The sequence below is a fragment of the Paenibacillus motobuensis genome (genome assembly GCF_039521865.1).
Classification (GTDB): domain Bacteria; phylum Bacillota; class Bacilli; order Paenibacillales; family Paenibacillaceae; genus Fontibacillus; species Fontibacillus motobuensis.
The window spans coordinates 1-57,671 of the sequence record NZ_BAAACX010000025.1 but is presented as its reverse complement, the minus strand read 5'-3'; the positions used below and the strand labels follow the sequence as shown (position 1 = coordinate 57,671).

Sequence of the window (57,671 nt, the reverse complement as noted above, 5' to 3'; positions counted from 1 at the left end):
GAAGGAGCGGAGAGATGCATGGTGGCAAGCGCTCTCGGTGGAGGATCATGTCGCACATTATGAAGAACAGGAAAAGCTGCCGAGAAAAGAAGCGATGAAGAAGGCTGCTGCCGATCGGGGAGTCTCAAAACGGGATATTTATAATATGCTGCTGTAAAAGAGGACTTTTTTGAACAGGTATTAAAAGCGTGAAGGCCCCTTTTTATAATTTACTGTAAATAGCTAAAAACCCATAAATTGTATTTACGGGTCAAAAAAGGGGCCTTCGTAGGCCGGGTTCAAGCCTGGAAGGCGCCAAGGAGATATGAAAAAGGTTAGAATTAACATATTCAGTAAATCTATTATATACTATTTTTATTAATTTGTCACAGGGGTAGGCAATTCGCTCAAACATTCATGGCAAACAATTTTTCCCTTGAAGTAAGTTACGTTCTCGGCATTGCCACAGAAGATACAAGCAGGCTCGTATTTCTTAAGCATGATCCGTTCTCCGTCAACGTAAATTTCAAGAGCGTCTTTCTCACCGATTCCAAGTGTACGGCGCAATTCGATCGGGATCACGACACGTCCCAATTCATCTACTTTTCTAACAATACCTGTTGATTTCATCATAACTGATAGTAGCCCCTCTCGCTATAGTTTAAAAGTGTCATTATTCGACAAACTTCTATCTTTTATGATAATTATGATACCAACCATTGCCAGAATAGTCAACCTATTTATGGTAGAGTTCATTTTTATTTCTATTTTTTTGGTTGAAAAAGCATAATTCATCCTTAAATTACTGTTAGATAGGCGCTTTTCCGCTTAAAACAGGTTATTCTATGATTCGACAATTTGGAAAGTGTATATTCAACAACTTTAGACAAAATTCGACAAAACCTGTCGACATTAGCTAAACTTTCGTCAAATCGCCTTACAAAGTTTTTTTTCAAATTACGGTTAAGGAGGGATTTACATGTATCGTCAGCTTCGGGAAGAGAAAGTGTTCAAGGATCCAGTTCACAATTATGTTCATGTGCAGGATGAAATTATTTGGTCGCTCATTAATACTTCGGAATTTCAGCGTTTGCGCCGGATCCGTCAGCTTGGAACTTCTTATTTAACATTCCATGGTGCTGAGCACAGTCGATTCTCCCATTCTTTAGGAGTCTATGAAATTACCCGGCGAATTATTTCTCAATTTGAGCGTGCCAATTATGCGGACTGGCCTCGGGAAGAGGGAATGGTAGCTTTATGTGCTGCATTATTGCATGATTTGGGCCATGGTCCATTCTCTCATTCTGTAGAGCAGGCCTTCCAGATGCATCATGAGGATTGGACATGCCGTATTCTGCTCGGTGATACAGAGGTCAGATCGGTGCTGCGCCGGATGGGGGATGATTTCCCTGATAAAGTAGCGGCGGTGATCCGCAAGGATTATGAACAACCTATAGTTGTTAATCTTGTCTCCAGCCCACTGGATGCCGATCGTATGGACTATTTGCTGCGAGATGCTTATTTTACCGGCGTTAATTATGGAACGATAGATATGGACCGGATTCTACGGATGCTTAGACCCTATAAAGGAAGAATTGTCGTCAAGGATTCGGGTATGCATGCGGTGGAAGATTATTTAATGTCCAGGTATCAGATGTACTGGCAGATTTATTTCCATCCGGTTACACGGAGCTCAGAGATCATTTTAAGGCAGATTTTCAAAAGAGCGAAGGAGCTATATGAGCAAGGCCATCGCTTCAAGTTCCTGCCGGAACCATTGCCTTCATTATTTAATCGCACCATGACGGTACAGGACTATCTTCAATTAGATGAAGCGTTGATTCAGACGGCCTTCATGCAGTGGAGGAAGGAGACAGATGAGCTGCTTGGAGAACTATGCTCCCGGTTCATCGATCGTAAGCTGTATAAATATGTAGAGATGGACTCTTTGGATATGGAGACGATTGAAGAGATTAGAGCTGCTTTTGATAAGGCAGGGCTTAATCCGGAATACGATTTGGAAATTGATTTTCCAACGGATCTGCCGTATGATGTGTTTCGTCCGGATGGGGAGGGGCGAGAGAAGCAGATCTTGCTTCTGGACCGTCAAGAACGCTTGCGTGAAATTTCTGAAGTATCAGATATTGTCAGATCGATCAGTGGTCTGCAACGCGGGAAATTCCATTTGTATTTTCCAGATGATAAAGTTCGTACAATTATTGACGAATTGCCGCATGAGATTGCTGAGATATTCGTAGACCAGCATTAAAATTCTCGAATTATGCCAGAATGGAGTCAACAATAACTAACAAATTTACTAACTGGGAGGCGCAATTTACATTGATGCTTATTGATACACATACCCATTTGGATGCTCCGCAGTTCGACGAGGATCGTGAGGAGGTCATTCAGCGGGCTCTGGAACAGGGAGTTACGCGGATGATCAACATTGGCTTTAATCGGGAGACGATTCCGACGACGATGAAATTGGCGGAGCAATATGACTTTATCTATGCGGCCGTAGGCTGGCATCCACAAGATGCGATTACGATGCAGGATGGGGACCTCGATTGGATTGCCGAATTGTGCAAGCATGAGAAGGTCGTTGCGATTGGTGAGATCGGGCTGGATTATTATTGGGATACGTCACCCAAAGATGTGCAGCATAAGGTTCTGCGCGATCAGATCGGACTTGCTAGGAGTCTAGGGATGCCGATTTCGATTCATAATCGCGATGCACATGAGGATATTGTGCGAATTTTGCAGGAAGAGAAGGCAAATGAAGTTGGCGGTGTTATGCATTCCTTCTCAGGTAGCTGGGAAATTGCCAAAATGTGTCTAAATATGGGATTTCATTTGTCATTTGGCGGGCCGATTACGTTCAAAAATGCCAAGCAGCCGAAGGAGGTCATCGCGAAGGTTCCAATGGACCGATTATTGATCGAGACGGACTCCCCATATTTAACTCCACACCCATATCGTGGGAAGAGAAATGAGTCGGGTTACGTTCGTCTAGTCGCCGAGGCGGCAGCGGAATTAAAAGGGATTTCTTTGGAAGAATTATCCAGCCTAACGACCAAGAATGCAATGGAACGATTTGGTATTCGCTGAATTATTGAGAAAAAGTGATGAAAAAATGAGTAAACGAGAAAGATTAATGCATTTTAACAATTAAAACTCTGTTTATTACATTTTTTTAACCAATTATTAAAATAAACGTTGTTGATTCGTCCTTTACAACATGTATCGAAACAAGATAGAATTTCTTCAGTAATCGATTTGGCGATTCTCACAAACTTTATTTTGCCAAAGATTACCGAAGTTCCATAACCAGTCTCGCTGAATCTCCGAGTATGGAGAACGGGGGAACCGATCACGGCAATTCATGAGATTATGAATGATCATGTCGTGAAGGATTTCTTTGTAAGGGTCTATGGGGTGAATTCGAGGTCATTGCGCCATGAGCGAATGAACTGAGAAAGGGCGACTCTCTACGTCCTAACCCGACAGCTAACCTCGTAGGCGTATCCAGAGAGGCAACAACTCGTGCATCTACACATCATTGATTATTCAGGAAGCCACGAACAGAGTTCCTCTAACTCTTTCTTTAGGCTTCTTTTGTTTTGAATAAACTTAGTAGGGTCATCATACTGTTGTTTACAGGGGGTGGCTAATGCCGAGAGGACTGGGACAGGAATGCGAAGTGCGCTTTATGGCATTTCGTAAAATCGATCTGTAGTCACGTCAATTGCATGATATGTCGATCTAGACGGCGGGACTATGTAAGGAGGACGGAAGATATGGGATTTTTCCGTAACCAGGATACCCATGAATCACGCTCATCCAGCATGTCTTACGCAATGCGATGGAAGCAAGAACATCTGCGTCAGGTTTTGCTTGTTGGAGTTCTGGCCATTGCAGTAATCACCATCATCCTGATTTGGTTCTACACACAGAACAGTAAAAAAATATATTTAGTTGTCGATGGAAAGACAGAGTCAATCACAACCAGACATTCCTTGGTCAACAAAGTGCTCGATGAACAATCCATCATATTGCAGCCGGGCGATGAAGTTTCCAAATCGTTGTCGAGCGCAATAGAAGATGGGGACCGGATTGAGATTGTTCGGGCCGTTCCCGTCAGCATCAGCGTGGATGGCACTCATAAGCTGACCTTCACCACGAAGTCCAAAGTAGAGGATGCTATTCAGGAACTAGGCGTAGATGTGAATCAGGAGGACAAAGTTTCTCCAGACTTGAATCAGACCATTTCAGCGAACATGGTTATTAATATCGTTCGTGTTAAGAAACATAATATTCAACAACAAGAGACCGTACCATTCAATGTCGTCAAGACAAGTGATGATCAACTGCTGAAGGGTGAAACCAAGGTCGTACAGGAAGGCAGCCAGGGCCTAGTCGTGCACAATGTTGAGAAGGTGTATGAGGATGGCAAATTCGTGTCGAAGCGTTGGCTTGGCAAAGAGGTCGTTAAGAAGGCCACTCCTAAGGTCATTGCCGTAGGCACGAAGCCGAAGACTGCTGTGATGTCCGCTAGCATTTCCCGCTCCTCGGATCAGGTGAGCATCAGCGGATTGACTAAGAAGGGCGGAGTCTCGTTCAAATATAAAAAAGTACTCAAGAACGTAACCTTGACTGCCTACTCTGCAGAAGAGGATGGAATTGGCACGAAGACAGCTACAGGAACCCGGGTTAAAGAGGGAAGAACGATCGCTGTCGATAAGAATGTCGTTCCGTTAGGCTGGTGGGTGTACATTGAGGGCCTCGGATTCCGCAAAGCGGAAGATACCGGCGGCGCTATTAAAGGCAACAAAATGGACGTATATTTCGATTCGCTCAAAACAGCAAATCAATTCGGCCGCAAGAAGGGACGGACAGTTTATGTCATCGGCCCGACCAAGCCGGAGCTCAACTAGTTCGCTGCAGAGTTGAATGGATATACCGAAATAGGATAATTACTAGTGGGGGTTCAAAAAGTGGACTTTTTGAGCAACCTCTATTAGGATGATGAATAAGACAGTGGATAAGAAGAGGAGTATATCCTCTTCTTTTTGTTTTGCTTATTAAAGCGTATAATTTTCAGGGATATGTTTATAAGAGGAACAACCGCTATATGGAAGGGAAGACCGTATATGATCAAAGAGATCATTGTGGTGGAAGGCCGGGACGATACTGTGGCGATTAAGCGTGCCGTAGAGGCCGATACGATTGAGACGGGCGGTTCAGCCATCAATGAGAGAACACTGCGCAAAATAGCGCTTGCCCAAGAGCGACGCGGGGTTATTATATTTACAGATCCGGATCATGCCGGAGAGAGGATTCGCAAGATCGTTGCTCAGCGTGTGCCAGGCTGCAAGCACGCCTTCCTGCGGGAGGCCGATGCGACCAAGCGGGGAGATATCGGTGTCGAGAATGCGTCGCCAGAGGCGATCCGAGAGGCTCTGAGCCGAGTACGCAGCGAGACCGAGGGAATGGACCCTCTAATCGATTGGGAAGACTTAATCGATGCAGGGCTCATTATTCACCCACAGGCGGCTGCAAGAAGACGTAAGCTTGGCGAGTTGCTCGGGATCGGTTATTGCAATGGCAAACAGCTGTATAAGCGGCTAGTGGTCTTTAAGATCAGCCGGGAGGAGTTCGCGGCTGCACTGGCACAATTGGAGGATGAAGGGGTAATTCATTAATGACGATAAGAGAAGATATAGCAACTCCACGCCGAACGAAGGAGATTATCCAACGTCATGGCTTCTCGTTTAAAAAGAGCCTGGGTCAGAACTTTCTGATTGACCAAAATATTCTTAACAAAATTGTAGCAGCGGCTGGACTGGACAAGACGAAGGGAGCGCTAGAGGTCGGCCCTGGTATCGGGGCGCTTACTGAGAAGCTCGCTGAGGAAGCCAGCAAAGTGACCGCAGTTGAGATCGACCAACGGCTGTTGCCGATCCTTGGAGAGGTGCTGGAGCCGTTCCCTCATGTGCAGGTGGTCCATGGCGACGTGTTGAAGCTAGATCTGAAGGAGTTGTTCGCTCAGCAATTCAGCGATGTGAGTGGCGTCAGCGTAGTGGCCAATCTGCCTTACTATGTTACCACACCTATCCTGATGAAGTTGCTGGAAGAGAAGCTGCCTTTGGAGAACATCGTAGTCATGATTCAGAAGGAGGTGGCTGAGCGAATGGCCGCTTCTCCAGGAGGGAAGGAATACGGCAGCTTGAGTATTGCAGTGCAATATTACAGCGAGCCTGAGCTGGTCTGTACAGTGCCTCACAGCGTGTTTATCCCACAGCCGAATGTAGAGTCCGCAGTGATCCGTCTTAAGGTGCGCAAGCAGCCTCCGGTTCAAGTTGAGGACGAAGCGTTCTTCTTTGAGGTGGTACAAGCTTCTTTTGCACAGAGACGCAAGACGATCTCGAACAATCTAAAGAGCCGTTTCTTCCCGAAGGAGGGCAGGGAGCGTCTGGAGGCTCTGCTGGAAGAGGCCAGCATCGCCCCGTCAAGACGGGCGGAGACGCTGGATCTTCTTGAATTTGCCAAGCTGAGCAATGTGCTAGCGCAATTCGGATTGAACGAAGCTTAGCTGTAACCAATCCCTTTATCCGCCCATACGATGGGGTAGAGGTGATGGATTGTGACGAAATTGGGAGACTTGGTCGTCCGCAAATCCTATGGAGGGGATGTTACCTTCCGAGTGGAGAGAATTGAGCGGAGCGTGGCCATCATAAAGGGAACAGAATTTCGTCTTCTGGCCGATGCGCCACTGACGGATTTGTTAGAGGTGGACCCAGGTTCACCTGGAGAGAAGACAGAACGTGCGCGGATCAAGGCGACCGAATCGCTGCAGCGGCTGCGTCAGGACCGCCAGCAGCTGGCGGAGCGCAATCAGGTTGCGGTCCAGCAGTGGTCACCTGCGGCTCAGGAGCAGGCTTATTTTGAGGTGCCTGGAAAGGTGCTGCATTTGGATGGGGATGAGAGATACTTACAGAAGAGTCTTGATCTCTACGAGAAGCTTAGAGTGCCTGTGAACGGCTATTATGTAAATGAGTCTGCTATGCCTAACGTGCTGTACCGACTGCTGCCAACCGTGAACCCGGACATTGTCGTGCTGACAGGACATGATGGGGTACTGAAAAACCCTCCATCAAGAGACCTGTACAACTTGACCAGTTACAAAAATTCCAAGCATTTTGTAGAGGCTGTGCGTATAGCGCGCGAATATGAGCGTAACTTCGATACACTGACGATCGTGGCGGGAGCTTGTCAGTCGCATTTTGAGGCCTTGCTGCAGGCAGGAGCCAATTTTGCCAGTTCCCCTGCCCGCGTGTTGATTCATGCTCTGGACCCGGTCTATATTGCGGCTAAGGCGTCATTGACATCGATTCGGGATACGATTCATATTACCGATGTGCTCAATCAGACGATCAGCGGCACACAGGGAGTTGGGGGAATCGAGACGCGGGGCAGCTACCGGATCGGACTGCCTACACTTAAGGATTTATCGAAATTGAACATTGTTCCGACGATGTAATTCGAGCTTTTCAGAAAGTGTCGAAAAAAAATCGTTGACAAGTTTTTTTTCATGCTGATATAATTATTTATTTAATTTGACAATTGTGACCCCCTTCATGTATAATGGACAAAGAAGGAAGGTGGTCACAGGCCATGGCTAAAAATGCACTATCAGAAATTAAAAATAGTCTGGAAGCTCACGTTGGTCAGAAAATCATGCTGCGGGCAAACGGTGGTCGCCGAAAGACTGTCGAACGTACTGGAGTGTTAGAGGAGACTTATCCTTCAGTCTTTATCGTTAAGCTGGATCAAGATCAACAAAGCTTCAAACGTGTGTCCTATAGTTATGCCGATATACTGACCGAATCCGTTGAAGTTATGGTGTATAACGATGACAACGGAATGGGGCTTTCGTATATTAAACCGTGAACATCATGATATGTCAGTAGGCGATCTTTGCATTTTGCGAAGGTCGCTTTTTTCATGACAACTTTATGACCAAAATGTACATATATCCTAGACGTTAGTTGGATCTAATGATCGTATGAAGTGTTGCCGAATGTAGCATACTACGGATGTTCCTTATTGAACTCGCACTTTATCTTAGGATTAAAGGGGGAAGTGGCTATGGCACGCAGACGGCGCAGTGTGATGTCGGAGGAGCTTAAGGTAGAGCTTGCCAAGGAGCTTGGATTCTACAATACGGTACAGCAGCAAGGCTGGGGAGGCATTAGGGCCAAGGATGCGGGAAATATGGTCAAAAGAGCGATAGAAATGGCAGAACAGGCCGCCGCAAAGAATTCACAATAATGATTGCACATAATTAGGCTTCTCCCGAGGGGGAAGCCTTGTTTTTGTATCAGGATAAAGTAATATAGAGAAGGCAGGTTTGTCTTTTCATTACATAGACGGAATGCACGGATTTTTTATAAAATAGGTATAGTGAGCTCATTACATTGTGGATTAATACGAATTCAGAATAACAGCATTATGGAAATCTTAGTGAATGGATATTTGAGGACAGGTGAACGCCTTGAAAATTTATGAGAAAGCACCGGCAAAAATAAATTTAATGCTTGATGTGCTATATAAACGGCCTGATGGGTACCATGAGGTTGAAATGATCATGACGATGGTCGATTTGGCGGATCGTCTGGAAATGAGCGAGCTTCCCCGCGACACGATTATTATATCGAGTCAAGCGGGTTATATTCCGTTGGATGAGAAGAATCTGGCCTTTAAGGCGGCTAAGCTGATTAAGGAGCGTTACAAGGTTCCAAGCGGTGTCTACATCCATTTGGACAAGAATATTCCTGTAGCAGCGGGATTAGCTGGTGGCAGCAGCGATGCGGCGGCAACACTGCGCGGCTTGAACCGCCTCTGGAAGCTCGGCATTTCGGATGCAGAGCTAATGGAGCTTGGTGCAGAGCTCGGCTCGGATGTCCCGTTCTGTGTTACAGGAGGGACAGCACTGGCTACAGGCCGGGGGGAGAAGCTAATCCCAGTGGCTCATCCGCCGCAATGCTGGGTCATTCTAGCCAAGCTGCCGATCAATGTATCGACTGAGGAAGTCTATGGCCGATTCCGCAGCGATCGGATTACGAAGCATCCTTCGGCCAGCCGAATGATGCAGGCGCTTGATAGCGGGTCTTTTCACGGAATGTGTCAAGAGCTTGGCAATGTGCTTGAGGAAGTGACGCTGCAAATGCATCCAGAGGTGGCTCATCTCAAGGAGACGATGCTGCGTCTTGGAGCGGATGGCGTGTTGATGTCGGGAAGCGGCCCGACGGTCTTCGGACTTGTGTCCAAGGAGTCGAAGGTACCGCGGATTTACAACGGACTGAGGGGCTTCTGCAAAGAGGTGTATGCCGTCCGTCTATTGACTAAATAAGTAAAGATTGTACAAAACCGTACGAAAATGTTATATTTTCATTAAAATATTCGGATTTAGCGAGGGGTCTTCGTGAAAAAATTGAAAAGAAGCGCTCGATTAGTTGAAATGACCCAATATCTGTTATCCCGTCCGCATCATCTGATACCTCTGACAACGTTTGCGCAGCGGTATGGCGCGGCTAAGTCTTCAATTAGTGAAGATTTGGCAATTATCAAAGAGGTGTTCGAGGATGAGGGAATCGGTGAACTGCAGACGCTGGCAGGCGCTGCCGGCGGGGTCAAGTATATTCCCAAGGTAGGCAAAGAGCAGGCTCTTGTATTTATCAATGAGCTTTGCGAGAAATTGTCTCAGCCTGACCGCATTCTACCTGGGGGCTATCTGTATATGTCGGACTTGCTGGGACAGCCGGCATTGATGAACGAGGCCGGGAAGCTGTTCGCGACCGCTTTTGCCCATGTAGACATTGATTGCATTATGACCGTTGAGACGAAGGGGATTCCGTTGGCTTATGCTACCGGTGCCGAATTGAACCTGCCTGTTGTGCTCGTGCGTAGGGATCATCAGGTGACGGAAGGGTCGGCGGTAAGTATTAACTATGTATCGGGTTCACATAAAAGCCTGCATACGATGACGTTGTCCCGTCGTGCGCTCAAGGAGAAATCCAGAGTGTTGATCGTCGATGACTTCATGAAGGCTGGCGGCACGATTCAAGGGATGGTCGATTTGCTTGCCGAGTTTGATGCGACTGTCGCAGGAGTTGGGGTCCTGGTAGAATCTGGGGAGGTTGAATCGGAACAACGTCTTCTTCAGGATTATGTGTCCTTGGCTACACTACGTGCTGTAGACGCGAAGGAAAAGGAAATATCAGTTACCCCTGGTAATTATTTTAATAAATGATTTAAACCAAAAATTAGTCGATTTCCCGTAAAAACTACCGGAATTATGGCGAATTGTGTCGAATAGCACATTATTCCAAAAAAATTCTTGAATTTAGCCTATTTTATTCACGAAAAAAAAAGGATTTCCGTTCGCTATGTGGAATATTACACCAAGTCTCTGATGGAAAAAGGTGGTGAACACATATGCAAATTACGGATGTAAGACTCCGCCGAGTCAGCTCTGAGGGCAGAATGAAGGCGATTGCATCCATTACCATCGATAACGAATTTGTTGTTCATGACATTCGTGTAATTGACGGTAACAACGGGATGTTCGTAGCTATGCCTAGCAAGCGCACACCGGACGGGGAATTCCGGGACATCGCGCATCCGATCTCTTCGGGTACTCGCGAGAAGATTCAGAGCGCAGTTCTCGCAGAATACGAGCGCGCAGCTGACCAAGAGGAAGTTATTGAAGAAGGGGCTTAAGTTTTTTGTATTATCGTAACTAATTGGGGTTCGAGGAAAAGAGAGCCATGCCCATGGCTCTCTTTTCTTTTTGCCTTAAATGAGATATAGTCAGTAATGAGTTCAATTGAAGGAGGCCGGGGCCTTGAAAAGATTTGCGATTATTCTTGCTGCAGGACAGGGGAAACGCATGAAGTCGAAGCTCTATAAAGTGCTCCACCCCGTTTGCGGTAAGCCGATGGTCGGACATGTCTTGGATACGGTGAAGAAGGTCCAATGTGAACGCAGTATTGTCGTTGTTGGCCATGGTGCGGAGGCTGTAAAGTCTTATCTTGGCACCTCAGCGGAATATGTACTGCAAGAGAAGCAACTAGGGACCGGTCACGCCGTCAAGCAAGTCAAACAGCTACTTGGCCAAGAGAATGGAACGACGATCGTTATCTGTGGAGACACTCCGTTAGTTACCGAGGAATCGCTTGAAGCGATGCTCCAGCTTCATGAGAAGAATGGAGCGGCGGCTACAATTCTTACTGCCGAGGTGGATCGTCCGCAAGGTTATGGACGGGTTATCCGGGGCGAGAATGGCTCCGTGAAGCGTATTGTCGAGCAGAAGGATTGTTCTCCTGAAGAAAATGCGGTAAAGGAAATCAATACCGGCACTTATTGTTTTGATAATGCGAAGTTATTTTCCGCTCTGGAGAAAGTGACAAATAACAATGCTCAACAGGAGTATTATTTAACGGATGTCATAGGAATTCTGGTTCAAGAAGGCGATGTTGTTGAAGGTTACAGAACGGACGATTATACCGAATCTATCGGTGTTAATGATCGTATCGCTCTCTCTGAAGCGGAGACGCTTATGCGAGCTCGCATTGCCCGTAAGCATATGTTGAACGGTGTTACGATTATAGATCCGGGCTCTACGTATATTGGGGCCGATGTTACGATCGGAGCGGATACCGTTATTTTGCCGGGATGTTCTATATATGGACAGACGGTTATCGGAGAGGATTGTGTGATCGGTCCTTCTTCTGATATCGAGGACTGTCACATTCTTGACGGTGCAAAGGTCAAACATTCGGTGCTGAGCCAGGCAGAAGTTGGCAAGGATACGACCGTAGGACCGTTTGCTTATTTGCGTCCAGGAACTAAGTTAGGTAATCATGTGAAGGTTGGCGATTTTGTAGAGATTAAGAATGCCTCTATGGATGACGGCTCGAAAGTCTCTCATCTTAGCTATATCGGCGATGCCAAGGTAGGCAAGAACGTCAACTTTGGCTGTGGCGCGATTACTGTCAACTATGATGGATATAATAAGTCTATTACTGAGATCGAAGACGATGCCTTTATCGGTAGCAATGTCAATCTGATAGCGCCGGTGAAAATCGGCAAGGGTGCATATGTTGTAGCTGGCTCAACGATCACGAATACTGTACCGGATAATGATCTGGCTATAGCGCGGAATCGTCAGGAGAATAAGCCGGGTTATGCGGAGAAGATTCGCGCCCGAGCCAAAGCGAAGAAGCAAAGAGAACAAGAAGAATCAAGAGAATAGCAGCAAGATGCCTAGGCAATGGAAGAAGTAGTATGAATCGAAGGTTCAGGTTTTTCAGGATGCAGTGATCATATTAATGACGGGGATAGTTTGAGACATCTCTAATCTATCTACACAGCACGGAGGGTATTAAATTTTATGACTTATTGTGATTCTAAACTGAAGATATTCACTTGTAACTCCAATCCGAAATTAGCGCATCAAATCGCCGATTATATTGGAATCCCGATGGGGGACTCGGAGACGACTAGCTTCAGTGACGGTGAAATTCAAGTCAAATTGTCGGAAAGCGTACGCGGCTGCCATGTATATATTGTGCAGTCTACTTGCGCTCCTGTTAATGACAATCTGATGGAGCTGCTCGTTATGGTGGATGCTTTGAAACGTGCTTCAGCTAAGAGCATTAATGTAGTTATTCCGTATTACGGATATGCGCGCCAGGACCGCAAGGCGCGTTCGCGCGATCCAATTACGGCCAAGCTGGTAGCTAATCTGATTGAGAAAGCAGGTGCCCACCGCGTCATTACGATGGACCTGCATGCCATGCAGATTCAGGGCTTCTTCGATATACCAGTGGATCATATGTTGGGTGTACCAATCCTGGCTCAATATTTCCGTTCGAAGAATATTCAGAACCCGGTTGTCGTATCTCCTGACCACGGTGGTGTAGTTCGTGCCCGTAAGCTGGCCGACTTCTTGAACGCCCCACTGGCGATTATCGATAAGCGTCGTCCGGAACCTAACGTAAGTGAAGTTATGAACATCATCGGGAATATTGAAGGAAAGACCGCTATTCTCGTCGACGATATCATTGATACCGCAGGCACAATCGTGCTCGGGGCCAACGCGCTGAAGGAAGGCGGCGTTGAGGAAGTCTATGCTTGCTGTACACACCCTGTGCTGTCCGGTCCAGCGATGGAGCGGCTTGAGAATTCTCCGCTCAAAGAAGTTATCGTAACGGATACGATTCCAATTACGCATCCTAATCCGACTAGCAAGTTGAGGGTTCTGTCTGTTGCCCCACTTATGGGCGAAGCTATTATTCGTGTTCATGAGGAATTATCGATTAGTAAGTTGTTTGAAATAGAGTAAAAGTCTCAACCCTCCCTTACCATAAGGGAGGGCTCCAAAGGGCATGCCGCCCTCTGGACTCCTGCATATGGATAAACGTTGGAGGTAGAGAGGTGCTCCTGCGACTGTCCCCCTTCTAGGGGGAGGCGCTAGGGGCTTTTGTTGCATGGAACGCTTTTCCCCCTTCGGGTACGTCTTACTTTGGGAGCACCTGGGTTACCTGAAAACACGCTGGGGAGGTCTGTTACTTTCGGCTCGCCCAGGTGACGGTGAGGTTGGGGCCGCTTTTCACCCCTACGGGGTACGCTCTACTATTGGCGGTTGTGAGGGAGCGAAGAGTGACTTTGGTGCTTTTTGACTGCTACTTGGTACGAAGGAGGGCGCTGTTCCTCCGGAATGCGCTGGGTAGGGGGCGAAGAAGTCCGCTGTTCCTTCGGAATGCGCTGGGTAGGGGCGAAGAAGTCCGCTGTTCCTTCGGAATGAGCTGGGTAGGGGCGTAGAAGTCCCCTGTTCCTTCGGAATGCGCTGGGTAGGAGCAAGGAGTCCGCTGTCCCTTCGGGATGCGCTAGGTAGGAGCGAGTGGCCGCTGTCCCTTCGGGATGCGCTAGGTAGGAGCGAGTGGCCGCTGTCCCTTCGGGATGTGCTGGGTATGCCAGAGAAGAGGAAAAATGGAGGATTAACAAAGATGAAATGGATTGTCGGTCTCGGGAATCCGGGGAGTCAATATGAGAAGACTCGTCATAATATCGGGTTTATGGCGCTGGATGAGTTGGCGCGAAGGCACAATATTGAGATCAAGCAGAGCAAGTGCAAGGCTTTGGTGGGTGAAGGATTCTTGCCAGGCGGCAAGGTCGCGCTGATCAAGCCGATGACATATATGAATTTATCCGGTGAGGCGGTTCGGGCCTTCATGGATTATTACAAGGTGAATCTGGAGGACATGATCGTCGTGTATGACGATCTGGATACGGAGTTGGGGCGTAATCGGCTGCGCTATCAAGGGAGTGCCGGTGGGCATAACGGGATTAAGTCGATTATCCAGCATACGGGGACGCAGACGTTCAACCGGATTCGCATGGGGATTTCCCGGCCGGAGCCGGGGTATGCGGTAGTAGATTATGTCTTGTCCAAGTTTGCCAAGAAGGATCAGCCGCTGCTTCAGCAATCGATTGATGCGGCTTGTGATGCGCTGGAGTATAGTATGGATCACACTTTTGAGCAGACGATGGCCAAGTTTAATCAATAGTTTCAGACAGACTTCTATAGTTGGTCCAAAGAGCTAATGCATAGGGCTAAGCTACGGCGTTTCAGGGCATACTGAAGACATAATGATTCTTCAGGAGGCATATAGATGGCAATAAACTATATATGTCGGCATTGCCGAACGTTTATTGGTAGAATAGAGGCACCCTATATATCCGAATCGCAGCTAGGTTTCCATTCCTTGACCCCCGATGAGCGGAGAGATATAATAGCGTATGATTCGAACGGTGATACTACGGTTCGGGTGACTTGCGATTATTGCAGGGAGGCACTGGAGAACAATCCGGAGCTGACCTTGCTCTCGAATCCACTGCAATGATCGGCAGGGAGGATGAAGGATTCACTTTGAAATGACGGATATTTGAGCCTTGGCAAGCGTGCTGAGGCTCCTTTTTGGTTCGAATATGGACCCGGATTGGCAGGTAGCTCTACGTTTACGAAATCGCGACTTTTCGTCATGCGATTTTTATCAAGAATAGTATCAATTAAGCAATAAGAGAGGTGCCTCATTTGTTAAAAGCACTCATACAGGCTTTTTCGCAAGATTCTGACTTTGCTTCAATGGTAGCCGGGATAGAATCGGGAATGAGAGAGCAGCTTATCTCAGGCTTGTCCGGCTCGGCCAGACAGGTCATGCTGGCATCGCTGCACAAGAAGGTTAACCGTCCAATGCTGGTGGTTACCCATAACATGTTCTCTGCCCAGAAGATATATGAAGATTTACAGGAAGCGCTGTCATCCGAAGAGGTCATGCTGTATCCGGCTAATGAATTGGTAGCCGCAGAGTCGGCCATTTCCAGTCCAGAGACGCTGGCCCAGCGGATTGAGGTGCTGCTGCAATGCGCGCAACAGTTTCGCGGCATTGTGGTGGTGCCTTATTCTGGCGTGCGCCGCTACATCCCCACTTCAGAGGTGATGTCCAGCGCCAGCCTATCGATTGAGGTAGGAGGAACCATTGAGCTGGATTCGTTCTTGACTCAGATGGTTGAGCTCGGGTATGAGCGGGTCGAACGCGTTGAATCCCGCGGAGAGATGAGCGTACGGGGCGGAATCTTGGACTTTTATCCATTGACCTCGGAGCTAGCTTATCGTGTGGAATTGTTCGATGATGAAGTTGATTCGATACGTACCTTTGATCCTGCTGACCAACGCTCTGTTGACAAGATTAAGCAGGTGACGATTACACCCTGCAAGGAGTTGATCGCTTCCGGGGATCGAATGACACAGGCGGCTCAGGCAGCAACAGAGCAGTTGGAGCGCCAGCTTGAGAAGATGACCGACCGTCAGGCGAAGATCAAGCTGAAAGAAGAAGTTTCCCGGGAAATTGAAATGCTGCGTGAGCACGTATATTTTCCGGAAATCTATAAGTATGTTTCTTTGCTCTATCCGGAGCATCATACATTGTACAATTATTTGCCTAAGGATACCCTGCTTGTGTTGGAAGAGCCTGCACGTCTGTTAGAGACAGCCAAGCAACTGGAGCGCGATGAGGCGGAGTGGAACTTGCATCTGCTGCAAAATGGGAAGAGTCTGCCCGAGCTTCCATTAGCGGTGGAGGCGGAGCATGTGCTCTATCATCGTCCATTCCAGACGCTGCTGTTGTCGTTATTCTTAAGACAGGTTCCGCACACGCAGCCGCAGAATATCATCAATTTCGTAGCTCGCTCGATGCAGGACTTCCACGGACAAATGAATGTGCTTAAGTCAGAGATGGAGCGTTGGAAGAAGAGCGGAGCCAACATCATGATGCTGGCTAGCAACGAAGAACGCATGGACAGAATGCGTAGGGTGCTGCTTGACTATGGAATCGATGAGCCGATGCTGCTGAAGGGTAATCTACAATCCGGCTTCGAATTCCCGTCCGTTCACCTGGTTGTGATTACAGAAGGGGAGATGTTCTCCAAGAAGCAGCGTAAAGCTCGTAAATTTGGCAAGAGTATGGATAATGCTCAGCGAATCAAGAGCTATACCGAGCTGAAAGTCGGCGATTATGTCGTTCACCAGAATCATGGGATCGGGAAGTATGTAGGCATTGGTACACTGGAGGTTGGCGGTATCCATAAGGACTACATCCATATCTTGTATGCCGGTGGTGACAAGCTGTCCGTGCCGATCGAACAGATCGATCTGATTCAGAAATACGTCGGTTCGGAGGACAAAGAGCCGAAGATCTATAAGCTCGGGGGCAATGAATGGAATCGGGTTAAAAGTAAAGTCCGCTCTTCTGTACAGGATATAGCTGATGACCTGATTAAGCTGTATGCGGACCGTCAGGCCTCGCCAGGATATGCCTTTGAGAAGGATTCGCCGGAGCAGCAGGAATTTGAAGCGATGTTCCCTTACGATGAGACACCGGATCAGCTTCGCGCGATTACGGAAATTAAGAAAGACATGGAAATCTCGCGTCCGATGGACCGTCTGCTCTGCGGAGACGTAGGTTATGGCAAGACCGAGGTGGCTATTCGCGCTGCCTTCAAATCAGCGATCGAGGGTAAGCAGGTCGCTGTCTTGGTGCCAACGACAATCCTTGCGCAGCAGCACTATGAGACGTTCCGCGAGCGATTTGCAGGTTATCCGATCAATATCCAGTCCCTGAGCCGCTTCCGTAGTCGGAAGGAACAGAATGAGACGATCAAGGGAGTCCGGCAAGGGACTGTCGATATCGTGATTGGTACGCACCGTTTGCTGTCCCAAGACCTGATTTTCAAGGATTTGGGCCTGCTCATCGTGGATGAGGAGCAGCGCTTTGGTGTGACTCATAAAGAGAAGCTGAAGAAGCTGAAGACCAATGTGGACGTGCTGACGCTGACAGCGACGCCAATCCCGCGCACATTGCATATGTCGATGCTGGGTGTTCGCGATTTGTCCGTCATTGAGACGCCGCCAGAGAATCGATTCCCGGTGCAGACATATGTTGTAGAATATAGCCCTTCACTCGTCCGCGAAGCGGTGGAACGGGAGATCGCACGCGGTGGACAGATTTATTACTTGTATAACCGGGTTCAAGGGATTCAAGAGATGGCTGCGCAGATCTCCATGCTTGTTCCAGAGGCGAGAGTGGCTGTAGGTCATGGGCAAATGTCCGAGCAGGAGCTGGAGAAGACGATCCTCGACTTCCTGGACGGGGAATTTGATGTGTTGGTGAGTACGAGCATTATTGAGACTGGGGTCGATATTCCGAACGTGAATACGCTGATCGTACACGACGCTGATAAGATGGGCCTGTCCCAGCTGTATCAGCTGCGGGGTCGAGTTGGACGTTCCAACCGGATCGCCTACGCTTATTTCACATATCAGCGGGACAAATCCTTGACGGAGGTTGCGGAGAAACGTCTGCAATCCATTAAGGAGTTTACTGAACTCGGTTCAGGGTTTAAAATTGCTATGCGGGACTTGGCGATCCGTGGCGCTGGCAACCTGCTCGGGGCGGAGCAGCACGGCTTCATCGCTTCGGTTGGCTTTGACTTATATTCGCAAATGTTGGCGGAGGAAATCCAGAAACGGAAGGTGTCCATGCTTGGCGAGCCTGATCCGATGGAATCATCCTGGAGTACGACGATCGATCTTGGCATCGACGCCTATTTACCGCCGGATTACATTTATGATAGTATGCAGAAGATCGAGATTTACAAAAAAACCGCATCCGCGGCTTCATTCGAAGATGTTGCCGATTTAGAGGACGAGCTGCTTGATCGCTTCGGCGACTTGCCAGAGGCAGTTACGAATCTGTTGTCCGTTGCCAGGGTTAAGCTCTATGGCAAGAAGTATGGCATTGAATCGATCGCACTTCGCGGTGACGAGGTGACTCTGAAGTTCTATGCAGGCAGAGAGAAGGACCTGATTCCGGCGAAACTCGCGGAGGTTGGAAATCTGTTCGGAAGACGTGTACAATTTAACCAAGGGTCTGGTATGGTAATCCGGATCAAAACCAAAGGAATGGACGACCAAGAATTGATGGGCCTATTGGAGCAATTCCTGGGAGCCTTAAAGGACTCGTTCAAGACGAAAGGGGAACTACAAAATGTTTCGAAGTAAAGGGCGTTCTTGGAAGACGCTGCTGACTACCCTCGTGGTTGTGCTGGCTGTATCCGTTATGGCTGGATGCGGTAAAAAAACGGATAACAATGTCGTAGCTACGTACGACGGTGGAGAGATTACGCAAAAGGAATTCGATCTTGAACAGCGCATGGTTCTTGCCTTGCAGCCGCAAATGGCACAGTTTACGGAAATGGATGACTTCCGGGAATACTTGGTCAAACAGGCGATTGCTTATAAATATTGGGAGAGCAAAGCCGACGACAAGATGAAGGAAGAAGGCAAGAAGAAGGCTGAGACTCAATACAAGGCAATGAAGGACGCTAATGGCGCTGATAATGTTAAGCAAATGCTGGACGCACAGAAGATTACAGAAAAAGAATTCCAGAACTACATGACTCGTATTTATACGGTTATGGAGACGCAGTTAACAGGAATTACCGAAGATGATATGAAGAAGGAATTCGAAGCGACTAAGGAAGATTACATTACAGCTTCCGTACGTCATATTCTGATTGGATTCAAGGATTCGGAAGGCAAGGAACGCAGCAAGGAAGACGCTCTGAAATTAGCCAAAGAGGTGAAGGCTAAGTTGGACAAGGGTGAGGATTTTGCTGCGTTAGTCAAGCAATATTCGAATGATGGACAGCAGAACATTGATAATGGCGGCTTGTATGCAGACGCAGCTGTCAATCAATGGGTGCCAGAGTTTAAAGAGGCGGCAATGACGCTTCCTCTGAATAAAATCAGCGATCCGGTGGAGACTGATTACGGATACCATATTATCCGTGTAGAGTCCAGAACTGAGAAGACATTCGCAGATTTGACGGATACCGAGAAGGATACGCTAAAGATGTCTATTGGATCCCAGAAATTGGACGAGTTCATGTCCGGTGATCTGGAGAATAAGATTATCAAGAAAATTACTTTACCTAAGGTAGAGAAGAAGGCAGAGAACACAGATAAAGGGGCTAATTCGGGCTCAGGCAATACCGGGACAAACGGGAATGCTGATAAATCTGGAAACTCTGGTAATTCCAGCAACTCGGACAAATCGGATGGTAGCAATACCTCCGGTGCTGATAACGGGAATAGTAGCAAATAATCTCGGTCCATCTTGGATCAGGGATGGTCTGTTATTCTAGAGAGACTTTACTTAGCGGCGTGAATTCATTTTTACGCTGCTTTCTTGTCTCTTGTTACGATTAGCAAGTACTTGCCGATAAGGTAAAATACGATGCATAAGGATTTGGGAAGGGATGAATACTATGGTCAGAATCACAAGGAGCCGACAATCCCTCTAATCCCGTACAAATACATCCGAAGATTAAACAGATATCCAGACAGTAGTAATTCAAAACTTCTTAAGAAAGCGGGGCAACATGTGATATGAAAGCTACTGGAATTGTACGTCGCATTGATGATTTAGGACGGGTGGTTATCCCTAAGGAGATCCGCCGCACTTTACGGATTCGCGAAGGCGATCCACTTGAAATTTTTGTAGACCGCGATGGTGAAGTGATCTTGAAGAAATATTCGCCAATCGGTGAATTAGGGGATTTTGCCAAGGAGTATGCGGAGTCGCTCTATGAGAGCACTGGACATATTACACTTATCTCGGATCGGGATACGGTGATTGCTGTAGCAGGGGCTTCCAAGAAGGAATACTTGGACAAGCAGATCAGTTCCTTGCTGGAGAGCAGTATGGAAGGCCGCAAGACGATTCTTGAGACGACGACAGGAACTTATGAGATCAATAAGGATCATCCGGAGTCGATTTCTTCCTACGTGATTGCGCCAATTATCTCGAGCGGCGATCCCATCGGTACTGTGATTTTAATGAACAAGGACGAGTCGGTGAACATGTCCGAATTAGAGAAGAAGATGGCAGAGACGGCAGCTGGATTCCTCGGCAAACAGATGGAGCAATAAAGCATATTACACGTACACTCCAATGCATAAGACGGTTCTTTGCAGCCGCCATATCTCGGAGTGTATTTTTTATGCCTGAGAGATTTGAACACGCATTATTAGTGCCCCTAGGGGCTGGAATGGCAAAAGTGGTCGCGATGGTCGGTTTCGTTTTATAATGGACATATTCTTGGAGCGAAAGTTCATTATTTTACGTAAAGTAGGTTCATTATGAAATCAGGGAATAATAACGTATCGTCGCAACTGTTAAAGGGAGCGGCAGTACTTAGCCTGGCAGCAATTATTACGAAGCTGCTGGGGACACTGCAGAAAATTCCACTGCAAAATATCGGAGGAGACGGGGTATTCGGCATTTACAATACCGTCTATCCGTTCTATACGATTCTGTTAACGCTGGCGACAGCTGGATTTCCGACGGCGGTATCGAAATTCGTGGCTGAGCGCCATGCGGAAGAAGACGAGCGAGGCAAACAGGCGGTGCTGCGGCTCGCTACCATCATGATGATCGTCCTGGGATTGGCCGGCAGCGCGTTGATGTACTTTGGCGCCCCGCTTTTGGCACACCTAATTGGCAGCAGCCAGTTGGTTCCAGCGCTGCGCAGCGCTGCTCCGGCGCTGCTCTTCATACCGCTGAGCGCCTCACTCCGCGGTTATTTCCAAGGCTTGCAGAATATGATTCCGACCGCGGTATCACAAGTCACGGAACAAGCTGTGAGAGTCGCGGCTATGATTGTATTTCTGCTGTATTTAAGCAGTGTTGGAGCGGCAGAGTCGGTTATTGCTGGCGGGGCACTATCCGGCTCGGCATTTGGAGGCGCGGCTGGCCTGATAGTAATGCTGATGTATTGGATTAGCTACCGTAGAAAGCTTGGGACAGAATTCGGGCAGGATAGCAGGGCCAGAGCAGGAGCTAATCGTATCAAGGGGGATGCTGGTAAAGGAATTGCACTGGTTGTCTCAAGGGATTCAGGGGAACGGGGCAGAGCCTTACTCTCGTCTCTGCTCCGCTATGCGATTCCAATCTGTCTTGCATCCCTGGCCGTTCCATTGATCAGTCTGGTGGACACCTTCACATTGCCGCGGCTGCTGTCCGCTCATGGAGATGAGCTAGCCATTATGTCGGCCGTCGGTGTTTACAATCGCGGGATTCCCCTTGTGCAATTGGTGACCATGCTGGCTTCTTCATTATCGGTGTTATTCATCCCTGTATTGGCGGAGATGAATGTTCGGGGGGATTCTGCGGGCATTAGGCGGCAGCTGACACTGGCGCTACGCTGGTTCTGGCTGATCGGGCTCGCTTCCTCGGCAGGACTCGCTATTCTGGCTGAGCCGATCAATGTGATGCTGTATCAAGATGGGACAGGCAGCGGCACAATGGCCTGGATCGCCTGGACGGCAGCGCCGAGCGCGCTCGTTACAGTAACAGCAGCATTGCTGCAGGGGCTCGGCTTCGTCCGTGCCCCGGCGCTTCATCTGCTGCTGGCCGCAGCGCTCAAGACAGCGCTGAACGCGGCCCTGGTGCCGCAGCTGGGCATTACCGGCGCTGCCATCGCCGGTATCGTCGCCTACGCTGTCGCTGCGGCATTCAACCTCGCGCTGCTGCTCCGGCGCACGGGGCTGCGCCCCCATGCAAAAGCAGCGCTGCTGCGGCCGAGCGGCGCCGTCCTGGCGCTTGCTGCGGCCGTGCTCTTGCTGCGCCTTGCTGCCGCCCCGCTACCGCAGAGCCGCCTGATAGCGGCTCTGGTCAGCCTGCTGGGCGTGCTGCTCGGCGCAGCCGTGTTCGCCGTCGCGGTCCTGCGAACACGTCTCTTGACCGCGGCGGAGGTAGCCGCCCTGCCGCGGATCGGTCCGAAGCTGCTGAGGCTGTTCATCCGATTGCGGCTGATACGCCCAGAGTAACGGCAAACATCACCCGTCCGTTATATCTGCGGTGTTTGCAATTTCGTAATTGGACAGAACTAGTGGTATAGTATTATCATGCCATTTGGGCATATTTTATGGACAGCATTGCAGGATACAGGCTGAAGCAGTTTGCCGGCAAGCCGTCCTAACACGATTGGAACAGGAGTGTGACTCATACATGAGCGGAAGCATAACAGTGATGGGGCTTGGATCCGGTAATCCGGAGCATTTAACTCTCGGCAGCCTTAGGAAGCTCAGAGAAGCACAGGAGCGATATGTGCGCACGAAGGAGCATCCCGTAGTTAGCTGGCTGGAGGAGACGGGGGTCAGGTTCACTTCATTTGATGCTGTGTATGAGGCGAAGGAGGATTTCCCTTCTGTATACGCAGAAATTGTAGAACGACTGATCGAGCGAGCTAACCGACTGCCGGAGGAGCAAGAGGTCATCTATGCTGTTCCGGGTCATCCGATGGTCGCAGAAGCGACGGTCAAGCTGCTGCGGGAGCGTTGTCCTGCCGAGCAGATTGCCTTGAATATCATCGGAGGCGAGAGCTTCCTGGATGTGGCGTTCGCAAGGCTTGGCTTCGACCCGATCGAAGGCTTCCAGCTGCTGGACGCTTCTGATGTATCCGCCGGGACGTTCAATCCGCGCCTGCATACATTGATCGGTCAAGTATACGATGAATTCACAGCTTCCGATGTCAAGCTGAGTCTGATGGATATCTACCCGGACGATTATGAGATAACCGTAGGACATGCCCTCGGCGTGGAGGGAAGCGAGCAGATCGTGACTGTTCCCCTATATGAACTCGACCGTGTTTCCGGATTTGGTAATTTGTCGCTAGTATACGTACCGGCGGATATGGACGATGCCCTGCGCATCCGCTCCCTAGATCGTCTGCATGAGATCGTATCGATTCTGCGCAGTCCTGGTGGCTGCCCTTGGGACCGTGAGCAGACGCACCAGTCGATCCGCAAAAATCTGATCGAAGAAACCTATGAAGTGCTAGAGACGATCGATGAAGACGATCCGGACCATATGCGCGAGGAACTGGGTGATTTGCTGCTGCAAATTATGCTGCACTCGCAGATGGAGGAAGAGGTAGGAACCTTCTCCGTATTCGATGTAATCCAGGAGCTGAATGAGAAGTTGGTCTACCGTCATCCGCATGTGTTCGGAGAACTGAGCGCCGAGGATGCCGAGGCTGCGCTTCGGAACTGGGATGCGATGAAGGCGGAGGAGAAGCGCCGCAAAGGAATCGAGCCTGAGCGATTATCAGCATTAAGCGGTGTACCGCGCGATTTGCCAGCGTTGATGAAGGCATATAAGCTCCAGAAGAAGGCGGCGAAGGTCGGCTTCGACTGGGAACATATCGATGCGGTATGGGCTAAGCTGGAGGAAGAGATATTTGAGCTTCGCGAGGCTGTGAAGATGAAGGACCTTTCAGAGCAGACGCTTGAACTGGGAGATGTTCTATTCTCTGTCGTTAATGCAGCAAGATTCATCGGTGTCGATCCGGAAGAAGCCTTATCGCAGACGATCTCCAAATTTGTCCGTCGCTTCAGCTATGTGGAGCAGCGGCTGCACGAAGCCGGGAAGACTCCAGGCACTAGCTCCCTTGTCGAAATGGACAATTTATGGGAGGAAGCGAAGGAGAATGAACGGAGATAATTGGGGAAATTGCCTAAAATGCGGGTAATTTTGCGAATTAAACAAAAAAATTCTAAGCTCCGGGCAGGATTTTTCATTTCAAGCAAGAATACTCATACAAAGATATCCTTGCGGTAGGAGGAGCTCTTGCTCCAATTACAGCAATATCATTTATTTCTTTATCTATTGGGAGGCATTATTAATGAACAAAACAGATCTGATCAACAACATTTCCAGCAAGAGTGGCTTGACTAAAAAAGACGTTGAATCCGTATTGAACGGATTTCTTGGTGAAATCACTGAGGCTCTTGCTGGCGGAGACAAAGTACAATTGATTGGTTTCGGTACTTTCGAAACTCGCAAACGTTCCGGTCGTACTGGCCGCAACCCGCAAACTGGCAAGACGATCGAAATTCCTGCATCCAACGTACCAGCATTCAAAGCCGGCAACAAACTTAAAGAAGCTGTAAAATAATGCGTCTCGACAAATTCCTTAAGGTGTCGCGCTTGATTAAGCGGCGCACGGTTGCCAAGGACGTCTCCGACCAAGGAAGAGTTCTGATTAACGGCCGTGAATCGAAGCCGAGCAGTCCGGTGAAGGTGGGTGACGAGATTACGGTGCAATTCGGCCAGAAGCTGGTCACCGTAAGAGTTGAACGCTTAGCTGAGACAACTCGCAAAGAAGAAGCCGCTACGCTGTATACCTTGGTGAAGGAAGAACCGATCGCAAAGCATGATTTGTTCGAATAACAAATTGTGATTACTGCTTATTCAGCGGTGCCCTATGGCACCGCTTTTTATTTTCCTTCTGGTTCTAAATCATGTATCTGCCCCATAAGCTATCTGTAAGAAGGAGGGGTACATGCCATGGTCGAACAAGGAAAAGGGAAGCGTCAGGAGTTGCATTTATTTCAAAGAAAACTGCTCGAAATATCAGGGGTGCAGAATGTGGAGAGCTTCGATAGCGAGGAGTTTCTGCTGCAGACCGAGCTAGGGCATTTGACGATCCGCGGACAGAATTTACATATCAAGAATTTGAATCTAGAACAGGGGCTTGTCAGTATCGAGGGCCTGGTAAATTCCCTGTCTTATTTGGAGCCAGGCTCCCATTCATCAAACAAGGGCTTCCTTGGTAAATTGTTCCGATGAACCTGCATACACAGTGGATAACCCTTCTCTGGATGCTGGCATGCGGAGGAATTATGGGAATGGTCTTCGACGGTTACCGGGTCGTATCCATTCAATTCCGCTTCCCACGCTGGAGTATCCATGCCCTTGATCTGTTATATTGGTTCGCTTCAGCTTTATTTGTATTTCGGACGATGTATCATACAAATCAGGGAGAAGTAAGATTCTACGTATTTTTAGGGCTTTTTATAGGCGTTTGGATTCATTTTTTGTTTCTTAGTGTTATAACTGAACGTTTTGTGGTAATGTTAATTATAGTAATAAAACGGTTTTATAGGATATTAGTCGGAATTGTCCGGGTCGTGCTCATTGCACCGATCAGGCTGCTCCTCAAAGGAACTAGGTTGTTGCTTGGTTTTATATGGGTAATGTTATTATTTCTGGGGCGGATCACATTGCTGCCGTTCTGGAAGCTTCTTTTGTGGGCTACTAGGCCGATTCGTAGACGACTCCGCATTTCGGACAGGCTGGCTGCAGTACGGGACTGGATGAAGTCGTTATGGAGACGTTGGTTTCATAGAGAGTAGATTTCGCATAATATACGAGATTAAGAGAATGGAGGGCGCTCAGTTGCATAAAGTATCCAGAGATAGACAATCGCAGAATAAGGCATCCGGAACAGCCGGAGCGCGCCGCCGGTTACGGTTATGGATGATATTCATGGCTATATTTATGATATGGTCGGGCCATACCTTTATATCTCAATCCAGCGAGATCGGACAGAAATCTGTGCAGCTATCGGAGCGTCAAGCTTCTAAGGTAGCGGCGGAACAGAGCTTGAATCAATTAAATTATGAATTGAATCGTCTGAAGGATCCTGAGTATATTGGCCAGATCGCAATGAAGAAGTATGGACTGTATAAACCTGGTGAAATTCCGGTTCGGGTATCCGATTCCGGCTCGGATAATGATTGAAATCTAAGGGCATCCGTCTGTTGACCTTGTTTCACTCATTCGGTATAATCAAATCACCGCAGTCATGATTTCGAGGCCTGGCTGTATATTTTTAAGGGAGGATCATTTTATTTTATGGCAATAGAAGTGGGCACCAAGTTAGAAGGTAAAGTGACAGGCATCACGCATTTCGGAGCATTTGTGGATCTGTCAGGAGGTGTCACGGGTCTCGTTCACATCTCGGAGATCGCCGACAATTACGTGAAGGACGTCAACGATCACTTGAAGATTGGCGATATGGTTACCGTGAAGGTAATTAATGTCGATAAGGACGGTAAGATCGGACTTTCCATTAAGCAAGCCGTTGATAAGCCGGTTGAGTCAAGCAGACCGCCTCGTGCACCAAGAAGCGATCGCCCAAGCGGTGGCAGAACCGATCGCCCAAGTGGCGGCAGAGACGGGGACCGACCAGGTGGCGGATTTAATCGCGATCGAGGGGGACGTTCTTTCTCTAACAAATCTACTTTTGAAGACAAGATGTCGCGTTTTCTCAAGGATAGTGAAGAGCGAATTTCTTCGTTGAAGAAGAATACTGAAGGCAAACGCGGAGGACGCGGAGCTAAGCGAATGTAATTTCTTAAATATGAAATCCACCGTAGGCATACATATGCCTACGGTTTTTTGTTGTTCATAGATAAGGATTTAGAATTCTTCTCAAATCCATGTCTAGATTTTTTTCCAGCTTCTATTTTTGTCGTCTGTCCCGCTTAGGCGACAGGTTATTACGCAATAACACGATATGTATCAGATCAATCCGCACTGAAGTAGGTTGAAATTATGATGCTTGGTACGAACATAAGCACGCATAAGGGTGATGTATCCATTGACAGGCCTAGGTTCGTGGTGTTTCGTAAATCCCTCTCAATTTGTCGGAAATTTCTTGGCTCCTTACTCCGGTATCTGACAAACTTTCCATTCCACCCTACCTATAATGGGACATACCTAACAAATTGGATAAGGTGGTGCCAGTTGATGGAGAAGTGGAATGTCATTACGTTTCCCGGTTTAAAGAGACTAAAAGGGCAAGCCAAGGCAAATGGCAGGAGAGCATGGATGGATGTACCGCTTCTAGAGCGAGCCGCTCAGCGTTTTACGGTGAATAAATGGAATTTGCTCTTTCTGGTGATGGCATTCTTACTGGGAAGAGCTACTATACTGGACGAGTTGTCGCCGTTCGCTGCTGCTTTCTTTGCAGTGATGATGTTTATGCGCCGTGATATTGCCATAACGGCAGGGAGCCTGATGGTGATTGGAGCGCTTCTGTCCCCGGTTCAACATGGACTATGGATTGCTGTGGAGCTACTAATCTTCTACTTGATTCATAGAGGACTTGAGAGTTTTGAGCGGGCGGATATTTCTTATGCTCCCTTAGCGGTATTCACTAGTACCTTCCTCGTAGGATTATTCCAGGCGGTCGTTGGTCCTTCGTTAAGTTGGTATTCGATGATGATGATGATTGCTGATTCTGTACTCAGCTTCGTATTGACCCTGGTATTTATTCAATCCGTTCCGGTCTTCTCCCTTCGCAGGAAGGGACGCCATCTCAGGAGCGAGGAGATCCTCTGTCTGGTTATTCTGTTGGCATCGGTGATGACCGGGGCTGTCGGATGGGAAATATATGGTCTATCGATCGAACATATTATGTCGAGATATTTGATTCTGTTGTTTGCCCTGGTTGGGGGTGCTTCGCTAGGAGCTTCAGTAGGCGTAATCACCGGGCTAATCCTCAGTCTGGCCAATATGACAGCGCTCTACCAGATGAGTCTGCTAGCTTTTGCCGGCATGCTGGCAGGCATGCTGCGGGAAGGGCGCAAATGGGCTGTTGCTTTGGGTATGCTGCTAGGATCTTCTATTCTAGCTATCTATTTAACAGGACCAGCTGAGGTCATGTCTTCAACCTGGGAGAGCTGCATAGCAATTCTCCTCTTCTTAGTAACTCCAAAGGGCGCCATAAGCGTTATCGCCAAGTATGTTCCTGGTACGCAGGATCACATCAAGTCGCAGCATGAATATGCCAAGCGGGTTAGGGAGATTACAGCCGGACGGGTGGCTCAGTTCTCCCAAGTGTTCAAGCAACTGTCGCGCAGCTTCGGTCAAATGGCCAGTAGCGGTGAAATGTCCAAGCAGAGTGAAGAGGTTGGCCATTTCATGGATGCGATTACTGAAGGGGCTTGTGGGAATTGCCTACGCCGCAAGGTTTGCTGGGACGGTAATTTCTATCAGACCTATAAATTAATGACGGAGATGATGACGGCTGTTGAAGATAATCCGGAGCTATCGAAGCGTGATCTGCCTCCCAAATGGAATAAGCTGTGTGTCAAGACGGATCAAGTACTCGATCTGATGAAGCAAGAATATAGCCTATATCAGAATGATATGCATTGGAAGCGGCAAATATACGATAGCAGACAGCTTGTAGCTGAACAGCTCTCAGGAGTCTCTCAAGTTATGGAGGATTTGGCGCGAGAGATTCAGCGCGAAGGCCAGGCGATGTATAAGCAGGAGGAGCAGATCCGGGACGCGCTCGACAAAATGGGGTTGTCTATTCATAGCATAGACATCATTAATCTGGACCATGGCAATGTGGAGATTGAAATTGTCCATGCGTATACTCGCGGGTTCGATGAGTGTCGGAAGATTATAGCGCCGCTATTATCCGACATTGTGGACGAGCATATTACGGTAGTCCGGGAGAATATGCCTACAGGCAGAGACGGACTAGCGACCGTAACTTTCGGTTCGGCCAAGACCTTCGAAGTGACGACAGGAGTCGCCGGAGCTGCTAAGGGCGGAGACTTGTTATCCGGGGACAGCTTTAGTGCAATGGAGCTTGGAAATGGAACCTATGCTGTTGCCATCAGCGACGGGATGGGCAATGGTGAGCGGGCCCGGCTGGAGAGCAGCACAGCGCTTGGCATTCTTGAACAGCTGCTTCAATCTGGTATGGATGAGAAATTAGCGGTGAAATCGGTCAATTCGATTCTCATGCTTCGTTCGCCGGATGAAGTATATGCTACGGTTGATATGGCTCTGATCGATGAGTTCTCCGCGCAGACGACGTTCCTCAAGATTGGTTCATCGCCGAGCTTTATCAAACGAGGGAATGAGGTTATACCGATTACGGCTAGCAATCTGCCGATTGGGATCATTCAGGATATTGAGATTGATCTGGTTACGGTGCAGCTGCTTCCCGGCGACATTTTGATTATGATGACGGACGGAGTGTATGATGCTCCCGGTTATGCTGTGAATAAGGAACTGTGGATCAAACGGATGATCTCGGAGATTCATGCGGATGACCCGCAGGAAATCGCCGACTGTCTGTTGGAGACAGTGATCCGCTATCAGAAAAATACGATCCATGATGATATGACAGTTGTAGTAGCTAAAATTGACCATTTGTTGCCCGAGTGGGCGACCCTGCATATTCCAGGAATATCAAGGCTGGAGCGACCGCGGACTGTAAGCTGACACGTGATAAGCAGTCATTTATTAGCAGGATAGGACTTAAGTAGCGAATCAAAAGATGGTAAAATTCATATAACGTACACAATTATGGTATTATTTATCATGGGAATGTTTTGAAAATCATAGTAAGATTATCATGTCGTGTTGTCGAAATTTGTTAGATAGATCCATCCATCGAACTAATTTTATACATGTTTGGGCAAAGCTATCGAAAGGTAGTGACGCAAAGCTATAGGGACTAATTCTCCTTATGGGGGTATGTCAGCCAGTTGCTAAAAGAGGTAACCTATAGTGTTTGCTATGCGGTTATCTTTTTTTTTGCCTAAATTTTGGGTGGATCTGCTTATTGAAGGGAGAATGTAAAAAAAAGCAATTTATTGAAAGGAATTATACTTAATTCCAAGTCACTATCTGGAACGAAAAGGAGACTGAATATGAAGATTTTTGGTTTTTTTAACCGTTTGAGCATTGTCACGAAAAATATGTTGTTAACGAGTGTCTCTATTCTGATGACCGGTGTTATCTTGATTGCTGCCAGCTACTATATTCAAGGTGCCGTATTAACTAATCAGTTGGAGGACAACTCACAGAAGGTCATGGAGGCCTGGAAGGACAGGATCACTCCGGAAGAAGCCAAAGCGGCGGTGACAGACACGGATCGCAATTCGGAGCTTCAGAAGAAGCTGACGAAGGTATTTGATGACTTGTCAGCGACTCACCCCGATGTTGCACAAGGTTATATTTTTGGAGCGAAGGTAGAGAACGATAGTACCCAGATGATCGCTTTTCCGACGGCAATCCTTGATATGTTCGAGGGTGAGGGCTTGTTCCTGGGCGATATGCTTGGACAGCCTGCTTACCATGTGAAGGGCGTCGAGGAAATGCTGAAGACAAAGAAAATTACGTTCACAAAGCCTTATAAGGACGATTACGGTGTTTGGTTGACGGTACTCTATCCGGTTCAGGACAAGAATGGTGAAATATTCTCATACATAGGCATGGATTTCGATGCCAGTCTAATTATGACCGGTCAAACCGATTTGCTGAAATATACGGTTCTCGCGCTTATTGCCATTCTGATCGTTATTTTATCGTCTCAATATTTCACGACCCGGAGGACTTTTGCACCCGTGAAGGATCTTATGTCCGCATTGGATAAGCTTAGCAAAGGCGATTTCAGCGTACAGTTGAAGACGGATGAGAGCGAACTGGGTCAGGTGAATGAGAAGTTTAATGCAACGGTTCGCAATATGAATGAACTGGTAGCGACGATCAAGACGGTCTCTATTCAATCGGCCGATCAGTCGAAGATTCTGTTCGAGACACTGGAGACGAATCATGAGAGCTCTATGGCGATCAGCGATAATATTGAAGAAATCTCAGAGAAGGCCTCGCAGCAGAGCAAGTCGATCTCCGAGAGTGTTACTTCACTGGAAGAGATCAATTCAGGCGTAGGAACGATTGCTAGCAGCACTTCAGCGTTGTCTGATGCATCGATGCAGATGAAGGACAAGTCTGAGATTGGACGGGATAATATCAGTGGGGTTATTAAGCAGATGGATTCCATCCAGCAATCCGTGCAGCAATCGGTCGTATCGATTGAACAACTGCAAAGACGTTCCGGGCAAATTGAGGAGATCGTACAGGTGATTACACAAATCGCCGAACAGACTCATCTATTGTCGTTAAATGCCAGCATTGAGGCGGCCAGAGCAGGCGAGGAAGGACGAGGCTTTGCAGTTGTAGCTAACCAGGTGAAGAAGCTGGCTGAGGAGTCTGCCAAGTCAGCAGAGCAGATCGCTGATCTGGTTCACTATATCCAGAAAGAGACAAGCACAGCCGTCGCCGCAATTGGCGAAGGAGAACGGAATGTTGCTACCGGTATCCAGGTCGTTCGAGAGACAGGAGAGCTCTTCGCTACGATACTAGATGGTACAGATTCCGTGACCAGTCAAATTCAGGAGGTATCTGCGGCTACCGAGGAGATGGTAGCTGAGACAGAGCAGATTACGGCGACCATTAAGCAGATTGCCGAATATGCAGAGAGAAATGCGGTTATCTCCGAACGAATCAAGGAGAGTGCCATGGAGCAGAGGGCTTCTTCCGACAATATTATGAGTTCTGCCGAGCACTTGAATCAAATCTCTGGAAAGTTAGAGAAACTAGTAGAGGGATTGAAGCTGTAATTATTCAAGGGGAGACTTATCGAACACCCCTAAATAGAGAGAGAGAATAGGAGCTGAACATTTGTGAGTACCCTACTGATGAATAAGAAAGCCCGGGAATATTGGCTAAGAGAGCTTCAGCCGCCATTATCCGGATTTCATATCCATACTGACTACCCAGATTTAGCAATGGCCAGCGAGTCCAAGAGTATGACCTATGAATTGAATATTAGTTCATCATTCAAGAGACAGACGGTCCAGGAAACTGATATTCAGACTTGGCTAATCGCTTGTTATTATGTCTTCCTATATCGTATGAGCGGTGAACAGGATCAAATTGTTGGAATACAAGCCACGGATGGCCGAATCCTTCCAATACGGATTCATACTGAGGCTGGGATTCCATTCAGCCAGTTGCTATCAGCTATAGCGGAGCGGCTTGTTCTATCCAATGAAGCCAGCTTGCCTATTCAGGAGATTGAGAAACTGGTTTCGCAGTCTCCTGTAGTGCAGACCATCTATGGACGAAACGCCGCTTATGAAGCCAGTCGTCTTAACTGGTATGTGCGGACAGAGGAGGAAAAGTGGGTAGCTGAGATCACCTATTCGAGCCACCTGTTCAAAGAGAGTACGATTAACAAGTTCGCGAGACATTTTCAATGTATTGCTCAGGCGGTATTGGATCGTCCGGATATTGTTCTGGGCGACATTTCCATCATGACCGATGAGGATGTACTGGCTTATGAGAAGCTTAATGATACCGCTAGAAATTGGGGAGTAGAGCTGACGATTACATCGATGCTCTGCAGGACTGTCGAGAGTTTCCCAGACCGAATTGCGCTGTCGTCGGCTGAGTGGAAGTTGACCTATGCTGAGTTGGACCGGTTATCCAATCAGGTTGCCCATGCGCTAATTGAGCAAGGACTGCACAAAGGCGGATTCGTGGCCATCTACATGGAGCGCAGCATGGAAGCTGTTGTCAGCATGCTCGGCGCCCTCAAAGCCGGTGGGACTTATATTCCGCTGGACCCAGAACATCCGGATGATCGGAATCAGTATATTATCGAAGATACGGGCTCCCGGATTGTACTAACTAAGGAAACTTATCTATCTAAGTTGCAGCCGCTTGTAGCAGATAATGCCAATGAGTTGAAGCTGTTATGCTTCGATCTGGAGCAGTTCGTCTCTTATCCAGGCGAAGCCTGCCATATTCCCATCGATCAGGATGATATTGCGTATACAATCTATACGTCAGGTACAACGGGAAGACCAAAGGGAGTCCTGATCCGCCATGCTGGTGTCGTGAACCTGTCGATGTCTACTACGATGCAGCTTCAATTCTCGGAGCATGACGTCATTTTGCAATATTCTACCTTCAGCTTTGATGCTTCCGTATACGATATATTCAGTGCAATATGCTGTGGTGCTAGGCTTCATCTATTGTCCAATGAACAGCGTTATTCGGTCGACAGCTTCACCACGGCGATTGAGGATACCGGGGCGACGCGGATAGGGATTCTGCCAACCGTATTCTTCAATCAATTATCCGCGTACTTAACGGTAGAAGAGGCGGTCAAGTATCAATTGATTCGCAGTTTTGTTATTGGTGGCGAGGCGCTCCCAGGGGAGTCCGTCCGTAATTTACAGAAGAAGCTGGGGCATCAGCCTTTCATCGTAAATGCGTATGGACCGACTGAGATTACAGTGGCCGCGACGACACATATGATCATGGAACAGGTATCAGAGGACTTGACTACGGTCAGCATCGGCAAGCCTATCGCTAATTACGAGGTGCTCATCGTTAACGAGAATGACCAACTCTGTCCGGTGAATGTAATGGGTGAACTGCTGATTCATTCCATCGGTCTTGCTAAAGGCTATTTAAATCTGCCTGATAAGACGGAAGAGGCTTTTATTATTGATCCAACAGATCCTACTTCGGGTAAAAGATATTATCGATCAGGCGACTTGGTTCGTCTTCTGAACGATGGCGGTATAGAGTATATGGGGAGAAAGGATCTCCAAGTGAAGATTCGGGGCTACCGGATTGAGATCGGAGAGATCGAGGAGAATCTGGCGAAGCACGAGAAAGTGAAGGATGTTGCCGTGATCGTCAAGGAGGACGATAACGGCGAGAAGATGCTGATAGGCTTCTATACTTCCAAGTCCGGCGAGGAGATTGGTAAGCAGGAGCTTGCTACCTTCCTGAAGACCAAGGTTCCGGCCTATATGGTTCCTGGTCAATTTATGATGTTGGAATCGATGCCGTTGTCACCGACAGGCAAGATTGATCGCAAACGTCTGGGCACCTATGATATCCCTGTGCAGGTTGAGGAAGACTTTAACTACGTTGCGCCGGTTACTGAATTAGAGAAGGAGATCGCAGTCGCCTGGGAGAACTCGCTTCACCGCAGCCGCGTAGGCTTATATGACAACTTCTTCGAGATTGGCGGACATTCCCTGAAGATCTTGGAGACGCTGGTACTGCTCAAGCCGCGGTTCCCTAAATTGAAAATTAACGATTTCTTCGTATACTCAACAGTACATGCTATGGCTGAGCGAGTGATTGAATTAATGGATGTAACTGAAGAAGAGGATTCCTTCGCGGGCAGCGAGGAAATTCGTGATTTAGCGGAATATCCACGTATGTTCGGCGGGAACAGAAAACCTTCTGCGTCCCCTCAGAATCATATTCTATTGACCGGGGCTACCGGGTATTTAGGTTCCTCTCTGCTCTATCAATTGCTGCAAACCTCTGAGGCGGTCATATATTGCCTTGTGCGTGCCAAGGAAGGGGAAGAACCATACCAGCGCCTCGTCGATGTGATGAAGGGGTACTACGGGACCGAAATTACACGAAATATGAAAAATCGGGTTGTCGCAGTCCGTGGGGATTTAGAGCAGCCGAATCTTGGCCTTAGTCCACAGGATGCAGCGCTGCTGGATCAGCATCTGGATTCCATTATCCATTGCGGAGCTGAGGTGAAGCATTTTGGTTCGACCGACTATTTTACCAAAGTAAACGTTGAGAGTACGGACCGTCTGCTTGATTTGGCGCGCGGGAAGGATGTGCGCTTCCATTATGTATCCACACTGGGGATTCCGGAGGACCTGGCCTTTCTCGGTTTATGGGAGTCGTTCACAGCAGGCAGTGGCTACGATGCGGTAGCCACCGAGAATGTATATACGAATAGTAAGCTCGAAGCGGAGAAGCTGGTGATTCGGGCCTGCGAGGAAGAAGGAGTGGCTGCCTCGGTATACCGGGTAGGCAATCTGTCTTGCTACTCGACTACGGGTGTATTCCAGAAGAACATAGACAATAACGCCTTCTATCGGATGCTGAAGGCGATGCTGCTGCTTGGCAAGGCACCGCGAGTGCATTGGCAAGTAGACTTCACGCCAGTGAATTATGCAGGTGCATCTATCTCGGCCCTGGCGCTACAGGAGAAGAGTTCGGGTAGATTGTTCCATATCTGCAATCCGGTGCAGATCTCTTATATAGACATGGTCGACCACTTGCGCGAATATGGCTATTATATAGATCTGTTGGAGTGGCGTGATTACGAGGCATGGCTGCTCGATCCGAATCAGCCGAAGGAGCAGGCCGGCATGGAGTTGGCGATGGCTCAATTGGAGGGAGACGGGGCGAAGAATTCTATCTACCGCTTCGCCTGCCCGCAGACAAATGAATTTCTAGCAGGTACGTCCGTCGTCTGCCATGAGCCGGACCGTGAATTTTTCCAACGTATGATAGATTACGCGGTGCGGATTGGCTACTTCCCTGCGCCGTAGAAGCAATGATTCTAATATTCTGAGTGATAAATGCAGTACAGAAGCGGCAACGTCAGCTCATTGACGGAGGCCGCTTCTGCTATTCTAGCCATAAGTACAGTAGAGAAATTGCAAGAATCCGTTCTCCTAGTATCCTGCCTGTCGATTAGTTTTCAATGGAGCTAGTTTGAATCCTATCAATCCTGGAAATGCTAGAGAAGAGAGAGTTACAGGAATGATTAGGAGGCGAATTATAGCGATGAAACAAATTATGTTGATTACAGATGGTTGTTCTAATGTAGGAGAGAGTCCGGTGATGGCGGCGGCGTTGGCCCGTCAGGAAGGGATTACCGTCAATGTAGTAGGGGTTGTCGATTATGGGACGATTGGTGAGCTTGGCAGTATTGAAATTGAGGAGATCGCCAGAAGTGGCGGAGGGATGAGCCGTCTGACAGGGACGGACAAGCTGGCACAGACGATGCAGATGCTGACGAGGAAGACGGTCGTTCAGACGATTCAGCAGGCGGTAGGCAAGGAGCTGAAGCAAATTTTGGGGGAATCCTCAGTCGAGGTGCTGCCGCCAGAACAGCGCGCCGAAGTGGTAGAGGTGATCGATGAGCTTAGCGAGAACAGTCCCCTACAGGTAGCATTGCTGATCGATGCTAGTGCCAGTATGAAGCCGAAGCTGGCTGCCGTGGAGGAAGCGATCCGCGATATGATGCTGAGCCTGGGAGCGAGGAAGGGCAGCAGTCAAGTGGCCGTCTTCCACTTTCCGGGTGCTCATAGCGGTGAGGATGCGGTCCTGGATATCGGCTGGACCAGCAATTTGGGCTCAGCTCGGTCTATTTTCCAGCGCCTTATGATGAGGGGGGCAACTCCGACCGGCCCGGCGATCCTGAAGGTGATTGAATTCTTCCGTTATGGTACACTGAATGGACACGGAGCTAGGAATGGTTCGGACGAGAAAGGTGAAGGAGAAGCGATGCTTGGTGACTACGTCGTCTAAATGGACCCTGCCGCCAGGAACGATTGTAACCGGCCGCTGGAAGGGTGAACGCTATTTGATTCAGCGTCTGCTTGGACAAGGCGCCAACGGGGTCGTCTATTTGGTGAAGCAGGTGAAGAGTTCAAGACTGTATGCACTCAAAATGGGCTTCGACACGATCGACCTACAATCGGAAATCAACGTGCTTAAGGCGCTGCAGCGGAGAAAACGCAAGATAAGTTCAACAGGAAAAAGGGATCTCTCATATCTGGTAGAGGTAGATGATTACTCTCTAGAAGGCAAGGAGATTCCTTTCTATGTTATGCGCTATGTGAAGGGTGAGCCGCTAAGGGCATTCCTGGCACAACAGGGCAGCAGATGGCTGAATGTCGCCGGATATTCGCTGCTGCAGCAGCTGGAAGGGCTGCATGGCCTGGGATTCACGTTCGGGGACTTGAAGCCGGAGAATGTGCTCGTCTCGCCTTATGGCGAGGTGGAGCTAATTGATTACGGCGGAGTTAGCGAGAACGGCCGCAGCGTGCGGCAGTTTACAGAATGGTACGATCGTGGTTACTGGGGAGCGGGGGGAAGGACGGCCGAGCCTTCCTATGATCTGTTCTCATTCGCGGTCGTATGCATTCATCTGCTAGCAGAGGCTCCACTTAAGGAGGTCGCCACCAGCTTGCCGCAGACTCGAAGCAAGGGCGACTTGCTGGCGATCGTGCAGGGCGAGGCGTCCCTGCAGCCTTACCGCAAATGGCTTGAGCGAGCGCTAGAGGGGAAATTCCGCAGTACTGCGGAGGCTCGCCAATTATGGAGGGAACAGGTACAGAAGCAAGTTATGCAGCGTAAGGCCAAATCACCGACACCAGCGTGGATGATGGGGGCTTTTACGCTATCTTTGCTTTTACTTCTCTGTGCTTTGTTTTTCACATTCTGGAATTAGATGATTTATAATAGAGAGATGACGATTGGAGGGGGAGGGCGCATGAACAGTAGAGTAATGCACCGATTAGTTGAGCAAGTGCGCCAGATCGGCCGCGAGGAGAGATTGTGGTCTTCGGGAGACTGCATTGTCGTGGCTGTATCGGGAGGCCCTGACTCGGTTGCGCTTCTACATATATTACATCAATTGGCTGCTGAGCCTGAACTCAAACTTCGCTTAGTCTGCGCCCATGTAAATCATGGGTTCCGCGGTCCGGAGTCGGATGAGGAGGCAGAATTCGTACGTAGGATGGCAAGCGAACTTGGTATTCCGTTCGAGCTTGGTGTCTATAATATACCAGCATATATGAAGGAATCGGGGCATGGAGCTCAGCTGGCGGCCCGCGAGAAGAGGTATGAGTTCCTGCATAGTGTAGCAGAGAAATATGAGGCAGGTGCGATAGCGCTGGCCCATCATGCCGACGATCAGGCGGAGACGGTGCTGATGCGAATCATGCGTGGCAGTGGACCATCCGGCCTTGCCGGCATGCGAATGAAGCGGCGCGAAAAAAATGTGGAACTTATCCGTCCGCTGCTTCGTATATACAAGAATGACCTAATTCAAGTGTGTGAGAAGACAGGCATACCATATGTTACAGACAGCACGAATCTATTGCCTAAGTACGCAAGAAATGCAGTTCGTCTGGATGTGCTGCCCTTTTTGGGGCAATATAATAGCGGACTTACAGAATCGCTTAATCGACTGGCCGAAGTGGTTGGTACAGAAGATGATTTTATACAGCAGAAGGCGGAACAGGTATATAAGGAATTGGTCTTTGACGAAGGCGGAATTTTTTCTTTCAAGATTGAGCCCTTTGTCGCCTTACATGCCGCTTTACAACGGAGGTTGATTAAACTAATATTAAATTATCTGCCTTTAGGCACAGAAGACAATGATTTTACCAAGATTGAAGCGATTCGCAAGGGTGCAATTCAGAATCTGCCTACAACATGGAGTCTTGATCTTGGCGGTGGACTGCGCTGTATGCGTGAATATGATACGATCCGATTTATGCTTGATCCTACGGGAAATTCAGGTTTGCCCTATACATATCCCGTAGAGCATTTTCCGGCTGAAATATCTGTTCCAAATACGGAGCATTGTTTGCGTTTCACCCGGTATAGGGCTAATATGGGCTCTATATCCCTGGATGAATTGGGGGACGAGGAAGCGGTATTCGATGCGGATAAGCTCCTTTATCCGCTTACTGTGCGTTCCCGGCTGCCAGGAGACTTTATGAAGGTCATAGGATTAAATGGAAGCAAAAAAGTAAAGGATATTTTCATCGACGCGAAAATACCTCCTTCTTCTCGCTCCCAAATTCCTATGGTGACGGACGCGGAAGGCCAAATTATATGGATTCCCGGTCTCCGTCGTTCAGCAATTGCTACGGTAAGTCAGCATACGACTTCCGTCTTGCGAATAGTTTTGGATACGAGAAGGTTTAACTGAAGCAGGAACAACAAATCTAGGCATTCATAGTTTAACGTAGGGGGTTTACTTACTTTGCACAATGATATTCAGGAGGTTCTGTTCACACAGGAACAGATCGAAGCAAAAGTCGCAGAAATCGGCAAACAATTAAGTGAGGAATATGAGGGGCGCAATCCGCTGATCATCTGTATTCTTAAGGGTGCTTTTATATTCATGGCGGATCTGGTTAAGCAGATTACAGTGCCTGTAGAGATGGACTTTATGGCTGTCTCAAGTTATGGGGCGTCCACCCGTTCTTCAGGTGAAGTGAAGATTATTAAGGATCTGGATTCTTCCGTTGAAGGACGCGACGTTCTGATCGTGGAAGATATTATCGACAGCGGACTGACACTAAGCTATCTGGTGGATGTACTCCAGCGCCGCAATGTGAAATCTGTAAAGATCGCTACACTGTTTGACAAGCCAGCCCGCCGGACCGTTGATCTGAAGGCTGATATTTCCGGATTTATTCTGCCGGATGCGTTCGTGGTTGGATATGGACTGGATTATGCTGAAAAATACCGTAACCTCCCTTACATCGGGGTACTTAAGCCGGAGGTATACTCCAGCTAAGATCAGCCGTTCTTACGGTTTGATGGACTCCTTGCCTGTTTTTTGAAAAGGCGTATGCGGCTATGGTAAAATATTTTAAGGTTCTGAGAGGAGGTAGGGGATGAATCGGTTCATCCGGAATTCTGGTTTTTATTTGATACTTTTCTTAGTCGTGGTGGGCATCGCTCAATTTCTTATTGGCGGACAAGAGGAAACCGTCACCCCTAGTTATACAGAGTTGCGCCAGCAATTGAAGGCGAACAATGTTGAGGAGTTAACCGGTAAATTTGACGGTTATGCCTATCTGGTAACCGGTGAGTATAAAGAAAAAGTCGGTGACAGCAGGACGAAGAAGTTCTCGGCTTATATTCCATTTGACGAGAACGTGCTCAAGGAGATTACAGATCTCAGTGAGCAGAATAACTTTAAAGTAACCTGGAAGAAAATGCAGGAACAGAGCATTTGGCTTACTTTCCTGACTTCGATTGTTCCACTGGCAATTATGTTCATTCTGTTCTTCTTCCTGTTCAATCAGGCGCAGGGCGGCGGAGGCAAAGTGATGAACTTTGGCAAGAGCCGAGCTCGTCTCTATAACGAGGAGAAGAAGAAGGTTACCTTCGAGGATGTGGCCGGGGCAGATGAAGAGAAGCAAGAGCTTGTCGAAGTTGTTGACTTCTTGAAGGACCCGCGGAAATTCTCGGCGGTAGGTGCAAGAATTCCGAAGGGTGTCCTGCTTGTGGGCCCTCCGGGTACAGGTAAAACCTTGCTCGCTCGTGCGGTAGCCGGTGAAGCAGGCGTTCCGTTCTTCAGCATCTCCGGTTCCGACTTCGTTGAAATGTTTGTCGGTGTTGGTGCCTCCCGGGTACGGGATTTGTTCGAGAATGCCAAGAAGAATGCTCCATGTATTATCTTTATTGACGAGATTGACGCAGTGGGTCGTCAGCGTGGCGCCGGACTTGGCGGTGGACATGATGAACGTGAACAGACACTCAACCAATTGCTCGTTGAGATGGACGGTTTCAGCGGCAATGAAGGCATTATCATTGTTGCGGCAACGAACCGTGCCGACATTCTTGACCCGGCATTGCTCCGTCCGGGACGTTTTGACCGTCAGATTACGGTTGACCGTCCAGATGTGAAAGGCCGTGAGGCGGTACTGAAAGTACACGCCCGCAACAAACCGCTTACGAAGGATGTTCGTCTGGATGTTATCGCGAAGCGGACGACTGGATTTACGGGCGCAGATTTGGAAAACCTGCTGAACGAGGCTGCGTTGCTTGCAGCGCGCCGTAATCGTAAAGATATTTCTATGACTGAGGTGGATGAAGCCATCGACCGCGTCATTGTTGGTACAGAGAAACGCAGCCGCGTGATCAGCGATCGCGAGAAGCGCATTGTCGCTTTCCACGAAGCGGGCCACACGATTGTCGGATATTTCTTGGCAAATGCTGATATGGTTCACAAGGTAACGATCATTCCGCGTGGACGCGCTGGCGGTTATGTCATCATGCTGCCGAAGGAAGATCGTATGCTCGTTACGAAGCAAGAACTGCTTGAGAAAGTTACAGGCCTTCTGGGCGGCCGTGTGTCCGAGGAATTGTTCATCGGCGAGATCGGTACTGGGGCTTACAGTGACTTCCAACAAGCGACTAGCATCGTACGCAGCATGATTGTCGAGTACGGTATGAGCGAGAAGCTCGGTCCTATGCAATTCGGAACCTCGCAAGGGCAAGTGTTCCTCGGCCGTGACTTCGGACATGAGCAGAATTACAGTGATCAAATTGCTTATGAGATTGACCAAGAGATGCAGCGCTTCATTAACGAGTGCTACGAGCAATGTAGACAAATTCTGACTGAGCACTCCAAGGAAGTTCATCTGATTGCAGAAACTTTGCTTGAAGTAGAGACTCTGGAATTTGACCAAATTGATCAATTGATTAAGCACGGCAGATTGCTGGAGTCTGGCGAAGTGATTGATGGTAACGACAATGACGGCTCCTCCGAGTCTGGAGAACCAGTTATTGATTCCGTTGGTGATGTGAAGGTTCGTATTCAAGGCAAGACCGAAGATACGAATTCTGTAATCCCTAAGGGAGACATCCCGAACGATGTACCAGGTGGTTCTGCGAATGATTTCACGCAAGATCCAGTCGTGGATAAGCCGCAGGGGACTGTAGGCGACACTCCGGTTACACCGGAAGATGGCGACAATAACGGATCTAATAACGGTGGCAGTACGCCTACCGTATAAGCGAATCGATACGTTCCCGAGATGAGGGATAGAATGACCGGAGGACCAGAGATGGTTCTCCGGTTTTTATGTATAAAATTAGACTTATCATCATAAATAGCGCCTTACAACGTGTGAATTGTGGCACTCAGGTTGATTGACAGTGTAACTCACCTTGTGTAAATTAATTGTTAATACCGTGTGACGATGTGTGCTGTCATACGGTAGGTCAATGAAATGAACGGTTGTTGGGTGGTTATAGAGAGAAGCCGCGGCGTAGAATCGTGAGCGCATATAGGGGAGGAAGGATCAGTGGAGGCACAGGCACTGGAGCGGAAGGCGGAGATGAACCGCGAACTGCGGGAGAAGCTCGTACAGCTCAAGAAGGAACGCAACGCAATTATTTTAGCGCATTATTATCAACGTGATGAAATTCAGGAGGTTGCCGATTTTCGTGGCGACTCATTTTTGCTTGCCCAGAAGGCGGCCTCAACCGATGCGGAGACAATCGTCTTCTGTGGAGTTCATTTTATGGGAGAGAGCGCAAAGATTCTGGCACCGAACAAGACGGTACTTATTCCGGATGAACGGGCCGGCTGTCCGATGGCTGATATGGTGAATGTCGACGGCCTTCGCAAGCTAAAAGCGCAGCATCCTAATGCCAAGGTTGTTACCTATATTAATTCTTCCGCTGAGGTAAAGGCAGAGACTGATATATGCTGCACATCCTCAAATGCAGTCAAGGTGATCAATTCGGTAGATGCCGATGAGATTATCTGGGTTCCGGATAAGAACCTGGGTCACTACGTCCAGCAGCACACGGACAAGAAGCTGATCATTTGGGAAGGCTACTGCAACACCCATGACATGCTAACCGTAAAAGATGTGGTTGAGATGAGGGCGAAGCATCCGAATGCAGAGTTCGTCGTTCATCCTGAGTGCCGCCCGGAAGTCGTCGCTATAGGCGATTTTGTCGGCAGTACAACAGCGATCATTGATTATTGCAAAAATTCGAACACACAGGAATTTATCGTCGGAACGGAAGATGGAACCGGATATCAGCTTAGGAAGGATAGTCCGGATAAGACATTCCATTTTGCATCCAAATTCCTCGTTTGTCCAAATATGAAGGTTAACAACTTGAAGAAACTCGTGAAATGTCTCGAGACGATGCAGCCGCAGATTTATGTTCCGCCTGCTGTCGCCGACAAGGCTAGAATTTCTCTAGAGCGCATGTTACAAGTTCAGTAGCATGCGCTACTCTCATCTCAAGACAGGTGACTACCGTGATTCCACAATATTTGGTCGATTTTGATCTCGGGCAATTGCCTGTGATCGACACAGACATCATTGTAATCGGCTCGGGTATCGCCGGGCTGTTCACAGCTATTAAGGCAAGTGAAGATCGGCACGTAACGATGATTACGAAGAAGGCACTTATGGAGAGCAATACAAGATATGCGCAAGGCGGTATAGCGGCCGTCATGTCCGATGACGACTCCGTAGAATCCCATCGGGAGGATACTCTGATGGCAGGCGCCGGGCTATGCTCCTTAGAATCCGTCAACATTCTGGTTCATGAAGGGCCTAAGGGCGTAGAGGAACTGATTCGTCTTGGCACATCTTTTGATGTAGAGAATGGAGCGCTTGCCCTGACGAAGGAGGGAGCACATAGCCATCGTCGTATCCTTCATGCCCATGGGGATGCTACAGGCTATGAGATCGTGCGGGCATTGTCTGAGCAGGTAACGTCTCATGATCGTATTGATGTATGGAGCGATCATTATGTCATCGACTTGATTACGGAGGACAATGAATGTCTAGGGGCGCTGGTACAGCGGCCAGATGGACAGCGTGTATTTCTGCGCGGGCAAGCCACGATTCTATGCACCGGAGGGGCCGGTCAATTGTATCGTTATACGACGAATCCGGAGATAGCTACTGGAGACGGTGTAGCGATTGCTTATCGGGCTGGAGCCTATTTGCGTGATCTGGAATTTATTCAATTTCATCCTACATCACTATGCTATCCTGGGGCACCTCGGTTTCTGATCTCAGAGGCGGTGCGTGGAGAAGGGGCCGTTCTGCGCAATATCAAAGGCGAACGCTTCATGGAGAAATATCATGAACTGCTGGAATTGGCACCTCGGGACATTGTAGCCAGGGCTATCGTGAGCGAGATGGAGGCTACTCAATCTACAAATGTGTATTTGGATATCACCCATGAATCGCCTGAGCTGATCAAACGTCGGTTCCCAACCATTTATGAGACATGTCTCGGTTATGGACTGGATATGACGACGGATTGGATTCCGGTCGCTCCGGCTGCGCATTATATGATGGGGGGCGTTCGTACCGATCATCATGGAGAGACCAATGTTGAACGACTGTTCGCTTGTGGTGAAGTCTCATCAACCGGGGTGCATGGGGCCAATCGTCTGGCCAGCAATTCGCTATCTGAAGCGATTGTATATGGAAGCCGGATCATTGAGCGAATCCGTCAATTGGAGCCGATCCGGAAGACGGACTTGAATATCGCTTACTCTAAGGAGCGTATAGAGCAGGAAGTACAGCCTATTGTTGAACGTAGATTGAAGCTGCAGAAGGTGATGGTTCGCCAGGTTGGTGTACGCCGGACGCGTGATGGTCTCCTCAAGGGGTTAGAGGAGCTACAAAGGCTGCAGCCTATTTTCACAACGGAACTGCATACAAGTGAGCAGATGGAGTTCGCGAATATGTTAACTTGTTCGCTGCTGCTGACAGAATCAGCGCTAACCCGAGAAGAGAGCCGCGGCGGGCATTATCGTGAAGATTTCCCGTCACGGAATGATGAGCGTTGGCTGAGGCATATTATGCGGCACCGAGAACAAGGGATGCTGGAGGAAATCAGTGATGATGTTTAATGGATATAATGAAGGGCTAGTGGAGTCGATTCGTATATGGCTGCGCGAAGATGTGGGCTCGGGCGATGTTACTACTAGTGTGACGATACCGGCCGGCCATGAATCCAAAGGGGTCATCCATGCCAAGGAAGCGGGTATAGTGGCAGGCATGCCTGTCGCGCAATTGGTGTTTGAGGTCGTGGATCCTACGTTGAAATTTACTCCATTCGTTCAGGATGGGGAAGCAATAGCCAAAGGAACCATTCTAGCAGAGGTTGAGGGAAGCACGCACAGCATTCTTACTGGTGAGCGGCTTGCCCTGAATCTTCTACAGCGCCTGTCAGGTATCGCGACGCGTACGCGGTCGTTCATTGACGCTCTGGAAGGGTTGCCTGTGCGCCTTGTCGATACGCGCAAGACGACGCCTGGCCACCGTATGCTGGAGAAGTATGCTGTACGTATGGGAGGCGGAGCGAACCATCGCTTTGGGTTATATGATGCGGTTATGATTAAGGATAATCATATTAAGGGCGCAGGCGGAATCATGCAGGCAGTTAGCCGGGCCCGGGCGAATATTCCACATACGATGACGATCGAAGTGGAGACCGAGAGTCTCGAGCAGGTGAAGGAGGCCCTGACTGCTGGGGCGGACATTATCATGCTCGATAATATGGCTCCGGAGCGGATGAAGGAAGCGGTAGCTCTCATCAAGTCTAAGGCTCCGCACGTCACCGTGGAGGCATCCGGGAATGTCTCGCTGCAGACAATTCGAAGCATCGCCGAGAGTGGGGTCGATGTGATCTCTGTAGGCCGATTGACATATTCGTTCGAAAGCCTGGATATTAGTCTGGATCTGGGCGAGAAGAAAGTGAGGTAAAATCGATGTTCCTTGTGGTGGATGTCGGCAATACAAATATCGTTCTAGGCATTTATAAGGAACGGGAACTGCTGCACCATTTTCGGATTGGCACGAATCGTCAATCTACGGTTGATGAATATGGGGTGCTGATTTATAACCTGTTCCAAATGTCTAATATAGATATTAAGCAAATCGAAGGGGTCATTATCTCTTCGGTAGTTCCTCCGCTGATGCACGTACTGGAGGATCTCAGCGTGAAATACTTACGGAGGAAACCTCTGGTTGTCGGACCGGGAATCAGAACAGGTCTGAATCTAAGATACGAGAATCCGAGAGAGGTTGGTGCGGACCGGATTGTCAATGCTGTTGCGGCGATTGAGAAGTATGGCGGTCCGCTCGTTGTCGTTGATTTCGGTACTGCGACAACCTTCGACTGCGTGGATGCTGGAGGGAACTATCTCGGCGGCGCAATTGTTCCGGGGATCGGAATCTCGACGGAGGCGCTGTATCAGCGAGCCTCGAAATTACCGCGGATTGAATTGGAGAAGCCGAAGAAGGTCATTGGCCGCAACACGGTTCATGCCATGCAGGCCGGCATCATATTTGGATATGCTGGGCAGGTTGATGGTATCGTGGAGAGAATCGGCCGTGAGATGGATGGAGATATCAAGGTAATCGCGACTGGCGGCCTTGCCGAGCTGATTGCCAGCGAATCCAAATCTATTCAAGAAGTAGATCCACTCTTGACCCTAGAGGGATTGCGTATTATTTACGAACGCAACCAATAAACAACATTACACGCTCCGCTCCTTTTGTCCCTAGTTCCAACCTTCTCGGTGCTGAAAACCGGCCTTTTTGAACACACATTTATATAGACAAGGGAGGATACTCGGGTGGATAATACCGTAAATACAACAACTCAAGACCATCTTATTCGTGGAATCGCACTGGATGGCAAGGTTCGCGCCTTCGCCGTGCGCACAACCGGGCTCGTTGAAGAGCTACGACGCAGACATGATACATTCCCAACGACAACGGCGGCATTAGGTCGTACGGTTACCGCGGCCGCTATGATGGGCGCTATGTTAAAGGGCGAAGAGAAATTAACGGTGCAAGTGAAGGGTGATGGTCCTATCGGGCAGATTATTGCTGATGCCAACGCCAAAGGTGAGGTTCGTGGTACAGTCAAGAACCCCCATGTTCAGACGCCGAGCAAGAGAAAAGGCAAAATAGACGTGGCCGCTGCTGTAGGGACCGCCGGCTTTATTCATGTGACCAAGGATTTAGGATTGAAGGAGCCGTATAGCGGAAGCTCGCCTATTATTTCGGGTGAGATCGCCGAAGACTTCACTTATTATTTTGCAGTATCGGAGCAGACTCCTTCCGCTGTTGGTTTGGGTGTTCTGGTGGATGAGGATAACTCCGTGATTGTGGCTGGCGGGTTCATCATTCAACTGATGCCAGGTCTTAGCGATGAAGAGATTAGCGCGATCGAGCAATCCATCGGAAAATTTCCGCCGGTGACTTCGTTGCTTGATCAAGGGATGGAGCTAGAGGAGATGCTGCGCTGGATCGTTCCTGACGTGAAGATATTGGACGAGATGGACATTGTATTCGCCTGTCATTGTTCGCGGGAGCGTGTTGAACGCACACTAATCAGCTTGGGTAGAAAAGAGCTGGAGGAGATTCGTGATTCTGGCCATGAAGAAGAAGAGGTTATCTGTGACTTCTGCAATGAAGTGTATAAATTCAGTCGCGAAGACATCAGTGAATTAATCAACCGGCTTGATCAGCAGGATTAATAACGGCTGCGGTGGCGGCCAGATTGCTCGAAAATAAGAATAGGATGCTTTGCCCCTTGGAATCAGAAATGATCCGAAAGGGCAAAGTATTTTTTGTGTCCTTTCTTGACAACTCCTACCTTAGGTTGTTAAGATAATAGATAGTAAAACCAACTTAATTACTCGGAAATAAATGAGGACAGAAAATATGGTATTTTCTTCGAATAGTCTTCATTTTTACATCAAGATTATATGTTAAAGTTCAAGCTCAAAGGGCGGCATGTCGCTATTCGGCTCGCTGCTTCGATGAACTGCCTCATGCTTTTTATCCAAAGGAGGGCTTTATATGGCAAAGGTCGTAAATAATGTAACAGAGTTGATCGGTGGTACACCTCTAGTCCGCTTGAATCGGATTGTTCCTGAGGATAGCGCAGAAATCTACGTAAAGCTAGAGTACCAAAATCCAGGCTCCAGTGTTAAGGACCGGATTGCAATCAGCATCGTTGAGGAAGCGGAGAAGGCTGGCAAATTGAAACCAGGCGGTACGATTGTTGAAGCGACCAGTGGTAACACGGGGATCGGTCTTGCACTCGTTGCTGCTGCCAAAGGCTACAAAGCAGTTATCATTATGCCTGAGACGATGAGTATTGAACGTCGCAATCTGCTGCGCGCATACGGAGCAGAGCTTGTACTGACTCCAGGATCGGAAGGAATGAACGGTGCTGTTAAGAAGGCGGAAGAGATTCTGGCTGAACATCCGGATTATTTCCTTGCGGATCAATTTAGAAACCAAGCTAACGTGAAAATCCACCGTGAGACGACAGGTCCTGAGATTGTTGAGGCTATTGAATCGCTTGACGGTAAATTGGATGCTTTTGTAGCCGGGATCGGAACTGGCGGCACGATTAGCGGTGCAGGTGAAGTTCTTAAGAAGCACTTCCCTGACGTGAAGATCTATGCAGTAGAGCCTGCAGCGTCTCCAATTTTGTCGGGCGGCAAACCAGGTCCACATAAGATCCAAGGCCTCGGGGCTAACTTCATCCCTGAGATTTTGAACCGTGAGATTTATGATGAAATCATTCATGTTGAGAATGACGAGGCCTTCGATCAAGCACGTCATGTTGCTAGAGAAGAAGGGATTCTAGGGGGTATTTCCTCCGGCGCAGCTGTATTCGCTGCCCTTAAAGTGGCTAAAGAGCTCGGCAAAGGCAAACGCGTAGTAGCGGTCATTCCAAGTAATGGCGAACGCTATCTGAGCACACCGCTCTACAATTTCGAAGCTTAATTCTATAACCTCTATAATTCGTGAGTTTTCCCTGCGCGAGTCAGATCATATACCATTCCCCGGGTAGTTCGGTTCGAACTCCTGGGGTTTTTTGTATACCCATAGAGGCGATTCAACACACACTTATAAACGAACTTGTACTTTAATAAGAGAGAAAAGCTTAGTATACTAACAGGCACAAACAAGATGATGGGGGATACAGCGTCTAATGAAGACTATGCTAACATTTGAAGATTGGTTGCGTCTGGCACAGGAGGGGAGTTGGACAATACTTCCGTATGCAGTGAAGATGCATGCTGAGAACCCGTTGCCCGACCATTGGTCCGTTGCTTGGGAGGAAGCTCATCCCTATTGCTGTGTACTTGAGAGTGGAAAAGGGGGGCGCTACACCTTTCTCGGTTTGACACCGGTATCTGTGATCCGGGGTAAGGGAGATTCAGCTCGTGTCTATGATCTAAGCCAAGAGCGGTCTAAGGTGGCAATGCTAGAGGGTAAGCCGCTTGAACTGTTAGGAAAGTGGCTCGCTCCCTATACAGCTCCGTCTATCCCAGAACTCCCTTTCTTCAGTGGCGGAGCCGTTGGATTTCTCGGTTATGATGTGGCTAGATCGTTGGAGCGCTTGCCGCAATTGGCGGAGGACGATCTCAAGCTTGATGATTATATCTGGATGAGATTTGAGGAGTTGTGGGTTGTTGATGCTCTGAACGCCGATATTTATGCGGTTGTTCACTGCCCGATAGCGGGCAGGGAAGAGAGTATCGAGAGTTTACGGGAGAAATATAACCTGGCTGAAAGAACGGCTACTCAAATGATGGAGCAATGGCAAAGGTTCAGCAGCTCAAAGAGCGGTAATACTAGGCAGAACTCAGCGTCTACATTGGAGTCTATTCCGGAGCCTACAGCACATAGTGCCTCTCTCTCTCAAGAGGGCTTCGAGCAGGCGGTGGAACAAGTGCGGAAATATATCACTGCGGGCGATGTATTTCAGGTCAACCTGTCGTTGAGACAAGCATTTCCTCTAGCAGTCTCGCCCGAGCACATTTATGAAGACTTAAGAGAGATTAACCCTTCGCCTTATATGGGGTTCATGCGCTTTCCTGACTTTCAGCTTGTATCTGCCTCGCCTGAGCTGCTGATCAAGCTGGATCAGGGAGTCATGCGTACCCGTCCAATTGCAGGAACGCGGCGCCGCGGTCTGACTGAGGCCGAGGATCGGAAGATGGAGGAAGAACTGCGCACGAACGAGAAGGAGCAGGCGGAGCATATTATGCTTGTTGATCTACTGCGTAATGATCTGGGACGGGTGGCTGAGTTCGGCTCTGTCAAAGTAAGCGAGCTGTTCACGGTCGAACGTTATTCACATGTCATGCATCTGGTATCTGAGGTGGAGGGACGGCTTCCGGCAGACAAGACAGCGATGGATGCGATTGCGGCCGTCTTCCCCGGTGGAACGATTACAGGAGCGCCAAAGATCAGGACGATGGAGATCATCGAGGAGCTGGAGCCTGTCACCCGCGGGCCTTATACCGGGGCGATGGGGTGGATTGACTATAACGGCAATATGGAATTAAATATTATTATACGTACGCTGGTCGTAAAAGACGGATTCGGATATATTCAGACGGGAGCGGGAATCGTCATCGATTCTTCGCCTTACCGGGAGTATCGGGAATGTCATAATAAGGCCAAGGCAATAGCCATGGCGTTGGGAAGAAGCCATCAAGATGGATGCCAAGGCGTCAAGAAGGGGGATGAAGGAAATGATACTGGTCATTGATAATTATGATTCATTTACGTACAATCTGGTGCAGTATTTGGGAGAACTTGGGGAAGACGTTGTTGTTAAACGTAATGATGAGATTGATCTGAACGGGATAGCCGAGCTTAAGCCGGATCACATTCTGCTCTCTCCGGGTCCTTGTACACCGAATGAGGCCGGAATTACACTGGATGTCATTGAACGGTTCAAAGGAGTCATTCCGATCTTTGGCGTCTGTCTCGGTCATCAAGCGATCGGTCAGGCCTTCGGCGGGAACGTAATTCGCGCGGAGCGCTTAATGCACGGGAAGACATCGCCCATTCACCATCAGGGTGAATCGGTATTCACAGGGCTGCCATCCCCGTTTACGGCGACGCGCTATCATTCTCTGATCGTTGAACGGGAGAGTCTGCCGGATTGTCTGGAGATCACCGCGGAGACTTCAGAGGGAGAAATCATGGGCTTGCGTCATAAGGAATATGACGTTGAAGGCGTGCAATTCCACCCTGAGTCCATCATCACCGATCATGGACATCAGATTCTCCGTAATTTCTTAAGCCGGAAGGCAGAAGCATTCATATGAAATATATCGGGGTGAATGGAGTTCCCACCCCAGCCGCTGAAGCCGTGCTGTCCGTAATGGATCACGGCTTCATGTACGGGATGGGCTTGTTCGAGACTTTTCGAACCTATGGCGGACGTCCATTTTTAATAGAGAGTCATCTGGAACGGCTTGAGCAAGGCTGCAGGAGTCTGGGGATTCGTTATGCGCTGCAGTTAGATCAGGTTGTCCAAGAGATCGGAAATTTGCTTCGTCTCAATGATCTTCAGGACGGTTATATTCGTCTTACAGTGTCGGCGGGAGAAGGCCCGCTCGGACTTCCCTCAGAAGATTATGGAGATCCTACTGTTATTATTTATGTTAAATCACTAGAGCTAGTAGATTCGCAGTTGTATATGGAGGGCAAGTCGCTATATCGGTTGAACACGCCTAGGAATACGCCAGAGGGTGAGATTCGCCTCAAATCGCTTCATTATATGAATAATATGCTGGCGAAGCGTGAATTAAGAGAATACACGCATTTAAGGGTGGGTAACTACGAAGGGATGCAACTGACTGCAGAAGGTTATTTGGCTGAGGGTATCGTGAGCAATCTATTCTTTGTGCATAATGGCAAGCTACATACGCCCGATATAGGCACTGGTATTCTGCCGGGGATTACCCGTGCGTTCATTCTGGAACTGGCTAGTCAATTGGAACTGCCGCTTGAAGAAGGATATTATAAGTGGGACCGATTGAAGGAAGCGGACGAGATCTTTGTGACGAATTCCATTCAGGAGGCGGTGCCTGTAACATGTCTTCTTGAGCCCGAAGGAGGCAGTTATATAGTCGGAAATGGTAAAATGGGATCTATTACAAGACTGCTTATAGAGCAATATAGACAAAAGGCGGGAGTATAAATGCAACCAAAACGATATAAACGTAGTTACCGCTGTGGTGATACTGTGCTTGAGTTAGGCAACCGCACGTTGGTTATGGGTATCCTTAATGTGACCCCGGATTCCTTCTCGGATGGGGGGCGTTATAATCGGATGGATGAGGCGATCCGCCATGCCGAGGAGATGATAGCTGCCGGAGCAGATATTATCGACATTGGTGGAGAGTCAACACGGCCCGGGCATAACCCAGTAGGAGTAGAGGAAGAACTGGAACGGGTTGTCCCTATCGTAGAGGCGCTCCACCGCGTGATGCCGCAAGTTCCTTTGTCGGTGGATACCTATAAGGCTGTCGTTGCTAGAGAGTCGCTTCAGGCGGGGGCTCATATTATTAATGATGTGTGGGGCTTCAAAGCAGACCCTGAGATGGCCGTGGTAGCAGCACAATTTGATTGCCCGGCGATCATCATGCACAATCGGCATGACCGTAATTATAGTGCTCTGATGCAGGATGTGGCGGATGATCTGCTTGAGAGCGTTAGAATTGCCAGAGATGCCGGAGTGCGTGATGATAATATCATCCTCGATCCGGGGATTGGATTTGCCAAGGACTATGAGGAGAACCTGAAAGTGATGCAATCGCTGGATGCGCTGGTCCATCTTGGATTCCCGATGCTGCTGGGGACGTCGCGCAAAAGATTTATTAGAACGACGCTCGATCTGCCGATAGATGAGCTTGTGTTCGGAACGGCGGCTACGGTGGCGCTTGGTATTGCTCAAGGTTGTCAGATCGTGCGGGTACATGATGTGAAGGAGATTAAGCAGACGGTACAGATGTGCGATGCTATTGTGCATATTTAACACTTAATATGACATACGACGATCACTCTATTTTGAAGTGAAAGTAAGATATATTGAAAGGCGGAAATAAATAATTTATGGATAAAATGATTCTTCGCGGCATGGAATATTACGGGTATCACGGCGTTTTTGCAGAGGAGCGCAAGTTGGGCCAGCGTTTCATCGTAGATTTGGAATTGGAGATGGATTTGAGGGCTGCCGGAAGCAGTGATGATCTGACTACAACGGTAAATTATGCTGAAGTCCATGAGCTGGTCCAAGGAATCGTCCAGCATAAGAGCTTTAAGCTGATTGAAGCTCTGGCTGAGCATATTGCATCCTCGGTTTTGGACACTTATACTATGGTAGATGCGTTAACGGTTCGTTTAACCAAACCGCACCCGCCTTTTGATGTTCATTTTGATGGCGTTACGGTGGAACTATACCGTTCAAGAAAGTGAGAAGCATGCATGACTATACAGACTTCGACTGAAGCTTCTGAGGCTTATATTGCACTGGGAGCCAATCTGGGCGACCGTGAGGCAACTTTGAAGGAAGCGATCAGTTTATTAGATGAACACCCCGGGATTACGGTACTTCGCTGCTCGAATATGTATGAGACTGATCCGGTTGGATACGCGGATCAGCCTGATTTTGTAAATATGGCCATTGCCCTGCAAACCACGCTGGCACCGGAAGCGCTGCTTGATGTTATGCTGCAGACGGAGCAGGTGCTTGGCAGGGAGCGCATTATTAGATGGGGCCCCCGGACGGTTGATCTCGACTTGTTATGGGTGGAAGGGCATCAGTTGTCCACAGCCCATTTAATTCTCCCGCATCCCCGAATGTTTGAACGGGCATTTGTACTCGTTCCTCTAGCTGATATTGTTCCGACAGGAGAAGCGTCTGGACTATATCGTCGTGTTCACGATGTTCTTGAACAGATGGATGATAAGGGGGGCGTTCGATTTTGGAAAGCGTGCAATTGGGTCAGCGCATCCGTGCGTTCCGGAAGCTGAAAGGCTTCACCCAGCAAGAGCTGGCGGGGCGTTCAGGGATTTCATTGGCGGTTCTCGGTGCTATCGAGCGCGGGAATCGACATGTAGAAGATCAAATTTTAATTAAAATTTCAGATTGTCTGGGGATTTCCCTGCAAGAACTGAAGTTGGAATAAAATAAAGCCGATTATATAGAGGAGGGACCATCATGCTGAAGATTGGCGATATTGAGATGAAAAACCAAGTTGTGCTCGCCCCGATGGCTGGTGTCTGCAACCCTGCCTTCCGGTTGATTGCCAAGGAATTTGGTACAGGGCTGGTCTGTGCAGAGATGGTCAGCGATAAAGCCATTCTTCATGGCAACAAACGCACGCGGGAAATGCTATTTGTTGATGAGCGGGAGAAGCCGCTGAGCCTGCAAATTTTCGGAGGTGACCGCGAGTCTCTTGTTGAGGCAGCGAAGGTTGTCGATCAGCAGACGAATGCGGATATTATCGATATTAATATGGGCTGCCCGGTGCCTAAAGTTACAAAATGTGACGCCGGTGCAAGATGGCTGCTTGATCCGAATAAAATATTCGAGATGGTATCCGCTGTTGTTGATGCCGTAAGTAAGCCGGTTACGGTGAAGATGCGTATAGGCTGGGATTCGGAGCATATTTATGTCGTTGATAATGCTAAGGCTGTTGAACAAGCTGGAGCCAAGGCAGTCAGTGTCCATGGACGGACTCGTGAGCAGCTCTATACAGGCACAGCCGATTGGAGTTATATTAAGCAGGTTAAGGACACGGTATCGATCCCGGTTATCGGTAATGGTGATGTTCATACTCCCGAGGATGCTAAGCGGATGCTGGCTGAGACAGGTTGTGACGGTGTCATGATTGGACGGGCAGCACTAGGGAATCCGTGGATGCTGTATCGTACCATAGAGTATCTGAGATCGGGGGAACTGCTCCCAGAGCCAGGGGCCGAAGAGAAGATTCGAATTGCGATTTTGCATATGGACCGTCTGGCTGCGCTGAAAGGCGAGAGTGTTGCAGTTCGCGAGATGCGCAAGCACTTGGCATGGTACTTGAAGGGATTAAAAGGGGCCGCCCGGATTAAGGACTCCATTATGGAAGAGACGAGACGAAATGAAATGGTTCGCATTCTTGAAGATTTTGTTGCCAGCCTTTCCTCGGAGCGGGAAGAGACTGAGGCGTCGGCGTAGTTACAAGAATAACCAGTTGAATCAAACCGAAGCAAAAGTGAACTTTTTGAAACGTTTACATTTGGAAATTTAGCTGTCATTGACATTTCAGAATCGTTCCCCTATAATTTCACAGTATAAATTCGCCTCAGGAGATAACTTCCACAACATGGAGTGGTCTGACCTCCAAGAGATTGCATATGATAATCTCAATGATGCGTTATTTTTTGCCGCCTCTGGCCAGGCGGAAACCAGGGCCTTCGCCATACGTGGGGGGATTTGCTGCTCCTATTTGCAGGATATATCGACCGCATATATATTAGAGGAGTTCAAGATCGCTTTACACGAGTGCGAAAATTATTTCCATGACAGGAGAATCGGTTGAGATGAGCGATAAAGAGGTTATTCTTACACAGGACGGTCTAAAAAGACTGGAAGAAGAACTTGAGAATCTGAAGTCTGTTAGACGCCGTGAAGTTGCTGAACGGATTAAAACCGCGATCGGCTACGGCGATATTAGCGAGAACTCGGAATATGAAGATGCGAAGAACGAGCAGGCATTTATTGAAGGACGTATCATTACGCTGGAGAAGATGCTCCGCAACGCGCGTATTATTAACAACGACGAGATCGATACAGATACAGTGAGCATCGGTTCAACGGTTATTGTAGAAGACCTGGAGTACGGTGATACGATGGAATATGCGATCGTAGGTACGGCTGAATCCGATCCGCTGCAGAACAAGATTTCGAATGAGAGCCCGGTAGGCAAGGCAATCCTGGGCCAGAAGAAGGGCGCTGTAGTCGATGTGAACGTACCGGCAGGCGTTATTCAATATAAAATTGTTGATATTAAGAAATAAAGCTGATTTAGCGATTCAAGAAGCTTCCCCAGCGGAGGCTTCTTTCACTGTTTTATGTGATCGGTTTGTGATTTAAGGGGGAAACAACCCTATTTTATAGTCTGTAAGGAGTGGAGCGAAGAATGAGCGAAGAAATGCATAACGAAGAAATGCATAATGAAGAAGTCGTCGAGATTAGCGAGTTATTGAAGGTTCGTCGCGAAAAATTGGACGAGCTGCGTGAGCTTGGAATCGATCCTTTTGGCCACAAATATGTGCGCGACAATATGGCGGGGAATATTCTGACCAAGTATGATGGAATGACGAAGGAAGAGTTGGATGAGCAGCAAGTCAAGGTATCCATCGCTGGCCGCATAATGGCTAAGCGTGGTATGGGTAAGGCAAGCTTTGCGCATATCCAGGACTTGTCCGGCAAAATTCAGATCTATGTTCGCAAGGACAGCATTCCAGAGGACAAGTATGCAGCATTCAAGCTGCTTGATCTGGGCGATATTATCGGTGTAACTGGTGCGGTGTTCAAGACGAAGACCGGCGAGACTACGATTAATGTAGAGGACCTGGTGGTACTGTCCAAGTCCCTCTATCCATTGCCTGATAAATACCATGGTCTGAAGGACGTTGAACTGCGTTACCGTCAGCGTTATGTCGACTTGATCGTAAATCCAGAAGTACAGCAAACTTTTATTAATCGTTCCCGGATTATTCAATCCATGCGCCGTTATCTCGATTCAATCGGCTATCTGGAGGTTGAGACTCCAACACTTCATAATATTGCAGGCGGTGCGGCGGCTCGTCCGTTCATTACCTACCATAATGCACTGGATATGCAGCTCTATATGCGGATCGCTCTTGAGCTCCATTTGAAGCGTCTAATTGTTGGTGGCATGGAGAAGGTCTATGAAATTGGTCGGGTATACCGTAATGAAGGAATTTCGACGCGCCATAACCCGGAATTCACTATGATGGAATTGTATGAAGCTTATGCGGACTATAAAGATATCATGTCTTTGACCGAGAATATGATTGCTCATATTGCCCAAGAAGTATTGGGTACAACTGTAATCAATTATCAAGGCCAAGAAGTAGATCTAACTCCAAAGTGGCGCCGTGTATCTATGGTAGATGCGGTTAAGGAAGTGACCGGGGTAGACTTTGGCGTGCAGATGACAGATGAAGAGGCACACCAATTGGCTAAGGAGCATAAAGTTCCAGTTGAGCCGCATATGACTTATGGTCATATCTTGAATGCGTTCTTCGAACAATTTGTAGAGGAGACGTTGATTCAGCCTACATTTGTATATGGTCATCCGGTAGAGATATCTCCATTGGCTAAAAAGAATGAAGAGGATCCTCGCTTTACAGATCGCTTCGAGTTGTTCATCGTGGCACGTGAGCATGCTAATGCGTTCTCCGAGCTTAATGATCCGATTGACCAGCGTCAACGGTTTGAGGCGCAAATGCTCGAACGTGAACACGGTAATGATGAAGCACATGAGATGGATGAGGACTTCATTCGCTCGCTTGAATACGGAATGCCGCCAACGGGCGGACTTGGAATCGGGGTAGACCGTCTCGTCATGCTGTTGACGAACTCACCTTCGATCCGGGATGTGTTGTTATTCCCACACATGCGTTAATAGAAGATAAAGGGCCGTCTCCACAACGTAGTTATTCTACGGTTGGAGACGGTCTTTCTTATGTAATCATGATAAAATAAAAAAGTACTTGCATTATCTGTGGCACGGTGGTATATTAAATGTCCAGTCGTTAATTTGAAGCGTTGTTGGACAGCTTCTGAAAAAGAAATTAAAAATAATGCTTGCATTAATGACTTGGATGTGATATATTATAAGAG

At 48.5% G+C, this 57,671-nt stretch carries 52 protein-coding genes and 2 riboswitches (1 of these 54 running past the window's edge); of the genes, 51 read left to right on the top strand and 1 reads right to left on the bottom strand.

The window, feature by feature from the left end:
* Positions 1–157: the 3' end of a 16S rRNA (cytidine(1402)-2'-O)-methyltransferase gene (gene rsmI, locus ABD014_RS22410; protein ID WP_343865056.1), read on the top strand. 734 nt of this gene lie to the left of the window's left edge; 157 of the gene's 891 nt are visible here — the last part of the coding sequence; the start codon falls outside the window, past its left edge; it ends in the stop codon at positions 155–157.
* A gap of 200 nt (positions 158–357) precedes the next feature.
* On the opposite strand, the gene ABD014_RS22405 is transcribed toward rsmI, so the two are convergent.
* Positions 358–612, bottom strand: a complete 255-nt coding sequence (locus ABD014_RS22405; protein WP_068778580.1) for an AbrB/MazE/SpoVT family DNA-binding domain-containing protein — start codon at positions 610–612, stop codon at positions 358–360.
* A 346-nt stretch (positions 613–958) separates the two neighbouring features.
* On the opposite strand from ABD014_RS22405, the gene ABD014_RS22400 reads away from it, so the two are divergent.
* The 50 genes from ABD014_RS22400 (at position 959) to lysS (ending at position 57,453) form a co-directional block, all read left to right on the top strand.
* Positions 959–2,248 carry an HD domain-containing protein gene (locus tag ABD014_RS22400; protein WP_343865053.1) on the top strand — a complete coding sequence of 430 codons (1,290 nt, stop codon included), beginning with the start codon at positions 959–961 and terminating at the stop codon, positions 2,246–2,248.
* A gap of 74 nt (positions 2,249–2,322) precedes the next feature.
* Positions 2,323–3,090, top strand: coding sequence for a TatD family hydrolase (locus ABD014_RS22395; RefSeq protein ID WP_343865077.1), 768 nt, complete (start codon positions 2,323–2,325; stop codon positions 3,088–3,090).
* A gap of 216 nt (positions 3,091–3,306) precedes the next feature.
* A riboswitch (cyclic di-AMP (ydaO/yuaA leader) is annotated at positions 3,307–3,520 on the top strand.
* A 259-nt stretch (positions 3,521–3,779) separates the two neighbouring features.
* Positions 3,780–4,916 carry a resuscitation-promoting factor gene (locus tag ABD014_RS22390; protein WP_343865051.1) on the top strand — a complete coding sequence of 379 codons (1,137 nt, stop codon included), beginning with the start codon at positions 3,780–3,782 and terminating at the stop codon, positions 4,914–4,916.
* 216 nt (positions 4,917–5,132) lie between these two features.
* Complete coding sequence (gene rnmV, locus ABD014_RS22385) at positions 5,133–5,684, top strand: ribonuclease M5 (RefSeq protein WP_126994378.1); 552 nt, start codon at positions 5,133–5,135, stop codon at positions 5,682–5,684.
* Entirely contained in the window at positions 5,684–6,574 is an 891-nt protein-coding gene (gene rsmA / locus ABD014_RS22380; RefSeq protein ID WP_343865048.1) for a 16S rRNA (adenine(1518)-N(6)/adenine(1519)-N(6))-dimethyltransferase RsmA, read from the top strand. Before rnmV ends, rsmA begins: the two co-directional genes overlap by 1 nt.
* 51 nt (positions 6,575–6,625) lie before the next feature.
* A complete protein-coding gene (yabG, locus tag ABD014_RS22375) occupies positions 6,626–7,522 on the top strand; it encodes a sporulation peptidase YabG (protein ID WP_343865046.1) in 897 nt (298 codons plus the stop codon).
* Between the two features lie 134 nt (positions 7,523–7,656).
* Positions 7,657–7,932 carry a biofilm formation stimulator Veg gene (gene veg, locus ABD014_RS22370; RefSeq protein ID WP_068778573.1) on the top strand — a complete coding sequence of 92 codons (276 nt, stop codon included), beginning with the start codon at positions 7,657–7,659 and terminating at the stop codon, positions 7,930–7,932.
* A gap of 198 nt (positions 7,933–8,130) precedes the next feature.
* Positions 8,131–8,313 carry a small, acid-soluble spore protein, alpha/beta type gene (locus ABD014_RS22365; RefSeq protein ID WP_343865044.1) on the top strand — a complete coding sequence of 61 codons (183 nt, stop codon included), beginning with the start codon at positions 8,131–8,133 and terminating at the stop codon, positions 8,311–8,313.
* Between the two features lie 223 nt (positions 8,314–8,536).
* Positions 8,537–9,394: a 4-(cytidine 5'-diphospho)-2-C-methyl-D-erythritol kinase gene (gene ispE, locus ABD014_RS22360; protein WP_343865042.1), complete on the top strand. Its 858-nt coding sequence runs from the start codon at positions 8,537–8,539 to the stop codon at positions 9,392–9,394.
* A 72-nt stretch (positions 9,395–9,466) separates the two neighbouring features.
* Positions 9,467–10,294 carry a pur operon repressor gene (gene purR / locus ABD014_RS22355; protein ID WP_343865040.1) on the top strand — a complete coding sequence of 276 codons (828 nt, stop codon included), beginning with the start codon at positions 9,467–9,469 and terminating at the stop codon, positions 10,292–10,294.
* 185 nt (positions 10,295–10,479) lie between these two features.
* Entirely contained in the window at positions 10,480–10,764 is a 285-nt protein-coding gene (spoVG, locus tag ABD014_RS22350) for a septation regulator SpoVG (protein WP_343865038.1), read from the top strand.
* A gap of 124 nt (positions 10,765–10,888) precedes the next feature.
* Complete coding sequence (glmU, locus tag ABD014_RS22345; protein ID WP_343865036.1) at positions 10,889–12,298, top strand: bifunctional UDP-N-acetylglucosamine diphosphorylase/glucosamine-1-phosphate N-acetyltransferase GlmU; 1,410 nt, start codon at positions 10,889–10,891, stop codon at positions 12,296–12,298.
* 138 nt (positions 12,299–12,436) lie between these two features.
* Positions 12,437–13,390, top strand: coding sequence for a ribose-phosphate diphosphokinase (locus ABD014_RS22340; protein ID WP_343865034.1), 954 nt, complete (start codon positions 12,437–12,439; stop codon positions 13,388–13,390).
* 664 nt (positions 13,391–14,054) lie between these two features.
* On the top strand, positions 14,055–14,615 hold the full coding sequence (gene pth, locus ABD014_RS22335; RefSeq protein ID WP_343865032.1) for an aminoacyl-tRNA hydrolase: 561 nt from the start codon (positions 14,055–14,057) through the stop codon (positions 14,613–14,615).
* A 105-nt stretch (positions 14,616–14,720) separates the two neighbouring features.
* Positions 14,721–14,951, top strand: a complete 231-nt coding sequence (fin, locus tag ABD014_RS22330; RefSeq protein ID WP_068778565.1) for an anti-sigma-F factor Fin — start codon at positions 14,721–14,723, stop codon at positions 14,949–14,951.
* Positions 14,952–15,142: 191 nt separating this feature from the next.
* Positions 15,143–18,667, top strand: a complete 3,525-nt coding sequence (gene mfd, locus ABD014_RS22325; protein ID WP_343865030.1) for a transcription-repair coupling factor — start codon at positions 15,143–15,145, stop codon at positions 18,665–18,667.
* Positions 18,654–19,772 carry a peptidylprolyl isomerase gene (locus ABD014_RS22320; RefSeq protein ID WP_343865028.1) on the top strand — a complete coding sequence of 373 codons (1,119 nt, stop codon included), beginning with the start codon at positions 18,654–18,656 and terminating at the stop codon, positions 19,770–19,772. Before mfd ends, ABD014_RS22320 begins: the two co-directional genes overlap by 14 nt.
* Positions 19,773–20,056: 284 nt before the next feature.
* Entirely contained in the window at positions 20,057–20,599 is a 543-nt protein-coding gene (gene spoVT, locus ABD014_RS22315) for a stage V sporulation protein T (RefSeq protein ID WP_251418093.1), read from the top strand.
* Between the two features lie 210 nt (positions 20,600–20,809).
* Positions 20,810–22,498, top strand: a complete 1,689-nt coding sequence (locus ABD014_RS22310) for a putative polysaccharide biosynthesis protein (protein ID WP_343865025.1) — start codon at positions 20,810–20,812, stop codon at positions 22,496–22,498.
* 181 nt (positions 22,499–22,679) lie between these two features.
* Positions 22,680–24,173 (top strand): bifunctional methyltransferase/pyrophosphohydrolase YabN, encoded by a 1,494-nt coding sequence (gene yabN, locus ABD014_RS22305; RefSeq protein WP_343865023.1) that lies wholly within the window; start codon positions 22,680–22,682, stop codon positions 24,171–24,173.
* Between the two features lie 181 nt (positions 24,174–24,354).
* The gene (locus ABD014_RS22300) at positions 24,355–24,627 is read left to right on the top strand and encodes an HU family DNA-binding protein (protein ID WP_018753532.1); all 273 of its coding nucleotides are present in this window, start codon (positions 24,355–24,357) and stop codon (positions 24,625–24,627) included.
* Entirely contained in the window at positions 24,627–24,902 is a 276-nt protein-coding gene (locus ABD014_RS22295) for an RNA-binding S4 domain-containing protein (protein ID WP_068778557.1), read from the top strand. The genes ABD014_RS22300 and ABD014_RS22295 overlap by 1 nt, the downstream gene beginning before the upstream one ends.
* Before the next feature lie 117 nt (positions 24,903–25,019).
* On the top strand, positions 25,020–25,301 hold the full coding sequence (gene yabP, locus ABD014_RS22290; protein ID WP_068778556.1) for a sporulation protein YabP: 282 nt from the start codon (positions 25,020–25,022) through the stop codon (positions 25,299–25,301).
* The gene (gene yabQ / locus ABD014_RS22285) at positions 25,298–25,867 is read left to right on the top strand and encodes a spore cortex biosynthesis protein YabQ (protein WP_343865014.1); all 570 of its coding nucleotides are present in this window, start codon (positions 25,298–25,300) and stop codon (positions 25,865–25,867) included. Before yabP ends, yabQ begins: the two co-directional genes overlap by 4 nt.
* Before the next feature lie 43 nt (positions 25,868–25,910).
* Entirely contained in the window at positions 25,911–26,255 is a 345-nt protein-coding gene (locus ABD014_RS22280; RefSeq protein WP_343865012.1) for an FtsB family cell division protein, read from the top strand.
* A 114-nt stretch (positions 26,256–26,369) separates the two neighbouring features.
* Positions 26,370–26,867 carry a S1 domain-containing RNA-binding protein gene (locus ABD014_RS22275; protein WP_343865010.1) on the top strand — a complete coding sequence of 166 codons (498 nt, stop codon included), beginning with the start codon at positions 26,370–26,372 and terminating at the stop codon, positions 26,865–26,867.
* Positions 26,868–27,263: 396 nt separating this feature from the next.
* On the top strand, positions 27,264–29,765 hold the full coding sequence (spoIIE, locus tag ABD014_RS22270) for a stage II sporulation protein E (protein WP_343865008.1): 2,502 nt from the start codon (positions 27,264–27,266) through the stop codon (positions 29,763–29,765).
* Positions 29,766–29,950: 185 nt separating this feature from the next.
* Positions 29,951–30,039: riboswitch (cyclic di-GMP riboswitch) on the top strand.
* 157 nt (positions 30,040–30,196) lie between these two features.
* Positions 30,197–31,948 carry a methyl-accepting chemotaxis protein gene (locus ABD014_RS22265; protein WP_343865006.1) on the top strand — a complete coding sequence of 584 codons (1,752 nt, stop codon included), beginning with the start codon at positions 30,197–30,199 and terminating at the stop codon, positions 31,946–31,948.
* 63 nt (positions 31,949–32,011) lie between these two features.
* Positions 32,012–35,719, top strand: a complete 3,708-nt coding sequence (locus tag ABD014_RS22260; RefSeq protein WP_343865004.1) for a non-ribosomal peptide synthetase family protein — start codon at positions 32,012–32,014, stop codon at positions 35,717–35,719.
* A gap of 238 nt (positions 35,720–35,957) precedes the next feature.
* A complete protein-coding gene (locus ABD014_RS22255) occupies positions 35,958–36,704 on the top strand; it encodes a vWA domain-containing protein (RefSeq protein WP_343865002.1) in 747 nt (248 codons plus the stop codon).
* Positions 36,688–37,629: a serine/threonine protein kinase gene (locus ABD014_RS22250; RefSeq protein ID WP_343865075.1), complete on the top strand. Its 942-nt coding sequence runs from the start codon at positions 36,688–36,690 to the stop codon at positions 37,627–37,629. The genes ABD014_RS22255 and ABD014_RS22250 overlap by 17 nt, the downstream gene beginning before the upstream one ends.
* A gap of 42 nt (positions 37,630–37,671) precedes the next feature.
* Complete coding sequence (gene tilS / locus ABD014_RS22245) at positions 37,672–39,120, top strand: tRNA lysidine(34) synthetase TilS (RefSeq protein ID WP_343865000.1); 1,449 nt, start codon at positions 37,672–37,674, stop codon at positions 39,118–39,120.
* 54 nt (positions 39,121–39,174) lie between these two features.
* Positions 39,175–39,714, top strand: a complete 540-nt coding sequence (gene hpt, locus ABD014_RS22240) for a hypoxanthine phosphoribosyltransferase (protein ID WP_343864997.1) — start codon at positions 39,175–39,177, stop codon at positions 39,712–39,714.
* A gap of 100 nt (positions 39,715–39,814) precedes the next feature.
* Positions 39,815–41,944 carry an ATP-dependent zinc metalloprotease FtsH gene (ftsH, locus tag ABD014_RS22235; protein WP_343864994.1) on the top strand — a complete coding sequence of 710 codons (2,130 nt, stop codon included), beginning with the start codon at positions 39,815–39,817 and terminating at the stop codon, positions 41,942–41,944.
* A gap of 291 nt (positions 41,945–42,235) precedes the next feature.
* Entirely contained in the window at positions 42,236–43,174 is a 939-nt protein-coding gene (gene nadA / locus ABD014_RS22230; protein WP_343864992.1) for a quinolinate synthase NadA, read from the top strand.
* 35 nt (positions 43,175–43,209) lie between these two features.
* A complete protein-coding gene (nadB, locus tag ABD014_RS22225) occupies positions 43,210–44,826 on the top strand; it encodes an L-aspartate oxidase (RefSeq protein WP_343864990.1) in 1,617 nt (538 codons plus the stop codon).
* Complete coding sequence (nadC, locus tag ABD014_RS22220) at positions 44,816–45,682, top strand: carboxylating nicotinate-nucleotide diphosphorylase (RefSeq protein ID WP_343864988.1); 867 nt, start codon at positions 44,816–44,818, stop codon at positions 45,680–45,682. The genes nadB and nadC overlap by 11 nt, the downstream gene beginning before the upstream one ends.
* Positions 45,683–45,687: 5 nt before the next feature.
* The gene (locus ABD014_RS22215) at positions 45,688–46,452 is read left to right on the top strand and encodes a type III pantothenate kinase (protein ID WP_343864986.1); all 765 of its coding nucleotides are present in this window, start codon (positions 45,688–45,690) and stop codon (positions 46,450–46,452) included.
* 105 nt (positions 46,453–46,557) lie between these two features.
* Positions 46,558–47,466, top strand: coding sequence for an Hsp33 family molecular chaperone HslO (gene hslO / locus ABD014_RS22210; protein WP_343864983.1), 909 nt, complete (start codon positions 46,558–46,560; stop codon positions 47,464–47,466).
* A 325-nt stretch (positions 47,467–47,791) separates the two neighbouring features.
* Positions 47,792–48,730, top strand: coding sequence for a cysteine synthase A (gene cysK, locus ABD014_RS22205; RefSeq protein ID WP_126994440.1), 939 nt, complete (start codon positions 47,792–47,794; stop codon positions 48,728–48,730).
* Positions 48,731–48,938: 208 nt separating this feature from the next.
* Positions 48,939–50,507, top strand: a complete 1,569-nt coding sequence (locus tag ABD014_RS22200) for an anthranilate synthase component I family protein (protein WP_343864980.1) — start codon at positions 48,939–48,941, stop codon at positions 50,505–50,507.
* Positions 50,491–51,072, top strand: coding sequence for an aminodeoxychorismate/anthranilate synthase component II (gene pabA, locus ABD014_RS22195; RefSeq protein ID WP_343864978.1), 582 nt, complete (start codon positions 50,491–50,493; stop codon positions 51,070–51,072). Before ABD014_RS22200 ends, pabA begins: the two co-directional genes overlap by 17 nt.
* Entirely contained in the window at positions 51,069–51,950 is an 882-nt protein-coding gene (gene pabC, locus ABD014_RS22190) for an aminodeoxychorismate lyase (RefSeq protein WP_343864976.1), read from the top strand. Before pabA ends, pabC begins: the two co-directional genes overlap by 4 nt.
* Positions 51,951–52,787: a dihydropteroate synthase gene (folP, locus tag ABD014_RS22185; RefSeq protein ID WP_343864974.1), complete on the top strand. Its 837-nt coding sequence runs from the start codon at positions 51,951–51,953 to the stop codon at positions 52,785–52,787.
* A gap of 77 nt (positions 52,788–52,864) precedes the next feature.
* Entirely contained in the window at positions 52,865–53,227 is a 363-nt protein-coding gene (gene folB, locus ABD014_RS22180; protein ID WP_343864973.1) for a dihydroneopterin aldolase, read from the top strand.
* Between the two features lie 9 nt (positions 53,228–53,236).
* Positions 53,237–53,785 carry a 2-amino-4-hydroxy-6-hydroxymethyldihydropteridine diphosphokinase gene (gene folK, locus ABD014_RS22175; RefSeq protein ID WP_343864972.1) on the top strand — a complete coding sequence of 183 codons (549 nt, stop codon included), beginning with the start codon at positions 53,237–53,239 and terminating at the stop codon, positions 53,783–53,785.
* A complete protein-coding gene (locus ABD014_RS22170) occupies positions 53,737–53,940 on the top strand; it encodes a helix-turn-helix domain-containing protein (protein ID WP_343864971.1) in 204 nt (67 codons plus the stop codon). The genes folK and ABD014_RS22170 overlap by 49 nt, the downstream gene beginning before the upstream one ends.
* Before the next feature lie 32 nt (positions 53,941–53,972).
* On the top strand, positions 53,973–54,974 hold the full coding sequence (gene dusB, locus ABD014_RS22165; protein ID WP_343864970.1) for a tRNA dihydrouridine synthase DusB: 1,002 nt from the start codon (positions 53,973–53,975) through the stop codon (positions 54,972–54,974).
* A gap of 365 nt (positions 54,975–55,339) precedes the next feature.
* Entirely contained in the window at positions 55,340–55,816 is a 477-nt protein-coding gene (gene greA, locus ABD014_RS22160) for a transcription elongation factor GreA (RefSeq protein WP_068778533.1), read from the top strand.
* Positions 55,817–55,938: 122 nt separating this feature from the next.
* Positions 55,939–57,453, top strand: a complete 1,515-nt coding sequence (lysS, locus tag ABD014_RS22155; RefSeq protein ID WP_343864968.1) for a lysine--tRNA ligase — start codon at positions 55,939–55,941, stop codon at positions 57,451–57,453.
* The last annotated feature ends 218 nt before the right edge of the window (positions 57,454–57,671 follow it).

Excerpts from the sequence above, each read along its gene's own strand:
- rsmA (WP_343865048.1), top strand. The coding sequence starts at position 5,684 with ATGACGATAAGAGAAGATATAGCAACTCCACGCCGAACGAAGGAGATT.
- nadC (WP_343864988.1), top strand. The coding sequence starts at position 44,816 with ATGATGTTTAATGGATATAATGAAGGGCTAGTGGAGTCGATTCGTATA.
- ABD014_RS22365 (WP_343865044.1), top strand. The coding sequence starts at position 8,131 with ATGGCACGCAGACGGCGCAGTGTGATGTCGGAGGAGCTTAAGGTAGAG.
- ABD014_RS22265 (WP_343865006.1), top strand. The coding sequence starts at position 30,197 with ATGAAGATTTTTGGTTTTTTTAACCGTTTGAGCATTGTCACGAAAAAT.
- ABD014_RS22340 (WP_343865034.1), top strand. The coding sequence starts at position 12,437 with ATGACTTATTGTGATTCTAAACTGAAGATATTCACTTGTAACTCCAAT.
- yabQ (WP_343865014.1), top strand. The coding sequence starts at position 25,298 with ATGAACCTGCATACACAGTGGATAACCCTTCTCTGGATGCTGGCATGC.
- ABD014_RS22215 (WP_343864986.1), top strand. The coding sequence starts at position 45,688 with ATGTTCCTTGTGGTGGATGTCGGCAATACAAATATCGTTCTAGGCATT.
- ABD014_RS22200 (WP_343864980.1), top strand. The coding sequence starts at position 48,939 with ATGAAGACTATGCTAACATTTGAAGATTGGTTGCGTCTGGCACAGGAG.
- folK (WP_343864972.1), top strand. The coding sequence starts at position 53,237 with ATGACTATACAGACTTCGACTGAAGCTTCTGAGGCTTATATTGCACTG.
- cysK (WP_126994440.1), top strand. The coding sequence starts at position 47,792 with ATGGCAAAGGTCGTAAATAATGTAACAGAGTTGATCGGTGGTACACCT.
- ABD014_RS22320 (WP_343865028.1), top strand. The coding sequence starts at position 18,654 with ATGTTTCGAAGTAAAGGGCGTTCTTGGAAGACGCTGCTGACTACCCTC.
- ABD014_RS22300 (WP_018753532.1), top strand. The coding sequence starts at position 24,355 with ATGAACAAAACAGATCTGATCAACAACATTTCCAGCAAGAGTGGCTTG.
- folB (WP_343864973.1), top strand. The coding sequence starts at position 52,865 with ATGGATAAAATGATTCTTCGCGGCATGGAATATTACGGGTATCACGGC.
- pth (WP_343865032.1), top strand. The coding sequence starts at position 14,055 with ATGAAATGGATTGTCGGTCTCGGGAATCCGGGGAGTCAATATGAGAAG.
- ftsH (WP_343864994.1), top strand. The coding sequence starts at position 39,815 with ATGAATCGGTTCATCCGGAATTCTGGTTTTTATTTGATACTTTTCTTA.
- ABD014_RS22390 (WP_343865051.1), top strand. The coding sequence starts at position 3,780 with ATGGGATTTTTCCGTAACCAGGATACCCATGAATCACGCTCATCCAGC.
- ABD014_RS22255 (WP_343865002.1), top strand. The coding sequence starts at position 35,958 with ATGAAACAAATTATGTTGATTACAGATGGTTGTTCTAATGTAGGAGAG.
- ABD014_RS22295 (WP_068778557.1), top strand. The coding sequence starts at position 24,627 with ATGCGTCTCGACAAATTCCTTAAGGTGTCGCGCTTGATTAAGCGGCGC.
- spoVT (WP_251418093.1), top strand. The coding sequence starts at position 20,057 with ATGAAAGCTACTGGAATTGTACGTCGCATTGATGATTTAGGACGGGTG.
- greA (WP_068778533.1), top strand. The coding sequence starts at position 55,340 with ATGAGCGATAAAGAGGTTATTCTTACACAGGACGGTCTAAAAAGACTG.
- ABD014_RS22405 (WP_068778580.1), bottom strand. The coding sequence starts at position 612 with ATGATGAAATCAACAGGTATTGTTAGAAAAGTAGATGAATTGGGACGT.
- yabP (WP_068778556.1), top strand. The coding sequence starts at position 25,020 with ATGGTCGAACAAGGAAAAGGGAAGCGTCAGGAGTTGCATTTATTTCAA.
- pabA (WP_343864978.1), top strand. The coding sequence starts at position 50,491 with ATGATACTGGTCATTGATAATTATGATTCATTTACGTACAATCTGGTG.
- spoVG (WP_343865038.1), top strand. The coding sequence starts at position 10,480 with ATGCAAATTACGGATGTAAGACTCCGCCGAGTCAGCTCTGAGGGCAGA.
- fin (WP_068778565.1), top strand. The coding sequence starts at position 14,721 with ATGGCAATAAACTATATATGTCGGCATTGCCGAACGTTTATTGGTAGA.
- lysS (WP_343864968.1), top strand. The coding sequence starts at position 55,939 with ATGAGCGAAGAAATGCATAACGAAGAAATGCATAATGAAGAAGTCGTC.
- yabN (WP_343865023.1), top strand. The coding sequence starts at position 22,680 with ATGAGCGGAAGCATAACAGTGATGGGGCTTGGATCCGGTAATCCGGAG.
- veg (WP_068778573.1), top strand. The coding sequence starts at position 7,657 with ATGGCTAAAAATGCACTATCAGAAATTAAAAATAGTCTGGAAGCTCAC.
- ABD014_RS22400 (WP_343865053.1), top strand. The coding sequence starts at position 959 with ATGTATCGTCAGCTTCGGGAAGAGAAAGTGTTCAAGGATCCAGTTCAC.
- folP (WP_343864974.1), top strand. The coding sequence starts at position 51,951 with ATGCAACCAAAACGATATAAACGTAGTTACCGCTGTGGTGATACTGTG.
- dusB (WP_343864970.1), top strand. The coding sequence starts at position 53,973 with ATGCTGAAGATTGGCGATATTGAGATGAAAAACCAAGTTGTGCTCGCC.
- ABD014_RS22275 (WP_343865010.1), top strand. The coding sequence starts at position 26,370 with ATGGCAATAGAAGTGGGCACCAAGTTAGAAGGTAAAGTGACAGGCATC.
- tilS (WP_343865000.1), top strand. The coding sequence starts at position 37,672 with ATGAACAGTAGAGTAATGCACCGATTAGTTGAGCAAGTGCGCCAGATC.
- ABD014_RS22395 (WP_343865077.1), top strand. The coding sequence starts at position 2,323 with ATGCTTATTGATACACATACCCATTTGGATGCTCCGCAGTTCGACGAG.
- pabC (WP_343864976.1), top strand. The coding sequence starts at position 51,069 with ATGAAATATATCGGGGTGAATGGAGTTCCCACCCCAGCCGCTGAAGCC.
- ABD014_RS22310 (WP_343865025.1), top strand. The coding sequence starts at position 20,810 with ATGAAATCAGGGAATAATAACGTATCGTCGCAACTGTTAAAGGGAGCG.
- rnmV (WP_126994378.1), top strand. The coding sequence starts at position 5,133 with ATGATCAAAGAGATCATTGTGGTGGAAGGCCGGGACGATACTGTGGCG.